The organism is Oceanobacillus sp. AG, assembly GCF_009746545.1.
In the GTDB taxonomy this organism is placed as follows: Bacteria; Bacillota; Bacilli; order Bacillales; family Amphibacillaceae; genus Oceanobacillus; species Oceanobacillus indicireducens.
Window position 1 is genome coordinate 1 of the sequence record NZ_WOWT01000005.1, and the last position, 57671, is coordinate 57671.

At 39.6% G+C, this 57671-nt stretch carries 63 protein-coding genes and 2 pseudogenes (1 of these 65 running past the window's edge); 29 read left to right on the forward strand and 36 right to left on the reverse strand.

Annotation, left to right across the window (positions count from 1 at the left end):
• Positions 1–85 precede the first annotated feature (85 nt).
• Positions 86–280, reverse strand: coding sequence for a hypothetical protein (locus GN217_RS03415; RefSeq protein WP_198042579.1), 195 nt, complete (start codon positions 278–280; stop codon positions 86–88).
• Between the two features lie 190 nt (positions 281–470).
• Here GN217_RS03415 and nagB point away from each other — a divergent pair, with 190 nt between their 5' ends.
• The 8 genes and pseudogenes from nagB to GN217_RS19525 all read left to right on the forward strand — a co-directional run bounded on the left by nagB (position 471) and on the right by GN217_RS19525 (position 10432).
• A complete protein-coding gene (nagB, locus tag GN217_RS03420) occupies positions 471–1205 on the forward strand; it encodes a glucosamine-6-phosphate deaminase (RefSeq protein WP_156855259.1) in 735 nt (244 codons plus the stop codon).
• Between the two features lie 220 nt (positions 1206–1425).
• A complete protein-coding gene (locus GN217_RS03425) occupies positions 1426–2871 on the forward strand; it encodes a PTS mannitol transporter subunit IIBC (RefSeq protein ID WP_156855260.1) in 1446 nt (481 codons plus the stop codon).
• A 16-nt stretch (positions 2872–2887) separates the two neighbouring features.
• Complete coding sequence (locus GN217_RS03430) at positions 2888–4942, forward strand: BglG family transcription antiterminator (RefSeq protein ID WP_156855261.1); 2055 nt, start codon at positions 2888–2890, stop codon at positions 4940–4942.
• Positions 4943–4991: 49 nt separating this feature from the next.
• Positions 4992–5429, forward strand: coding sequence for a PTS mannitol transporter subunit IIA (locus tag GN217_RS03435; RefSeq protein ID WP_156855262.1), 438 nt, complete (start codon positions 4992–4994; stop codon positions 5427–5429).
• Positions 5430–6581, forward strand: coding sequence for a mannitol-1-phosphate 5-dehydrogenase (locus GN217_RS03440; protein ID WP_156855263.1), 1152 nt, complete (start codon positions 5430–5432; stop codon positions 6579–6581). It begins immediately after the preceding gene.
• Between the two features lie 39 nt (positions 6582–6620).
• Entirely contained in the window at positions 6621–8342 is a 1722-nt protein-coding gene (ptsP, locus tag GN217_RS03445; RefSeq protein WP_156855264.1) for a phosphoenolpyruvate--protein phosphotransferase, read from the forward strand.
• Between the two features lie 469 nt (positions 8343–8811).
• Positions 8812–10098 carry a metal ABC transporter solute-binding protein, Zn/Mn family gene (locus GN217_RS03450; protein WP_156855265.1) on the forward strand — a complete coding sequence of 429 codons (1287 nt, stop codon included), beginning with the start codon at positions 8812–8814 and terminating at the stop codon, positions 10096–10098.
• A pseudogene (locus tag GN217_RS19525) lies at positions 10070–10432 on the forward strand (metal ABC transporter solute-binding protein, Zn/Mn family). The gene GN217_RS03450 and the pseudogene GN217_RS19525 overlap by 29 nt, the downstream one beginning before the upstream one ends.
• 55 nt (positions 10433–10487) lie before the next feature.
• Here GN217_RS19525 and GN217_RS03465 read toward each other — a convergent pair.
• A complete protein-coding gene (locus GN217_RS03465) occupies positions 10488–10850 on the reverse strand; it encodes a DUF2200 domain-containing protein (RefSeq protein ID WP_156855267.1) in 363 nt (120 codons plus the stop codon).
• A 188-nt stretch (positions 10851–11038) separates the two neighbouring features.
• Between GN217_RS03465 and GN217_RS03470 the strand changes: the two genes are divergently transcribed.
• On the forward strand, positions 11039–11551 hold the full coding sequence (locus tag GN217_RS03470) for a DUF3231 family protein (RefSeq protein WP_156855268.1): 513 nt from the start codon (positions 11039–11041) through the stop codon (positions 11549–11551).
• An 81-nt stretch (positions 11552–11632) separates the two neighbouring features.
• Here the strand turns inward: GN217_RS03470 and GN217_RS03475 are convergent, their stop codons facing one another.
• Together GN217_RS03475 and GN217_RS03480 are read right to left on the reverse strand one after the other, a co-directional pair.
• Positions 11633–13093, reverse strand: a complete 1461-nt coding sequence (locus GN217_RS03475) for a CoA-acylating methylmalonate-semialdehyde dehydrogenase (protein ID WP_156855269.1) — start codon at positions 13091–13093, stop codon at positions 11633–11635.
• A gap of 77 nt (positions 13094–13170) precedes the next feature.
• Positions 13171–14532: an aspartate aminotransferase family protein gene (locus tag GN217_RS03480; RefSeq protein WP_156855270.1), complete on the reverse strand. Its 1362-nt coding sequence runs from the start codon at positions 14530–14532 to the stop codon at positions 13171–13173.
• A gap of 219 nt (positions 14533–14751) precedes the next feature.
• Between GN217_RS03480 and GN217_RS03485 the strand changes: the two genes are divergently transcribed.
• The 3 genes from GN217_RS03485 to GN217_RS19370 all read left to right on the forward strand — a co-directional run bounded on the left by GN217_RS03485 (position 14752) and on the right by GN217_RS19370 (position 18236).
• On the forward strand, positions 14752–16380 hold the full coding sequence (locus GN217_RS03485) for a PucR family transcriptional regulator (protein ID WP_156855271.1): 1629 nt from the start codon (positions 14752–14754) through the stop codon (positions 16378–16380).
• A gap of 468 nt (positions 16381–16848) precedes the next feature.
• Entirely contained in the window at positions 16849–17649 is an 801-nt protein-coding gene (locus GN217_RS19165; RefSeq protein ID WP_156855272.1) for a sodium:solute symporter family transporter, read from the forward strand.
• Between the two features lie 59 nt (positions 17650–17708).
• The gene (locus GN217_RS19370; protein WP_370459715.1) at positions 17709–18236 is read left to right on the forward strand and encodes a sodium:solute symporter family transporter; all 528 of its coding nucleotides are present in this window, start codon (positions 17709–17711) and stop codon (positions 18234–18236) included.
• Between the two features lie 183 nt (positions 18237–18419).
• Here GN217_RS19370 and GN217_RS03500 read toward each other — a convergent pair whose 3' ends face one another.
• The 9 genes and pseudogenes from GN217_RS03500 to GN217_RS03540 all read right to left on the reverse strand — a co-directional run bounded on the left by GN217_RS03500 (position 18420) and on the right by GN217_RS03540 (position 26021).
• Entirely contained in the window at positions 18420–18917 is a 498-nt protein-coding gene (locus GN217_RS03500) for an SDR family NAD(P)-dependent oxidoreductase (RefSeq protein ID WP_156855273.1), read from the reverse strand.
• Between the two features lie 12 nt (positions 18918–18929).
• A pseudogene (locus GN217_RS19375) lies at positions 18930–19133 on the reverse strand (polysaccharide deacetylase family protein); the annotation flags it as partial.
• A gap of 189 nt (positions 19134–19322) precedes the next feature.
• Positions 19323–20273: an agmatinase gene (speB, locus tag GN217_RS03510; RefSeq protein WP_156855274.1), complete on the reverse strand. Its 951-nt coding sequence runs from the start codon at positions 20271–20273 to the stop codon at positions 19323–19325.
• Positions 20274–20747: 474 nt separating this feature from the next.
• Positions 20748–20957 carry an NAD-dependent epimerase/dehydratase family protein gene (locus GN217_RS03515; RefSeq protein WP_156855275.1) on the reverse strand — a complete coding sequence of 70 codons (210 nt, stop codon included), beginning with the start codon at positions 20955–20957 and terminating at the stop codon, positions 20748–20750.
• Between the two features lie 203 nt (positions 20958–21160).
• Complete coding sequence (gene rsmA / locus GN217_RS03520) at positions 21161–22078, reverse strand: 16S rRNA (adenine(1518)-N(6)/adenine(1519)-N(6))-dimethyltransferase RsmA (RefSeq protein WP_156855276.1); 918 nt, start codon at positions 22076–22078, stop codon at positions 21161–21163.
• A 1-nt stretch (position 22079) separates the two neighbouring features.
• Positions 22080–22637, reverse strand: a complete 558-nt coding sequence (gene rnmV, locus GN217_RS03525) for a ribonuclease M5 (protein WP_156855277.1) — start codon at positions 22635–22637, stop codon at positions 22080–22082.
• Positions 22638–22710: 73 nt separating this feature from the next.
• On the reverse strand, positions 22711–23925 hold the full coding sequence (locus GN217_RS03530; RefSeq protein WP_156855278.1) for a resuscitation-promoting factor: 1215 nt from the start codon (positions 23923–23925) through the stop codon (positions 22711–22713).
• Positions 23926–24392: 467 nt separating this feature from the next.
• Positions 24393–25157, reverse strand: a complete 765-nt coding sequence (locus GN217_RS03535; protein ID WP_156855279.1) for a TIGR01457 family HAD-type hydrolase — start codon at positions 25155–25157, stop codon at positions 24393–24395.
• A gap of 24 nt (positions 25158–25181) precedes the next feature.
• Positions 25182–26021, reverse strand: a complete 840-nt coding sequence (locus tag GN217_RS03540; RefSeq protein ID WP_156855280.1) for a YitT family protein — start codon at positions 26019–26021, stop codon at positions 25182–25184.
• 219 nt (positions 26022–26240) lie between these two features.
• Here GN217_RS03540 and GN217_RS03545 point away from each other — a divergent pair, with 219 nt between their 5' ends.
• A complete protein-coding gene (locus GN217_RS03545) occupies positions 26241–26891 on the forward strand; it encodes a LysR family transcriptional regulator substrate-binding protein (protein WP_156855281.1) in 651 nt (216 codons plus the stop codon).
• Positions 26892–27093: 202 nt separating this feature from the next.
• Here the strand turns inward: GN217_RS03545 and GN217_RS03550 are convergent, their stop codons facing one another.
• Both GN217_RS03550 and metG read right to left on the reverse strand, forming a co-directional pair.
• Entirely contained in the window at positions 27094–27867 is a 774-nt protein-coding gene (locus GN217_RS03550) for a TatD family hydrolase (protein ID WP_156855282.1), read from the reverse strand.
• Positions 27868–27936: 69 nt separating this feature from the next.
• Positions 27937–29940 (reverse strand): methionine--tRNA ligase, encoded by a 2004-nt coding sequence (metG, locus tag GN217_RS03555; RefSeq protein ID WP_156855283.1) that lies wholly within the window; start codon positions 29938–29940, stop codon positions 27937–27939.
• Positions 29941–30449: 509 nt separating this feature from the next.
• Between metG and GN217_RS03560 the strand changes: the two genes are divergently transcribed.
• Positions 30450–30728, forward strand: coding sequence for a transition state genes transcriptional regulator AbrB (locus GN217_RS03560; RefSeq protein ID WP_156855284.1), 279 nt, complete (start codon positions 30450–30452; stop codon positions 30726–30728).
• 93 nt (positions 30729–30821) lie between these two features.
• Here GN217_RS03560 and rsmI read toward each other — a convergent pair whose 3' ends face one another.
• The 14 genes from rsmI to GN217_RS03625 all read right to left on the reverse strand — a co-directional run bounded on the left by rsmI (position 30822) and on the right by GN217_RS03625 (position 40421).
• Positions 30822–31697: a 16S rRNA (cytidine(1402)-2'-O)-methyltransferase gene (rsmI, locus tag GN217_RS03565; protein ID WP_156855285.1), complete on the reverse strand. Its 876-nt coding sequence runs from the start codon at positions 31695–31697 to the stop codon at positions 30822–30824.
• Positions 31694–31966 (reverse strand): GIY-YIG nuclease family protein, encoded by a 273-nt coding sequence (locus GN217_RS03570; RefSeq protein WP_156855286.1) that lies wholly within the window; start codon positions 31964–31966, stop codon positions 31694–31696. Before GN217_RS03570 ends, rsmI begins: the two co-directional genes overlap by 4 nt.
• Complete coding sequence (locus GN217_RS03575) at positions 31959–32699, reverse strand: tRNA1(Val) (adenine(37)-N6)-methyltransferase (protein WP_156855287.1); 741 nt, start codon at positions 32697–32699, stop codon at positions 31959–31961. Before GN217_RS03575 ends, GN217_RS03570 begins: the two co-directional genes overlap by 8 nt.
• A gap of 125 nt (positions 32700–32824) precedes the next feature.
• A complete protein-coding gene (yabA, locus tag GN217_RS03580; RefSeq protein WP_156855288.1) occupies positions 32825–33181 on the reverse strand; it encodes a DNA replication initiation control protein YabA in 357 nt (118 codons plus the stop codon).
• Positions 33182–33198: 17 nt separating this feature from the next.
• Positions 33199–34023, reverse strand: a complete 825-nt coding sequence (locus GN217_RS03585; RefSeq protein WP_156855289.1) for a PSP1 domain-containing protein — start codon at positions 34021–34023, stop codon at positions 33199–33201.
• A 10-nt stretch (positions 34024–34033) separates the two neighbouring features.
• Positions 34034–35023, reverse strand: a complete 990-nt coding sequence (gene holB / locus GN217_RS03590; protein WP_156855290.1) for a DNA polymerase III subunit delta' — start codon at positions 35021–35023, stop codon at positions 34034–34036.
• Positions 35024–35208: 185 nt separating this feature from the next.
• The gene (locus GN217_RS03595) at positions 35209–35643 is read right to left on the reverse strand and encodes a YaaR family protein (RefSeq protein WP_156855291.1); all 435 of its coding nucleotides are present in this window, start codon (positions 35641–35643) and stop codon (positions 35209–35211) included.
• Positions 35644–35852: 209 nt separating this feature from the next.
• A complete protein-coding gene (locus GN217_RS03600; RefSeq protein WP_156855292.1) occupies positions 35853–36182 on the reverse strand; it encodes a cyclic-di-AMP receptor in 330 nt (109 codons plus the stop codon).
• Between the two features lie 17 nt (positions 36183–36199).
• On the reverse strand, positions 36200–36826 hold the full coding sequence (tmk, locus tag GN217_RS03605; RefSeq protein WP_156855293.1) for a dTMP kinase: 627 nt from the start codon (positions 36824–36826) through the stop codon (positions 36200–36202).
• 21 nt (positions 36827–36847) lie between these two features.
• On the reverse strand, positions 36848–38260 hold the full coding sequence (locus GN217_RS03610) for an aminotransferase class I/II-fold pyridoxal phosphate-dependent enzyme (protein ID WP_156855294.1): 1413 nt from the start codon (positions 38258–38260) through the stop codon (positions 36848–36850).
• 19 nt (positions 38261–38279) lie between these two features.
• Positions 38280–38615, reverse strand: coding sequence for a hypothetical protein (locus GN217_RS18665; RefSeq protein WP_198042581.1), 336 nt, complete (start codon positions 38613–38615; stop codon positions 38280–38282).
• A gap of 119 nt (positions 38616–38734) precedes the next feature.
• Positions 38735–39634 (reverse strand): TraB/GumN family protein, encoded by a 900-nt coding sequence (locus GN217_RS03615; protein WP_156855295.1) that lies wholly within the window; start codon positions 39632–39634, stop codon positions 38735–38737.
• A gap of 165 nt (positions 39635–39799) precedes the next feature.
• Positions 39800–39988, reverse strand: a complete 189-nt coding sequence (locus GN217_RS03620; protein WP_156855296.1) for a sigma factor G inhibitor Gin — start codon at positions 39986–39988, stop codon at positions 39800–39802.
• Between the two features lie 169 nt (positions 39989–40157).
• Positions 40158–40421, reverse strand: a complete 264-nt coding sequence (locus GN217_RS03625) for a pro-sigmaK processing inhibitor BofA family protein (RefSeq protein WP_156855297.1) — start codon at positions 40419–40421, stop codon at positions 40158–40160.
• Between the two features lie 176 nt (positions 40422–40597).
• Between GN217_RS03625 and GN217_RS03630 the strand changes: the two genes are divergently transcribed.
• A complete protein-coding gene (locus GN217_RS03630; RefSeq protein WP_198042582.1) occupies positions 40598–41152 on the forward strand; it encodes a DUF7010 family protein in 555 nt (184 codons plus the stop codon).
• 617 nt (positions 41153–41769) lie between these two features.
• On the opposite strand, the gene GN217_RS03635 is transcribed toward GN217_RS03630, so the two are convergent.
• Together GN217_RS03635 and GN217_RS03640 are read right to left on the reverse strand one after the other, a co-directional pair.
• A complete protein-coding gene (locus GN217_RS03635) occupies positions 41770–42213 on the reverse strand; it encodes a VOC family protein (RefSeq protein ID WP_156855298.1) in 444 nt (147 codons plus the stop codon).
• Between the two features lie 126 nt (positions 42214–42339).
• A complete protein-coding gene (locus GN217_RS03640) occupies positions 42340–43164 on the reverse strand; it encodes a DUF6597 domain-containing transcriptional factor (protein ID WP_156855356.1) in 825 nt (274 codons plus the stop codon).
• 485 nt (positions 43165–43649) lie between these two features.
• Here GN217_RS03640 and GN217_RS03645 point away from each other — a divergent pair, with 485 nt between their 5' ends.
• Positions 43650–44225: a Uma2 family endonuclease gene (locus GN217_RS03645; RefSeq protein ID WP_232334321.1), complete on the forward strand. Its 576-nt coding sequence runs from the start codon at positions 43650–43652 to the stop codon at positions 44223–44225.
• Between the two features lie 356 nt (positions 44226–44581).
• Here GN217_RS03645 and GN217_RS03650 read toward each other — a convergent pair whose 3' ends face one another.
• From GN217_RS03650 to dnaX, 4 genes are all read right to left on the reverse strand, one after another.
• Complete coding sequence (locus GN217_RS03650) at positions 44582–44806, reverse strand: YaaL family protein (protein WP_156855300.1); 225 nt, start codon at positions 44804–44806, stop codon at positions 44582–44584.
• 15 nt (positions 44807–44821) lie between these two features.
• A complete protein-coding gene (recR, locus tag GN217_RS03655; RefSeq protein WP_156855301.1) occupies positions 44822–45418 on the reverse strand; it encodes a recombination mediator RecR in 597 nt (198 codons plus the stop codon).
• Positions 45419–45598: 180 nt separating this feature from the next.
• Complete coding sequence (locus GN217_RS03660) at positions 45599–45913, reverse strand: YbaB/EbfC family nucleoid-associated protein (RefSeq protein WP_156855302.1); 315 nt, start codon at positions 45911–45913, stop codon at positions 45599–45601.
• A 47-nt stretch (positions 45914–45960) separates the two neighbouring features.
• On the reverse strand, positions 45961–47655 hold the full coding sequence (dnaX, locus tag GN217_RS03665) for a DNA polymerase III subunit gamma/tau (RefSeq protein WP_156855303.1): 1695 nt from the start codon (positions 47653–47655) through the stop codon (positions 45961–45963).
• A gap of 216 nt (positions 47656–47871) precedes the next feature.
• Here dnaX and GN217_RS03670 point away from each other — a divergent pair, with 216 nt between their 5' ends.
• The 13 genes from GN217_RS03670 to GN217_RS03725 all read left to right on the forward strand — a co-directional run bounded on the left by GN217_RS03670 (position 47872) and on the right by GN217_RS03725 (position 55854).
• A complete protein-coding gene (locus GN217_RS03670; protein ID WP_156855304.1) occupies positions 47872–48039 on the forward strand; it encodes a hypothetical protein in 168 nt (55 codons plus the stop codon).
• 198 nt (positions 48040–48237) lie between these two features.
• Positions 48238–48657 (forward strand): hypothetical protein, encoded by a 420-nt coding sequence (locus GN217_RS03675; RefSeq protein WP_156855305.1) that lies wholly within the window; start codon positions 48238–48240, stop codon positions 48655–48657.
• Positions 48658–48668: 11 nt separating this feature from the next.
• Positions 48669–48980 carry a GrpB family protein gene (locus GN217_RS03680; RefSeq protein ID WP_156855306.1) on the forward strand — a complete coding sequence of 104 codons (312 nt, stop codon included), beginning with the start codon at positions 48669–48671 and terminating at the stop codon, positions 48978–48980.
• Positions 48981–49118: 138 nt separating this feature from the next.
• The gene (locus GN217_RS03685) at positions 49119–50129 is read left to right on the forward strand and encodes an aminoglycoside phosphotransferase family protein (protein WP_156855307.1); all 1011 of its coding nucleotides are present in this window, start codon (positions 49119–49121) and stop codon (positions 50127–50129) included.
• A gap of 28 nt (positions 50130–50157) precedes the next feature.
• A complete protein-coding gene (locus GN217_RS03690; RefSeq protein ID WP_156855308.1) occupies positions 50158–50688 on the forward strand; it encodes a GNAT family N-acetyltransferase in 531 nt (176 codons plus the stop codon).
• 230 nt (positions 50689–50918) lie between these two features.
• Entirely contained in the window at positions 50919–51089 is a 171-nt protein-coding gene (locus GN217_RS18670) for a hypothetical protein (RefSeq protein WP_198042583.1), read from the forward strand.
• Between the two features lie 90 nt (positions 51090–51179).
• The gene (locus GN217_RS03695; RefSeq protein ID WP_156855309.1) at positions 51180–51425 is read left to right on the forward strand and encodes a hypothetical protein; all 246 of its coding nucleotides are present in this window, start codon (positions 51180–51182) and stop codon (positions 51423–51425) included.
• 461 nt (positions 51426–51886) lie between these two features.
• Positions 51887–52621 (forward strand): hypothetical protein, encoded by a 735-nt coding sequence (locus tag GN217_RS03700; RefSeq protein WP_156855310.1) that lies wholly within the window; start codon positions 51887–51889, stop codon positions 52619–52621.
• Positions 52621–53136, forward strand: a complete 516-nt coding sequence (paiA, locus tag GN217_RS03705) for a spermidine/spermine N(1)-acetyltransferase (protein ID WP_156855311.1) — start codon at positions 52621–52623, stop codon at positions 53134–53136. Before GN217_RS03700 ends, paiA begins: the two co-directional genes overlap by 1 nt.
• Before the next feature lie 49 nt (positions 53137–53185).
• Positions 53186–53590, forward strand: a complete 405-nt coding sequence (locus tag GN217_RS03710) for a DUF4181 domain-containing protein (protein WP_156855312.1) — start codon at positions 53186–53188, stop codon at positions 53588–53590.
• 151 nt (positions 53591–53741) lie between these two features.
• Entirely contained in the window at positions 53742–53954 is a 213-nt protein-coding gene (locus GN217_RS03715; RefSeq protein WP_156855313.1) for a helix-turn-helix transcriptional regulator, read from the forward strand.
• Positions 53951–54340: a hypothetical protein gene (locus tag GN217_RS03720; protein ID WP_156855314.1), complete on the forward strand. Its 390-nt coding sequence runs from the start codon at positions 53951–53953 to the stop codon at positions 54338–54340. Before GN217_RS03715 ends, GN217_RS03720 begins: the two co-directional genes overlap by 4 nt.
• A 134-nt stretch (positions 54341–54474) precedes the next feature.
• Positions 54475–55854, forward strand: coding sequence for a DHA2 family efflux MFS transporter permease subunit (locus GN217_RS03725; RefSeq protein WP_156855315.1), 1380 nt, complete (start codon positions 54475–54477; stop codon positions 55852–55854).
• 677 nt (positions 55855–56531) lie between these two features.
• On the opposite strand, the gene GN217_RS03730 is transcribed toward GN217_RS03725, so the two are convergent.
• Positions 56532–57671, reverse strand: partial view of a GNAT family N-acetyltransferase gene (locus tag GN217_RS03730; protein WP_156855316.1) — the 3' portion only. Its footprint extends 36 nt past the window's final position; 1140 of the gene's 1176 nt are visible here — the last part of the coding sequence; its start codon lies beyond the right edge, outside the window; the stop codon is at positions 56532–56534.

The following is a 57671-nucleotide window of genomic DNA, read 5'->3' on the forward strand; positions in this document are numbered from 1 at the left end:
ATAGTAGAGAAATAGCGTGCATATTCTTTTTCACATATGAAATAAAGTGAAAATAATAGCACATTACCCCAGATAAACAGCTGAATTAGTTTGAAATAGATGACCTGGAATAATGTGCTAGTTTACACCAATGTTCTACATTTTTAGCTTGGTATTCCTCATCATAAACACCTTGAACCGTTTGCCGCCAGCCAATGGAACAGATTCTACTTATCTCTTCCGTATGTTCTGGAGCTGCTTTAATAATTGAAATATTAATCGTTAACCCCTCCCGTATCATAATCTTACTAACTCATTTCTTTTATCATACATCAACTTCATTGTGAATATCTACACAAATTCCTGAAATTGACACACTTTATCAATTTCAAAAGTGTTAAACTTAATGTACCAATATGGTTGTTTCATGACCATATCAATCTTAACGTCATCTATCTAAGATGCGCGTTTCCTACAAGGAGAGTAAAAAGATGAAAATCATTCAAGTAAAAGATTATGATGCATTGAGCGAGAGGGCTTGTTCTTTCCTCGTTGAAAGAATCAATGAACTCGAAAATCCTGTATTAGGATTAGCTACCGGCTCGACTCCTGAAGGGCTTTACAAACAAATAATTAAGAAATATAACCAAGGCGAGGTTTCCTTTCAGGAGGTAAAGACATTTAACCTCGATGAATATGTCGGCATCGAAAAAACCGATCCAAACAGCTATTATTATTTTATGAAAGATAAATTATTCGATCATATTAATATCTCATTAGATAATGTCCGGATTCCCAATGGAGTTGCTCCAGATTTACAGCAAGAATGCGAAGAATATGAAGAAGCCATCCAGGCTGCAGGGGGAATTGATATTCAAGTACTAGGAATTGGTGCAAACGGCCATATCGGCTTCAATGAACCTGGTACACCATTTACTTGCAGAACCCAAGTTGCTAATTTGGAAACATCGACCATTGAGGCAAATTCACGCTTCTTTCACTCTATTGAAGAAGTGCCCACTCAGGCAATCTCCATGGGAATTGAAACGATCATGGAGAGTAAAGAAATACTTCTGCTTATTTCTGGTGAAAATAAAGCAGAGGCCTTGGCAACCTTACTCACTTGTGACGTAACAGAAGAAATCCCAGCGTCTGTCTTGAAAAAACATCCAAACGTAACGATTATTGCGGACGAAGCAGCTTATTCAGTGATGAATCAATTATAAGAAGGAGAATGAGCACCTTGGCTTAGTAAGCCATAGGTGCTTATTTTGTATTCTCAAGCTTATCTTATCACTCAAAATGGGCATAGTAACAACAGAGACAACCAATTCAAATGATGGCAACAAGTCCCTTGCCAAAGTTATGTTTAGATTCCATTGAGTAGTGCGAACAAATTACTTTAGAATAAAAGTATAAGATATTACTTTAAAGGGAGTGTGAAAAATGGCTGAACAGAAGGGCATTCGAGCAAAAGCGCAACAGTTCGGTAGTTATTTAAGCGGAATGATCATGCCGAACATCGGTGCATTTATTGCTTGGGGGATTATAACGGCTTTATTTATTGAAGATGGTTGGTTGCCAAATGCACAATTGGCAACAATGGTTGACCCGATGCTGCGCTACTTATTGCCATTATTGATAGGGTTTACAGGCGGTCGGATGGTCTATGACATACGTGGTGGAATTGTTGGTGCTACGGCTACGATGGGAGTTATCGTCGGAGCGGATATTCCAATGTTCCTCGGTGCTATGGTTATGGGACCACTTGCCGGCTATTTAATGAAGAAAATAGATGATCTCTTCCAGGCGAAGATTCGTCAAGGGTTTGAGATGCTTTACAATAACTTCTCTGCTGGTATTTTGGCAGCACTACTTGCGATTGTTGCTGTCTATGCAATTGGACCAGTAGTTGAAGGATTGAACACAATGCTTGCAGCAGGGGTCGGAGTGATTATTAATGCAGGGTTATTACCACTTGCCAACATCATTATTGAACCTGCGAAAATTTTATTCTTAAATAATGCAATTAACCACGGGATACTAAGTCCTATTGGTGCAGATCAAGCGAGTGAAGTTGGAAAATCAATTCTATTCTTACTGGAGGCAAACCCTGGTCCGGGTATCGGGATATTGCTCGCATTCATGATTTTTGGTAAAGGTGCTTCCAAGAGTTCTGCACCAGGAGCAGCAATCATTCAGTTCTTCGGTGGGATACATGAAATTTATTTCCCTTACGTATTGATGAAGCCTATTCTAATTCTTGCAGTAATCGCTGGTGGTGTGAGCGGTGTGTTCATGTTCCAGCTGTTTAGTGCAGGATTAGTTGCCCCTTCATCACCTGGTAGTATTTTCGCGGTCCTTGCGATGACGGCACAAGACAGTTATCTTGGTGTAATCTTAGGTGTTCTAGTGGCAGCTGCTGTTACCTTTGTTATTGCTGCTATCATTTTAAAATCAAGCAAGACAGAAACGGACAGCTTGGCAGAAGCTGCAGGTAAAATGGAAGAAATGAAAGGGAAGAAGAGCTCTGTTACAGGTGCTTTGAACCAAGATGAAGAAGAAAATGAAGACATTATAAAAACAGTCACCATCCAAAAGAAAAAACCAGAACAAATCGATAAAATTATTTTCGCCTGTGATGCTGGTATGGGCTCAAGCGCAATGGGTGCATCCCTTCTAAAAAATAAATTCAAGAAGGCAGATATCGATATTATCGTAACGAATAAAGCAATTAATGACATCCCGGATGATGCAGATATTGTCATCACCCATAAGGATTTGACGGATCGTGCGAAGAATAAGCTTCCAACGGCTGAACATATTTCCGTAGATAATTTCTTGAGCAGCCCGAAATATGACGAGCTGGTAGAGCGCCTGAAAAATAATTAATGGGGGAGAATTCGCCTTGAGTATTACAGCGCGGGAAAGAAAAATCATTCTTTTCTTACTCCAAAAACAAGTACAAGTGACAGTAGGAGATCTTGCTGAAGCCCTTGATGTTAGCCCGCGGACGATTCACCGGGATTTAAAAGGTGTTGAAAAAATCCTTTTAAACCACCGGATGGAGCTTGATAAAAAGGCTGGTGTCGGGCTTCAAATCGTTGGTGAACAAGCAGATAAACAATTATTAGAACGGCTGCTTACAAGTATTAGTCCGAATGACTATACTCAAGAAGAAAGACAAGCAATGATTCTATCCATGTTGCTTGAAGCGAATGAGCCAGTGAAATTATTCACTCTTGCTCACGAATTGGATGTAACCATTGCGACAATCAGTAACGACTTGGATCAATTGGAAGCGGAATTAGAGAACTTTCACTTAACACTTACCCGTCGCAGAGGATATGGCGTGCAAATCGAAGGAGATGAAGCGAATAAGCGGTCCGCAATTACGCATTTAATTGCCAAATATGTGGACCCTTTCTCCTTCATTTCCCTACTAAAGGAAAACATCCAAAACAAACAGACGCCAACCATTTCCAACCGCTTATTGGGACTCGTCGATCCAGATAAATTACGAGTGATTGAAAAAATCGTGGAACAAGCAAGTACAAAGCTCCCCTATGAATTAGCCGATAGTGCACGCGTCGGTTTAGTTGTTCACCTTGCACTCGCAATCGAACGACTGCAAAAAGGGGATACGATTCAATTTGACCAGGCATATTTCGAACAGTTACAGGGTACAAAAGAATACAAGATAGCGGAAAAAATCATCAGCGAATTGGAAACAAGCTTGGAGATCAGCATCCCCAACGATGAGATCGGTTATATTACCATGCATTTAATGGGAGCGAAACTTCGCTCAGACCAACATGTTTTATTAGAAGTAGAGAACACAGGATTTGCCTATCAGGTTAAGCAGTTAATTGCTTATGTAAGTAAACAGATTCATGTGGATATGATGGGAAACAACCAATTACTAAATGATTTAGTCACCCATTTGAAACCGGCCATTTACCGGATTAATAAGCGGATGAAGATTGTGAATCCAATGATCGAGCAGATTAAACATGACTACGATGATTTGTTTCATTTAATTGGAGAAGCGACGAGCGTCATTTTTCCAGATTTAGATTTCCCGGATGACGAAATTGGATTTATCGTTCTCCATTTTGCAGCTGCATTACTAAAAGGTGAAAGGCAAAAGGCCCTTGTTATTTGCTCCAGTGGGATTGGCACGGCGAAAATCTTAGCAACTCAATTAATGAAACAAGTGCCGGAAATTAAGCAAATAGAAAACAAATCGATGTTCGATGTAGACGAGGAAGACTTGGATCATTACGATTTAATCATTTCAACGCTCCCCTTAAAAGAGTTGGAGGAAACCGATTATATTCTCGTTTCTCCAATGTTAAATCAATCGGAAGTCCAGCAGATTAAAAAGGCAATTCGCCAGCAGAGACTCGTTGTAAATAATGAAAAGCAAAAAAGTAATCCGAATTCGGTTTTGCAGTTAGAGGCAATCAAGCTTTATACCGAAACAATTCTTGACCTGCTCCATTCCTTCTATGTCGATGAACGGAATCACTCAGAATCAACATTACGAGCGATTTGTATCGATCTGGAAAAGCGGAAAAGGATAAAGAATAGCGAAACGATTCTTACCAAACTAATGGAAAGGGAGCAAGTTGGCGGGCTCGGGATACCAGATACGAGCTTGGCACTTTTTCATACACGCTCTAGAGACGTGCCTTCCATCCATTTTTCAATTTATGTGTTAGAAAATCCGCGACTAATGAGGGGAATGGACGGAAAAGAGATGGAAGTGAAACATATCCTAGTCATGCTTGCCCCCAAAGATATTCAGCAAGAACGTTTAGAAACACTAAGTTATTTAAGCAGCTTGCTCATCCAGGAAGACGAAGCAGTTCGTTTATTTGAATCTGCTGATGAAACGGCAATTAAGTTCTATTTAGCCGAGCGTTTTCAAATGTTTTTAAAGGATAAAAGGTTACTATAGTTTTTACCGAGCTTTTTGAACAATCTCTATGTAAGGAGTGGTGTTTACCATGGCAAAAGAAGTATTAGCAAAAGAAAATATTAAGTTGAATGTTTCATTAAACAATCAGGAAGAAGCGATTCGCTACACAGGTCAAATTTTAGTAGATAACGGCTATGTCGAACCTTCCTATATTGATAAAATGTTTGAACGGGAAGAATTAACATCGACCTTTATGGGGAACTTCGTCGCTATTCCACATGGTACAGAAGATGCGAAGTCATTAGTGAAAGAATCGGGCTTATCTGTCGTTACCATCCCGGAAGGTGTAGAGTATGGAGATGGCAACACGGTGAAAATCTTAATCGGTATTGCTGGTAAAGGAGACGAGCACTTAGACATTCTCTCCAATATCGCAATCGTGCTTTCCGACGAAGACAATATCCAATCGATTCTTAACGCAGCGTCAGAAGAAGAAATCATTCGTATCTTTGATGAGGTGAACTAAATGGAAGCAGTACATTTTGGTGCAGGCAATATTGGACGTGGTTTTATTGGTTTATTACTCCATCAAGCGGGATATCATACAACATTTGTTGATGTGAATGAAGCAGTGATTAAAGAAATCAATGAGAAAAAACAATACACCGTCGTACTAGCAGCAGAGGAAAGCGAATCCTTAACCGTTAAAAATATTTCCGGAATTAACAGTATCCAAGACCCGGGTAAAGTCATCCAGGCGATTGTCCATGCGGATATGATTACAACTGCTGTCGGGCCAAATGTATTGCCGATCATTGCTGAGCTCATCGCTAAGGGTTTAAAAGAGCGAGCTAAAACAACTAATCAACCGCTGAATATTATCGCCTGTGAAAACATGGTCGGTGGCACTTCCTTTTTAAAGGAGAAAGTTTACGAACACCTGACACAAGAAGAAAAGACAACAATTGATAACTTGTTCGGCTTCCCAGATGCAGCGGTGGACCGAATTGTACCGAACCAGAAACATGACAATTTACTCCAAGTTTCTGTAGAACCTTACTATGAATGGGTTGTTGAAGAACCTGCAATCAAAGGTACCAAGCCAGATGTTAATGGGATCACTTTCGTGGATGATCTCACCCCTTATATCGAACGTAAGCTATTCACGGTAAATTCTGGTCACGCAGCCGTCGCTTATGTCGGTCATCAAATGGGATATCAAACCATTACAGAAGCAATTAATGACGAAAAGGTACAAGAAATCATTAAAGGCGCATTGCATGAGTCAGGCGAAGCATTAATTCGAACATACGACTTTAACCGGGAAGAACATCAAGCTTATACTGAAAAAATTATCGGCCGCTTTATGAATCCATATATTTCAGATGAAATCACAAGAGTAGCAAGAGGTCCAATCCGTAAGCTAGGCGCGAGAGAACGACTTATTCGCCCGGCATCCATGTATATGGACGTAACTGGGAAAGAACCAACCTATCTCGCAAAAACAATCGCAGCAGCTCTCAAATTTACCAATGAACAAGATAATGAAGCAGTAAAGTTACAAAAGATGATTGCAGATCAGGGTGTCCAAGAAGCACTAAAAGAAGTTTCCGGATTGGAAGCGGGACATCCCTTGCTTAAAGTTATTTTAAACGCGTATAATGAAAGAGGAGACTAAATATAAGAAATTACGATAATTTATTCAGGGGTTGGTAAAATGAACATACAATTAAATGGAATTGCAGCATCACCTGGTATAGCGATTGCTAAAGCATATCAACTCGTAACACCAGACTTATCCTTTGAAAAAGTAACGACCGAAAATACGGAAGAAGAGATTAGTCGACTAGAACAAGCATTGGAAATTTCGAGAACGGAACTTGAGAAAATCAAAGAGCATACGGAAAATAAGCTTGGCGAGGATCATGCTGCGATTTTCTCTGCTCATCTCTTAATTTTAAATGACCCGGAATTAATTAATCCGATGAAAGAAAAAATCGAAACGGATAAGGTTATTGCAGCAACTGCTGTTGAAGAAGTATCCACGATGTTCATCGATATGTTCGAAAACATGGACAATGAGTATATGCGAGAACGTGCCGCAGATATTAAGGATGTTACGAAACGGGTCATGGCACATATACTTGGTGTCACCTTCCCGAACCCTGCATTGATTGACGAAGAGGTCGTCATTATCGCAGAGGACTTAACACCGTCCGACACGGCGCAATTGAATCGCGAGTTTGTTCAAGGATTCGCAACAGACATAGGTGGCCGGACTTCCCATTCTGCCATTATGGCGAGATCACTCGAAATACCTGCCGTTGTCGGAACGAAAAATATCACCGAATCCGTTTCACAAAATGACCTCATCATTATTGATGGACTAGAAGGTAATGTCATCGTCCATCCAACCGATGAGGAACTGGCAACATATAGAGAAAAGCAAGAGGCTTACGCGAAACAACGAGAAGAGTGGGCTAAATTAAAAGACGAGCCTACGATTACAAAAGACGGCGTCCAAGTCGAGCTTGCAGCGAATATTGGTACTCCAGATGACGTAGCAGGTGCACTTCTTAACGGAGCAGAAGGTGTCGGCCTTTACCGGACTGAATTCCTATACATGGGTAAAAGTGAACTGCCATCTGAAGAGGAACAATTCGAAGCATATAAGTCCGTGCTTGAACAGATGGGTGACAAACCAGTTGTCGTCCGTACGCTAGATATCGGGGGCGATAAAGAGCTGGACTACATGGATCTGCCGAAAGAATTGAACCCATTCCTAGGCTTCCGTGCAATTCGTTTCTGCCTGGAAAATGAAAATGTTTTCCGCCCGCAGTTACGTGCCCTCCTGCGTGCAAGTGCCTTTGGGAACTTAAAAATCATGTTCCCGATGATTGCAACACTGGAAGAATTCCGTCGGGCAAAAGGAATCCTACTTGATGAGAAGGAAAAGTTAGCAGCTGAAGGCATTAAAGTTGCCGAGAATATCGAAGTCGGAATTATGGTCGAAATTCCATCTACGGCTGTAACTGCTGCACAATTTGCCAAAGAAGTCGACTTCTTCAGTATTGGAACAAATGACCTTATCCAATATACAATGGCTGCTGACCGGATGAACGAACAAGTTTCTTATCTCTATCAACCGTACCATCCGGCAATCTTGAACCTAGTCAATAATGTGATTGAAGCAGCTCACAAAGAAGGTAAATGGGCCGGCATGTGCGGTGAAATGGCTGGAGATCCGATTGCCGTTCCGATTCTGTTAGGACTTGGACTAGATGAATTCAGCATGAGTGCAACATCCATCCTCCCTGCCCGGACACAATTAAGCAAGCTCTCAAAAGAACAAATTGCTTCCCATAAGGAAGAATTGTTGGCGATGGGTACGACGGATGAAGTTGTTGAATTTATTAATCAACTCATCAATCAAGCTTAAAAAACACATGAAATAGGGGTACTGCATCTTCGGGTATAAAGTACCCTTTTTAAATACCATTGCCCATCTAAAATCATTTCCTCCGATTCCCCGTCCCAACTAATTGCTACCTTTATAACGCTATCCACTTGCCTTTCATTGAATGATATTCGTAGTGAATGTACCCTCTTCATTCAACGACGCATTGACTCTTGGTGTTGGTAACCCCTGTTCAATCACATAATTGATTTTTCCTTTTGGCTTTGGTTCTTCCCCAATTCTAAATATTTACACAACAATTTTATTTTTAAATCGTAACAATTCCTATTTAAAAATCGAAATCATTACGATATATTATAACTTATTAAATAAATGAAAGGAGAAGAATAGATAGCAATATCCTACCATTACAAGAGCATATACATAAAATTTTTTACACAAAGAATCGTAATGGTTTCGATTTAAAGTTTGTTAGAAGGAGGATTCAAATGTGAAAAGTATAAAAGCATGGACAATTATATTATTTATAGGCATTTTGTTGATTGGGTGCTCATCACCGGGTGATGAGGATCGTAACGCAGATGAATCGAATGAAAATATTACAGTCTACACAACGGTATATCCTTTGCAATACATTGTAGAAGAAATCGGTGGAGATACCGTTACTGCCCATTCGGTTTTCCCGCCTGGTGTTGATGGTCATATGTATGAACCGACATCAAAAGAAATGACTGATTTCGCCTCTAGTGATGCTTTTATTTACATTGGGGCGGGAATGGAAGGCTTTGCAGATAGTGTTTCCCTTGCGCTGGGATCAGAAGACGTAGCCTTGATTGAAATCGGGCAACATGAGGAGCTTTTCCAAAAAGGTACTCATGAAAGTTCGGAACATGAACAGGCCATCGAAATTCAAGGACTGTCTGTTCATTATCATACAGGTGACATGATTGAGTTAACTGCAAACTTGCACATTGATTCGGAACATGACCATTGGCATTGGTTTACCTTGGATCCAGATGAAGATGACTCGCAAGTGGTAGATGAATTACATAATAATATGTATGATGGAGAAGCTGTCATTTCTGGACAACAAATCAAGGTTGTTCTATATGATGACCACAAGGTTGTTGCAGAATCAGCTCCTGTAACAATTACGATTGATGAACATGATCATGAATACCATGAACAGGAAGAGCGTGGAAATGAGCATGAAGAGCATGCACATGAGGAGCATAGCCACGATCACCATCATGAACAGGAGGATAGCGAACACAACAAGCATCACGCTGAACACAATGATGGCGATGAATATTATGCAATTGACGTGGATGGGCTCGCTGCTCATTATCATACAGGAGATCAAATTACTTTAACCGCGTCCTATGAGGATGGAGCAGATATTGATCATTGGCATTGGTATACATTAGCTCCGGGTTCAGAAGAATGGGAAGTCGCCCGGGGACAGCATCATGACACGTATGAAGGAGAAGCAGATCTCTCTGGCTTGCAGATTAAAGCGGTACTATACGGTGATGACCATGAAGTGATTGCGGAGTCCGAATCAAAAACAATTATCATCGACGATCACACCGATCATGATCCACATATTTGGGTCGACCCACTTCGGATGATTGATCTTGCAGAAATCATAAAGGACGAACTTACTGCACTTAATCCCGATTCAGCAGACCTTTATCAAGATAACTGCTGTGTTAAAAGAAAATTTAACAGAATTAGATCAGCAGTTTGTGGAACTTTTAAGTCAGAAGGAAAATAAATCCATCATCGTTCCTCATTCTGCTTTTGGCTATTGGGAGGAACGTTATGGTGTGCAACAAATTACAATCAGCGGCCTGTCCTCCAGTGAAGAACCTTCCCAATAAGAGTTGGTAGCAGTAATGGAGGCAGCGGAAGAATTTGATTTGGAATATATCCTCTTCGAACAGAACAGTGAAAATCGGCTTTCCAGAGTTGTTCAAGATGAAATTGGTGCTGAAGCGCTAACGATTCATAATTTAGAAGTTAGAACAGAAGAAGACATTGAAGACGGAGAAGATTATATTTCTTTAATGGAATATAATTTGGAAATACTTGATCAGGTTACGAAATAATAAACCCATGCTCTCTCTTTTTTATAGAGGGAGCATGAGTTATATTTAAGATCAGTTAGAGCGGAGCCGGTGTCCGTAAAATCTTCTCCATCTTTTTCCCTTTCGCCAAATCATCAATCAGTTTATCCATATAGCGAATTTCCTGCATCAATGGTTCCTCAATTTCTTCCACTCGAACGCCACAAATGACACCTTTAATCAAAGAGCGCGCAGGATTCAACTTTGGGGCTTCCGCAAAGAATGTTTCAAAATCTGTCTGTTTTTCAAGCTGTGTCTCCAGTTCTTCCTGGCTATATCCTGTCAGCCAGCGAATGATATCATCGACTTCTTCCTTCGTACGTCCTTTCTTTTTCGCTTTTGTTATATAGTGGGGATAGACACTTGCAAAGCTCATTGTATATATACGGTGTTTAGTCATCTACATTCTCCTCTCATTTTTATTAACTTGCCCTTGTGTTTTCTCTTTTTACCATTTTAGCATCATTCAGCGCATACAAAAAGTCTATCCATGAAATAATACTTCTGTAATTCATGCATGAAATTATTCGACGTGTAGCAAGCTATCTATAAGTGCTTATTCACCCAAGTATACTTAGGAGGTTGACAATGGGAATTTTTAGCGGAAATCCAAAGGAACAACCAATGCATTATGGAGAAGTATTTGGAGTATGGTCTTATCTTCTTACAGCAAAGGGATCAGTTGCAGGCTTTCAGACTTTTTATAATCACGCAGGGGATGATGATCTTAGAAAGATGCTTGTCGAGGCTGTTCAGAGGGTTCAGGATGAAATCGTGCAGATTGAGGACTTATTAAAAGTAAATGGTGTAGGATTGCCACCTGCTCCACCGGAACGCCCACATGCACATACGGAAGATATCCCGGTGGGAGCAAGATTCGCCGATCAGGAAATCTCCGCTTCCCTTGCCGGTAAAATTTCAGCAGGCTTAGTTGCTTGCAGTACAATAATGGGACAGTCCGTCCGTGAAGATATTGCCATGATGTTCGGTCAGTTCCATATGCAGAAAGCAACTTTTGCAGGAAAATTATTACGGATGAATAAAGAAAAAGGATGGCTCGTACTCCCACCGCTTCATAATTATAAAGCTGAGGAGAAGTAGGAATCCTTTATAGTCAGATAAATCAAAAGAAACGCAGGATAAGTCCCATACTTCGGACGGATCCTGCGCTTCATTATTTTATTACACCCATCTCGTCGTCATAACCTTCTTACGCGTATAGAAGTTGAGTCCGTCTTTCCCGTTTGCATGCAAGTCACCGTAGAAGGAATCTTTCCAGCCAGAGAACGGGAAGAATGCCATTGGAGCTGGAACTCCGATGTTCACTCCCAGCATTCCTGCATCAATTGTTTCTCTAAACTGGCGTACGCTTCTACCATCTTTCGTGAAGATACATGCACCGTTTGCAAAGCGGGACTTGTTGGAAAGCTCTACTGCTTCGTCTAAATCTTTCACTCGAGAGATCGACAGGACCGGTGCAAAAATTTCATCTTGCCAGATTTTCATGTTCGGCGTGACATTGTCAAAAATCGTTGGGCCGACAAAGTAGCCTGCTTCTTTCACCGCTTCGTCTTTACGTCCATCACGGACAAGTTTTGCTCCTTCCTTCTCACCTTTTTCAATATAACTTAACGTACGCTCTTTATGCTGTTCACGGATAACCGGTCCGAGGAAAATTCCTTCGTCTAAACCGTTGCCGATTTGAACGTCATCTGCTTTTTGTTTTAATAAAGCAATAAACTCATCTGCCACTGATTCCTCTACCGCGACGACAGATGCTGCCATACAGCGCTCACCTGCTGAACCAAATGCTGCATTTAGAATTTGGGTCGCTGCGTTCTCCAAGTTCGCATCACCTAATACAATCGAGTGGTTTTTCGCACCAGCCAATGCTTGAACACGTTTCAGCTTATCCGTTCCCCGCTTATAAACATACTCTGCTACCGGCTGCGAACCGACAAACGAAATTGCTGCTACTTTTTCATGGTCAATTAAACCATTTACAACATCATGGGCACCATGAACAATATTGAATACCCCTGCCGGCAAACCTGCTTCTTCTAAAAGCTCCGCTAGACGGTTCGCAAGGAGTGGTGTCCGTTCAGACGGCTTCAATACGAATGTATTTCCAGTAGCGATTGCCATTGGGAACATCCAAGCAGGAACCATCATCGGGAAGTTGAACGGTGTGATTCCGCCGATTACGCCGATTGGATAACGATATACCCCTGATTCGAGTCCTGTTGCAATCGATGGAAGCGAATCACCCATCATGAGTGAAGGTGCACCTGCTGCAAACTCGACATTTTCAATGCCGCGTTGAACTTCACCTTGGGCTTCCTCAAAGTTTTTCCCGTTTTCAATTGTTATGAGACGAGCAAGCTCATCCCAATTATCTACTAGTAACTGCTGATATTTAAATAGAATCCGTGCACGGCGTGGTACTGCTAACTCCTTCCACTCCTGGAATGCTTCGTTTGCGGTTTCTACCGCATGTTCCACATCTTCTATGGATGAAATCGGCACATGTGCGATAACTTCTCCAGTTGCCGGGTTGTAAACCGGTTCCGACTTATCTGTATTAGCTTCCACCCATTTACCACCAATATAGTTTTTTAATACTTCTACTGCTGTTTGTGCCACGTAAAATTCCTCCTTGTGTTTACGATAATACTTTTTCAATTGCTTCCAATACTTCCCTTCTGAGACTCTCCCTTGCGTTATTTATTTTCGGCAAATACTTCATTCAGAACTTGCAGGCTGAAATCAATGTCTTCATCTGTTGAAGATAACGGCGGGCTAAGCGTTAAAATGTTGTTTTGCCCTGCAACCGTGTCTCCGTTCCGACCAATGATTAAGCCTTTCGCTTTACATGCTCCGATAAGCTTGGCAATCCGGTCATTGGAAGCAGGCTCCTTCGTTTCTTTATCTTCTACAATTTCAATTCCGGCAAGTAGGCCGAGTCCACGGACATTACCGACGTTAGGATGATTTTCCAGCTCCTCTAGTCCTTGCAATAGCTTCGCACCCAGTTGTTCAGAGCGTTCAAACAGACTCTCCCGTTCCATAATCTCAATATTTTTAAGAGCAACGGCACAAGCTGCTGGATTACCGCCGAACGTGTTCACGTGACGGAAATGATGATTATCTTCCGTTCCTTTAAATGCTTCGTAAATATCTTTACGAACAGCCGTAATCGATAACGGTAAATACGCACTCGTTAAACCTTTTGCCATTGTAATGATATCTGGCTTAATGTTGAACTGCTGGTGACCGAATGCTTTACCAGTTCGACCGAAACCACAAATGACCTCATCAATAATGAGCAGGACGCCGTGACGCTCACAAATACGCTCCACTTCCTGGGCATACACTTCATGAGGCATAATGACTCCGCCTCCAGTTATGAGCGGTTCCATAATTACTGCTGCGATGGATTCCTTTTGCTCATAATTGATCGTCTCTTCAATTTCTCTTGCCTTTTGTAAGTTGTATTCTTCTACCGTTACGTTATCCGGTTTACGGTAGTTATCCGGTGGAGAAACATGTAAGAAACCAGATGAAAGTGGCTCATATTTATATTTTCTTAACGCTTGCCCTGTTGCTGAAAGAGCCCCCATCGAACTGCCATGATATGCACGGTAACGGGAAATCACTTTGTAACGGTTCGGGTCTCCGTTTTGCTGGTGGTATTGGCGAGCGATTTTAAACGCAACCTCATTCGCGTCCGATCCACTGTTAGAATAGAACATCACATAGTCGTCATCCAGCATGCTATTGACCTTTGCTGCCAGTTCAATCGCTGGCTCGTGACTATTCGTCATAGGCGTATAAGCGATTTTCTTTATTTGTTCTGCAGCAGCCTCAGCTAATTCCTCCCGTCCGTAACCGACATTCACACACCATAGCCCAGACATACCGTCTAAATAACGATTGCCATTCTGATCGGTAATCCAGGAACCTTCGCCTTTCTCAACAATCATTGTTGCTCCTTCTTCCCGATAAGGAGAAATATGGTGCCAAACATACTGACGATCCTTTTCTTCCAGTGATAATTTTTCTGTTTGTTGCAGCGCTTTCATTTCAAATGTCTCCCTTCCATAATAAAAATATTTTTTGACGAAATGTACAGTCTGTTTTTCCTGTTGTATTCAAAATGTGATTGTAAATTTATTCAACTACTTGGGTTGACATACCTTGGGTCCCATTCCATAATTGAGTTTACACTGTTCCGAAAATAATATCATCTTACATAAAGTAAAATTATTAAGAAATTTATTTAACAATTTGGAGGGGAACTGATGGGGAATTTTAAGGTAACGGTAAGAGATATCTTAAAGCGAAAGTTATTTAAAGGAGCAACCTTAATTACTGGTGAAAAGGGAGTCGACCGGGAGATTAAATGGACACACATTCTGGAAATGGAAGCGTTTGATTCATTTATCAATGGCGGGGAACTTATTTTAACAACTGGCTCTAATATGCCACTTGACTCTAAAGATGGAATCTCTAAGTTAAAGAAATTGATTGAACTGGAAGTTGCGGGACTCTGTATGGAACTCGGGACACATGTTCAGGAAATTGAGCCTGCGATTATTGAATTTGCTAATCATCATGACTTTCCAATTATTATATTCCCAGATGTCGTGAAATTTGTAGATATTACCCAGGATTTACATACGATCATTATTAATAGTCACCATGAACAATTAAAGCATCTCCATGATCTTTCCAATGCGTTTAACGAATTGTCTTTAGAACCGAACGGGATTTTGAAAATACTAAAGAAATTATATGAATCTTTCCATTTGAATGTTTTACTTATTTCTGATGATAAACAGTTATTCTACTATCCACTTAAAAACAAAGACCAAGCAGAATCTATCCTTTCTCTAATTAACGAAAAAAGAGAAGTCGAACCCTATCATGAAGTCTTTCTCCATGGTGACTACTACACTGCTTTCCCAATTAAAGGGCTCGGCTCTTCATGGGGGGATCTTTATATTCAACAACGAAGCGGGGAATTGGATGAGTTCGCTTTCTCCATTGTTGACCGTGCCACTTTAGCCATTGCCCAGATTATGCTAAGGAATAAAACAATCGAGGAAAGAAAGCAGAATCAAGAAGAGAATCTGGTGCAACAGTTATTGCACGGAGAGGAATATGAATCGACTGCTGCATTAAAGTTTTTACCTGCTCCGGCTGAGAACCTTTATTACCGCTTAATCATGATTGAAAATAGCTCTTATCATAAGGAGATAAGAGATGAGGATTGGGAAGAGATAAAGCTCCAGCAATCGATTATTCTCCGCTCCATTTTTAAAAGATATAATTTCTTCCCTGCAATCTCCATTACGAAGAATAATATTGCTGTAATTGCTTCGTATTATAAGAGCAGTTATGCAACTAGCGACACTAACACGTTCACATTGATTACGGAAGCGATTAAAAACAGTCATAAAGATAATATTTTCCGAGGGAAAGACTGTTATATTGGCGTTAGCAGTCTGCAAAAGGATTATTCTAAATTAAGTAAGTGTTACGATGAAGCAAGTGCGGTACTAGCAATTCAAAAAATGGATATTCTAGATATCTTGTTCTTTGAGGATATTGGGATTTACCGGTTGCTGATCAACCTTCCTAAGCATGAATTGGAAGCATATGTCTCGGATTACTTAGGGCCGCTGCTAGATCATCAACAACAAACGAAGAATGATTTACTGCAGACACTTGCTGTGTACTTGGAAACGATGGGATCCAAAAAGGAAACATCGGAACGGCTATCCATCGTGAGGCAAACATTATACCATCGCTTGGAAAAGATTGAGGAACTGATGGGAGAAGATTTTATGAATCCGACGAATCGGCAGGCGATTGAGCTTGCAATTGGGGCTTATGCGTTTTTGAGTAATACAAATAAGATAAATTAAAGAAGAGGCATATTGGTGACCTCTTCTTTAATTTATACAATGACTTGTTAACCCGAGCAAAAAAATTAACAAAGTGTATACATGTTTCTTTATATCTTTTACAATTTGTCTGTAGATATTTGAAATAGTATATAGCAGAATGTTATTTAATCAATAATCCAAAGAGGGTGATTTATGGGAACATTCAATGTATAAAGTAACTCTAATACATTATTACATTGGTTCTAGTGTATTATGGCTTTTAAACATAACCTCAATAACTAATACTACAAGATAGATAATCACAATCATCTATCTTATTTATCTATACCGACAATAGATAGCGCTTACAAACCCGGATTTTAATTTAATGATTTTAAAACTGAGCCAGTCTCTTGCTTTTTTATCAAATGACCATCATCAATAAATTACATTTCAATACTTGGTGATATTTTCTTTTACTTAAAAAATAATTTGAGGTGAGTTAATTTGACGAGTTTCGATTTTTTCCTAATAATTATCTATTTTGCAGTCCTAATTACTATTGGTTTTCTTAGTATTAAAAAAATCAAAAGCCAGGCTGATTATGTTGTAGCAGGTAGGAGGCTTGGCTATGGTTCTTTTGTTCCTGCGATGGCTGCAGTAGTTCTAGGTGGAGCATCGACTTTTGGAGGCACAGCACTCGGATATCAATTCGGAATATCAGGCATGTGGATGGTTACTATGATAGGTCTTGGGATTATCGGGTTTGGTTTATTTTTTACTAACAAATTAGGTAATTTAAATATATTTAGTGTTAGTGAATTACTAGCAAATAGATTCGGGTTTAGTAGCCGACTGTACAGCGCTATTATTATAATTGTATATAATATTATGGTTATGGTGACCTCCACCATTGCTGTAGGTGTATTATTTTCGACCCTCTTCGAATGGTCTCTCTTCTTTGCTATTTTCATTGGAGGTGCAGTTGTTGTAATTTATACTTTATTAGGAGGCATGTGGGCTGTAACAATGACTGATGTCATGCAATTTTGGGTTATGACTATCGGATTGATTTTGATTTTACTTCCATTTAGTTTTTTTCAACTGGGTGGTATTGAAGGATTAACAACGAAAATAAGCAGTGACCATCTAAATTTATCCAATATGGGTTGGGACAGAGTTTTTTCTTACGCCTTGCTATACTTTTTCGGGATGATGATAGGACAAGATGTTTGGCAAAGAGCGTTTACAGGTAAGAGTAAAGTTGTCGTTAAGAATGGTACAATAATAGCTGAATTTATTGTGTAATATATGGAATATCCGGAGCACTCATTGGTACTTTTGCTAGTGTTCTAATTCCTAATCTTATTGATCCACAACAAGCTTTACCAACTCTTATTGTTACTATACTTCCAACTGGGCTTATAGGGATAACACTTGCAGCGGCAATTTCCGCAGCTATGTCTACAGCATCAGGTACATTGATGGCTGCTTCAACAGTTTTTATAAATGATATTATATCGCCTTTGAAAAAGATAAAAACAGAAAAGAACAAAATACGTTTTACTCGATTGGCCGTATTAGGAATGGGTGTAGTAGGAATATTTATTGCTTCCGAACTACAAAACATTGTATTAGCACTTGATTTAGCATACGCACTGCTTTCCGGTACTTTGTTCATTCCTATTGTTATTGCTTTATTCTTCAAGTCAGTATCTAAAAAGGTTGCATTGTCTGTAATGATAGTTAGCTCACTTGTTGTAATAACTACTCTTATTATTGAAGGCATTACTTCTTTAAATGCCATTATTTATGGCTTAATTGCGGGATTAATCACCGTCTTCTTAGGAAACCTACTATTAAAAGAAGAAAAAAAATCTAAAAAAGCTGCCTAATTTAAAGTTATATATTAATAGGAGGCTTTTGTAATTATACTACTTAAAATTCACAAAAATAAAAGACAATTTAATAAGCTCTCGTATAAAATCAATGAAATGCATCAAATTTTATACGAGAGCTTTTACTAGGTGTTCTACAGGATCATTATAAAAGATGATATTGCTTCTCTAAAATTATACTTATAAAAATACGGCACCTCCATTCGGGCTTAATATCTGACCACAGAAAAAGTTCCCTTCATCAGAAGCTAGTAATAAAGCCGCTGCTGAAATCTCTTCTATTTTTCCTAGTCGCTTTAATGGTATATCTTTTTCTTTTTCAATCCACTCTTCATTCATATCACTTAAAATCATATCTGTTTCTACTGGACCAGGCGCTAATGTATTTACTAAAATATCTGGAGCCAGTTCTAGGGCTAAACTTTTCGTAAAGCTATTTACTCCTCCTTTTGCTGCTGTGTAGTGCGTAAAGTTCTCTCTACCTTTTAAGGAAAGTTCCGATGAAATATTTATTATCTTTCCAACTGAATCTTTATCCATCAGTGGGATTAGATACTTGGAAGTTAAAAATACACCCCTTAAATCAACATTGATTAGTCTATCCCAATCTTCTACTGCCATATCAACGATAGGAGATTCATTTCCAATAGTTCCTGCATTGTTTATCAGGATATGGATATTCTGGAATTATTATTTCTTAATTATCTCTTTTCCTTTGTACAAGATCTCTTCCTCTTGTTCAAATGATAGTGTATCGAGCCTTTCATGATAATATCCATGGTGTCCAATCGGATGATTATCTTCGGTGATTCTTTCAATTACAGTTGGATCTAATTCTGCTACTGCCCCTGGAACAAAGAAATTTGCTTTAAGATCATTATTTTTGAGAGTTCTTAATACTCGGTTTAAACCAACTGTTCTCCCTTATGTTCCAATAGATAAGAGTGACATTCTTGACTTGTTTTTTTCATCAAATAAAAAAGGTGTTTCCGCATCTATATCAAAAGATAGAACAACTGCCATCTTCTTTTGATTTGGTCACTCCATTTTGCGTTCTCCTTTCCGAGTATTTATTTCATATAGTTACTTATCAGTATGCAAAGCTAAAATTGAAATAAATTCATATACAATAGCTGCACCTAATTGTGCTGTTATTTCGGAACTATCTAGTGCCGGTAATACCTCAACTACATCAAAACCAACATAATTTAAATTAGGTAAGTTACGCACATAGTTAAGCCCTTCATAACTAGTAGCACCGCCAGGTTCAGGAGTCCCTGTACCTGGAGCATATGCTGGATCAAAGAAATCAATATCAAAAGTTAAGAACACTGGATTGTCGCCTACTCTTTTTGCAATACGACCTTTTAATTGTTCTGCTGAAATTTGGCGGAGTTCATCCATTGTTATAACTTCAAATCCCATATTTTTTGCTTCATCAACATCACCCGGATCATAGACGGTTCCCCTTAAACCAATCTGAATAGAACTATTAGGATCAATTACATTTTCTTCTAAAGCCCGCTTAAATGGTGTTCCATGTGTATATTTTTTCCCCCAATAGTTATCCCATGTATCACCATGCGCATCAAAATGAACTAAACTTATTGGTCCATAATGGTCTGCTAACCCCCTCAACTCTCCCAAAGTAAGTGAATGATCCCCTCCTAAGCCAATTGGAATAACATTATTCTTTGCAAGAAATGAATAATTCTCCTTAATGATTTGATAAGTATCATGAATATGACCTGGGATTAGTGGTAAATCTCCATAATCTATAACTGAACAATGATCAAACGGATTAATTTTGTGATATGCATTTGAAGGTCTCAGTAACATTGAAATCTCTCGTATACCTGAAGGTCCAAAGCGTGCCCCGGAACGATAACTTGCTGCTGTATCAAATGGTAATCCAACAATAGCAATATCAACATCTTCAGTTTTTTGTAAATGTTGTAGCTTCATAAAAGTACGTACTCCTGTATATCTAGGTGCATGACTGTGGTTCATAGGTCCATATTTAGGTGTTTTCATTACATATCCTCCTCAAGTAATTTAATTTTTTGTTTGATTAGAATAAATGAAATTTTCTATATTATACCTACTACTGTAAGTATTTTCATTTAGCGAAACGTAAAACATACTTCTTATTATTTTAACTTTTTGTCCAGAATAAAACAAAAACGTAGGCTGCCCTCTAAAGGCTCTCCCTACGCTTGGTTTAACAAATATAGTCAAGCTTGTAAAAGCAAAGAAGAAAATAGCAACTGCTACAAATAGTGCTCCAAGTCAGTCACAAATGCACTAACCCTTGTTTTACAGGGGGAAACTTCAGCAGCCCCCGTTTCAAACGTCTCACTACCAAAAAACAGCAGCATTAGAGAAAGCTCCCCCTGAACTCCCCCAAGCAATAGCCGATCGATTGAATACCTCCTGGTTGCACCGAAATACTTTCTCCGTTAATACACGTTGTAGCTCTGACCTGTCTGCGCCCCGTATACACTCTTCTTAAATGCTAAAGCAACCTGTCGTGGATATAAAGGCATCCACCGGACCAACTTGTTCAAACATCGCTTTAATACTTTCTTGTGACGTAATATCAACCGTTACATCCGAGTTATTACGACTTGCTTTTATAATTTCTATCCAGTCGCCTTCCAACTCCTTTACGACTGCTTGCCCAATCGTTCCACTTGCTCCTACTACTAAAACTTTCATTCTTTAACACTATCTTTCTATTTATAGTGCAGACAGCTGATTGATTAGCTGTCCGTTTTCATTGTTGCTTCAGTGCATCCTGCCGTCTTTTCTCTTATTCATTTATTTCTTTGCAAAGTGAAATCTTATTCCGCGGGGGTTTCTTCACTCCCACGGAATGTTAGTTAAACCAATCGGGCTGTTACAGGCTGTTAATCTCCCACTTAGAATTTTTGGTTTTTCTCAATACTTGAGGGAGTTTTACAGCTAGTTACACTTCGATAAAACACATTAGCAAGCTGTGCAAATTCCTCCATGCTCAAGGATTCGCCCCGTCTGCCGCCATCAATCCCAGCCCGGTCCATTACTTTCTGTATCTCCGTCTTATTCATATCCGTAAATAGGTTTGCTAAATTATTTCGTAACGTCTTCCTTCGCTGGGCAAAGCTTGCCTTAACGATTCGGAAAAAGAAATCCTCATCCTCTACATGGACTGGTGGCTCTTTACGTAACTCCAGCTTTAGAATGCCGGAATCAACATTCGGCTGCGGATTAAATACGGTCTTCGGCACATTCATGACCACTTCCGCATTCGTATAATACTGAATAGCAATCGTTAAGGAGCCGTAACTTTTACTATTTGGTTCAGCTGCCATCCGCTCTGCCACTTCTTTTTGAATCATGACCGTAATACTTTCAACCGGCAACTGGTCATGGAGCAGTTTCAAAAGAATCGGTGTTGTAATATAATATGGCAGATTAGCGACGATGCGGATCGGCTGATTTTCTTTGAATTGTTCCTTGATTACTTCAGTGACATCCGCTTCTAATATGTCCTGATGGATGATTTCAATATTAGAATAGGCCTCTAAAGTGTCATCTAAAATCGGTAACAGGCGCTGGTCGATTTCAAAAGCGACAACTTTGTCCGCATGGATTGCAAGTTGCTCAGTCAAAGCACCGATTCCCGGACCGATTTCAATGACACCTGAATCTTTATCCACACCTGCATGCTTTAAAATATTTTGTAAGATGTTTACATCAATAATAAAATTCTGTCCTAAACTCTTTTTGAAAGCGAAGGCATATTTTTTCAGAATTTCTTTTGTCTTCGATGGGGTTGCAATATATTTGGTTGACATGTCAATCCTCCTGCTGGATGGCTTCTACTGCCGCTTCAAACTCTTCTTTGGAAATCTGGAACTGATTTAATCGTTTCAACAATTGTTTCCCGTTCGTATGGCCAATTTTCAAATGTTCTCCTAGCTGTTTTCTACGTTCACTTGCTTCTCTTACACCGATGAGGCGATTGATGAGAAGATCTTCTTTTGTGATTTCTCCTCGTGTTTCTTCGGTGAGTTCATATACTTTACGGAGTGCTTCTCTTATTGTTTCCGGGCTAGCGTGTTCAATGCCCAAACTCCTGTTATGCGCATTTTTCGCCCGTGCTTCGTCCTGGGTAAGAAATGCATGCTTACAACCGGGAACGGCCTGGTCTATGATGTGACGAATACGCTGGCCGGGATAGTCGGGATCGGTAAAAATAATGACGCCCCGCTTTTCTTGCGCGTGGCGAATCCGGCTAATGATTTCTTTATTAACCGCAGAACCGTTCGTCTCAATCGTATCTGCCTGGATTGCCTGATTAATTTTAGCTGTGTCGTCTCTTCCTTCCACGACGATGATTTCTTTTATCTTCAAAACTTGCCCTCCACGTAAATAAAGCTCTTCCCATGATTTTACCATGAGAAGAGCATAATTCCTAAAATAAGTATTAGTCTATGATTTTCACTTGTACCGTACGTACTCCCCAATCATATGCTGCACCCTGATTCGGGACATGCACATCAATACGGTTTCCACGGATCGCACCGCCAGTGTCTCCAGCTACAGCTTCCCCATAGCCTTCCACCCATACTTTTGTGCCAAGCGGAATGACATTCGGGTCCACTGCGATTACTTTTTGATCTGGGTTGGCTTTTAAATTGATTCCAGTAGTCGTAACACCCGAGCAACCACCACAGGAAGCAGTGAATGCACTTGCAGTAACTGTTAGCGTTTTCCCGCTACTCTGTGACTCCTCCGATTTGTTAGCAAGTGTAACAAGCCCTGGATCCGCTTCTTGGACAGGCTCTTTCGTACCGATTGCTACTACACGGTTCTTGCTCTCTTTCGTAACTTCTTCTTCAATTATTTCCCGGGAAACTTCTTCCCCATTTTCTTTTGTAATCTTATACTTCTTTACAACTTGGCCATCTTCTCCTTGGGTAATAACCTTTTCTTCCCCTTTTTGCAGTGTGCTATCTTCTTGTTTCTCCGTTTCAAAAGCAACTGCCTCTTCTTTTTCCACCGTCTCTGTTGTCACACGAACAATATCAACGGTCGTATCCTTCTTTACCTTTTTGTCTAAAGCCGGCTTGATCTTATCAGCATCATTCAGCTCGATGTCATTCTCCTCTAGCAATTCTTCTACCGTGCCACCAGTGGTAGGAATGGTTAGCTCCTTACCGCCATCAACGACTGCAACATCAAATGCCTGCCTCACATCGATTTCCATACCATCCTCAATGAACGCACCATCTTCATGGGAAACCTCGTCATGCTGGGAGAAGGTTAGATCTTGCTGTTTTAAAAATGCTAATACGGTATCTTCTGTTGTATAGAAACTCTCAGGCTTCCCGTCAATTGAAACGGTTACCTGCTTTGCTGTCTTATAATCGATTGTCATTCCGTTTTCAATTGGTGCTTCTTCCTCATGTGATAGTTCATCATGGGCACCAACTGCAATTCCCACTTCTGAAAATAGTTCTGCCACTGTGTTTTTGTGGGTGTTCACAACTTGTTCTTCTCCATTGTCTACGATGATTACTTCTTTTTTTGTTGCTTCAACTACTAGTAAGCTCGTAAATAAAACAAGTGCTAAGACACCAATACTCGAAAGAACCATTTTCGCTTTTGATGCTAGCATAAGCTTATGAAAAATTTTCATGCTCCTGCCTCCTTGTACGAAACCGATTATATTAATACGTATATGTAAAGTCAAAGCTATTCCGTTTACAATCAAATTACAATTCAATTACAGTTCGATTGTGGATATATTTCATAGCCTCTAATCGGTTGGGAGACAAGGGTTACAAAATTATCTCTTTATTCAGATTAATAGTGTTTAGCATGTAAATTCTAGCTTATTAGGGGATGGATGTTTCTGGAAATAAGACATTGTTTACATTTATATAACAGAAATGAAGGAGTTCCGACATAGTTTTACAAAGTTTTTTCTTAGTAGAGGAAATATAGGAGAACTAAAGGAAAAAGACTGAGATATAACGAATCCCAGCCTTTTTATTTAGATGACAGAATATCCACCGTCGATAAAGAGGTGGGTACCTGTTATAAAAGTCATTATGGGAGCCATCCCTTTATATCGATGAGTTATTTTTAGAATATACAGCACATCTAAATTTCAAACTCTGATAAATCCTTTAATACATGAGTTGGCTGTACGTCATAAGTCAAAATATCTTCTCGTTTTGAAAAGCCACCCTCAATGTAAATGGTTGGAATTCCTGCGTGTATTCCTGCTAAAATATCCGTAAAATAATTATCACCAATCATTGCCACATCTTTTCTTGAAAGACCTATTAAATCTAAAGCCTTTTCCATAATGGTACTATTTGGTTTTCCAATAAAAATAGGTTCCATACCTGTAGAAGCACTAATAACAGATGCCAGTGCACCATTTCCTGGCATTAACCCTCGTTCTGTCGGAAGCGCCAAGTCCCCATTCGTTACAATAAAAGTTGCTCCATTATAGATTGCTAAACAGGCTTGAAAGTATTTTTCATAATTTATTTCACGGTCCAGTCCAAATACAACATAATCGGCTTCTTCTCCTTGTTCAACAAGAGTCAGCCCTTTCTCCTTCAGAGCTGATTGAAGACCCATTTCACCAATCATATAAATTCTTGCATTTGGGTTCTGGTCATAAACATACTGAGCAGTCGCCAATGAAGATGTATAAATTTGTTTTTCTGTAACCGGGTAGCCAAATGACTTCAATGCTTCTACAACCATTCGTGGTGTCTTTGTTGAATTATTAGTTAAAAACAAATAAGGTATTTCTCTGTCGTGTAGTTTTTTTACAAACTCTAATGTTTCCAGAATAACTTCTTTTCCACGATAAGCAGTGCCATCTAAATCAATGAAATATCCTCTATACATCCTAATCCTTCTTTCCAACTTTTATTATGTCTTTGAAATATCCATAAACCCTTCTCCAAACACGTCCCGCACATCATGGATTGCAACGAAAGCATCTTTATCCGTTGCCTTTACAATTTTCTTTAATTTAATCACTTCTTGTTTGCTAATAATGATATATAGAATTTCTTTTGTGTCTTTCGTATAATATCCATGTCCAGAAAAGACGGTAACACCCCTACCAATTAATAGATTTACCTGTTCGGCAATTTCATCCGGATTTTTGGTTATAATTGTAGCAGCTTTTTTCGGATTTAAACCCTCAATAATAAATTCCATTACTTTTGTTCCAATGTATAGCATAAGAACGGTCAACATCACTTTTTCTACCCCGATGATAAAGTAAGACCCCATGACAACAATTAAATCAAAGAATAACAGGCCATAACTGATACTCCATCCCAAATATTTATTCGTGATACTAGCAAGAATTGCCGTTCCCGCAGTCGTACCCCCGACTCTAATAATTAAACCAATCCCGACACCTGCAAAGACCCCGCCAAATATCGCATTAATAATAATCTCATTTGAATCAACATTCCAGCTCTCTGTTAGATGCAAAAATAGCGAAAAGAATAATATCGTAATAATCGTATAAACGGTTGTTGTTTTTCCTAAAAACCGATAACCTACGACGAGTAGAAATGAGTTTAATATGAGGTTAACAAGTCCGGGTGACCATTCGAACATATAGTAAAATATAATCGTTAACCCCGTTACTCCCCCTTCACCGAGCTCATTTGGTATAACAAAAAGATTAATCGATAGGGCGAATATCAAGGAACCTATTATAAGAAAAATAATATCTATTATTCTTTTCTTCATAACAATCTCACATCCTTTACTTGACTTAATTTTAATTTAAACAGAGAATGATTAACAAAACAAATTTATATTAACTAGACCATTAATTACTTTCATAATGGTGGGCTTACTGTTACGATCCAGCGGTATGAAATTCATGCGATTAAAAGCCTGAAGATGAATTAGGATTCCGCCTGTTAATCCGTAATCGTTCTGAGATTAGTTTAACAAGACATCAATATGAATAATATCCTGTTCGAGGAAGCGGCCGCATTAGTCGGAATGGAAACAGGTTGTATTAAGATCGGAACTTTTTCAAGTGTTACGACAAACTGGATGCCGACGATTTTTAAAGTATTTAAGCAGAGTTATCCGGGGATTTCAATTGAATTTGTTGAAGATGATTTTGACGGACTCGAAGATAGAGTAATCGCTGGAGAACTGGACTGCTGTTTTACAACAAAACCGGCTGGTAAAAATATTGAATTTATCCCTTTAAAAAGAGACCCACTATATTGTATCGTATCGGAAGCAAGCCCCTTACACAAACAGAAAAAGAGGAAAATGAGTCAACTGGAGGAATATCCGTTGATTCAGCCGGAAGTAGGCTGGGACAATGAAATCTATGAATTATTTCACCGACATCACATTGAGCCAAATGTAAAATATAAAATTTCGGACGATCATTCGATTTTTTCCCTAGTTGAAGCGAATATCGGGATCAGTATCCGGCCAGGACTCGTATTAAAACATTATTGGCATCATATTATCCCACTTGAATTTGAAAAGGAGGCATATCGGGTGATCGGAATTGCACATACTGACCAAGCATCACCTGCGACGAAAAGTTTCATTTCTAAAGTGATAGAGTTGTATCAAGATGACGAGTAAATAAGTTGGGACAAATAAAGTGAAACTTCATTCAGTGGGGGTTTCCTTTCCTCCCCACTGAATGTTAGTTGAACAGAATCAGGTATTTACGGACTGTATATCCCACACCCTCATATGTTGGGCTTCCCTCCTGTTTAGAAGTGGGGGTATTACAGACCGTTAATGCATGATAAAGACTTGATCTCCAGCCGTCCCATCTTTTTTAGTTTGATTCTATATTATAAAGATGAATTGCATTTTTCGTTGTCGCTTCAGCAACTTCTTCAAGCGTTATCCCCCGCAGCTCAGCAATTTTCTCAGCAACAAGCTTAACATAAGCTGGTTCATTACGCTTCCCACGGTTCGGATGTGGTGCGAGATAAGGTGCATCGGTTTCAATTAATAAGCGGTCCAGTGGCACTTCCTTCGCTACTTCTTTCGGTAGCGGGGCATTTTTAAATGTGACCGGACCACCTAACGAAATATAAAAATTCATATCTAAACAGCGTTCGACATATTGGACGGAATCATTGTAACAGTGCATAATGCCACCAACCGTATGGGCTTTTTCTTCTTCGAGAATTTGAATAATATCTTCCGTAGCTTCCCGATTATGGATAATAATCGGCATGTCTAATTTTTTCGCCAGTCGTATCTGTTTCCGAAACACTTCAGCTTGAACGTCTTTCGGGGATTTATCCCAGTGATAATCGAGCCCCATTTCACCGATAGCAACAACCTTTGGATGCTCCGATAACTCTTCAATCCAAGTTAATTCTTTATCTGTCATATCAATCGCATCGACTGGATGCCACCCAATAGCTGCATAAATCGTCTCATACTGTTCCGCTATTTCAATGGCAAGGGGAATCGTTTCATGGTCAAAGCCAACAACGGTCATATGCGTAACCCCTGCATCAAAGGTACGCTGAATCGTTTCTTCGCGGTCTTCTTTAAATTGCCAAGCATTTAGGTGGACATGTGTATCAAATAACATTCTTTCAGCTCCTTTATATAAAGAAAAGAAACCCTGCTCCATGTGGCAGGGTAATTCTTTTTTATAGGTTTACGATATTAATGAACCATTCGGTACGTCTTGAGGTGCTTCAATAACGGTAAGTTTCCCGTCAGCTTCTGCAGAAAGAATCATACCTTGACTCACTTCTCCACGCATTTTACGTGGTTTCAGATTCGCGACAATTACTACCTTTTTACCTATTAATTCTTCCGGATTCGGATAGTGCTCGGCAATCCCGGATAAAATCTGACGATGTGCTTTATCGCCCGCATCAAGGCGGAATTTCAGCAACTTGTCCGCGCCTTCCACTTTAGCGCATTCGATCACTTCCGCAACCTTCAGTTCTACGCGGTCAAATTGATCAATTTTAATCTGTTTCTCTTTGCTTGAGACAAGCTCCGTTTCTTCTGGGTCCCATGCTTCTTCAGCAGTATCACCAGTCATTTGAGAACGGATATACTCCGCTTCTTCTTCTACATCAAGACGAGGGAATATTGGTGTCCCTTTTTTAATAACTGTAACATTTTCAGGGAAGTTCCCAAATTGAATGTCTTTCCAATCACCTGCTGTATCAACATTCAACCCGAGCTGTTCGAAAATCTTTTTCGGTGCGTGAGTGAGGAACGGTTGTAGCAAGGATGCAGCGATTCGCAAGCTTTCCGCCAAATGAATCATAACGCTTGCCAGTTCCGCCTGTTTGTCTTCCTCTTTTGCAATCTTCCACGGCTCGGTTTCATCAATATATTTATTCGCACGGGAAATCAGACGCCATACAGAGGCGAGCGCACTACTGAACTGCATTTTCTCCATCTCTGTCTGATAATCCGCAATTGCTTCTGCCGCTGTCCGTTGCAAGTCTTCATCAAATGCAGTAACGTTCCCTTTGTAGCTTGGAACTTGTCCGTCCAGATATTTATTGATCATTGCGACCGTACGATTAAGTAGGTTCCCTAGGTCATTCGCAAGGTCGAAGTTGACACGGGAAACGAAATCTTCTGGAGTAAAGACCCCATCACTTCCAAAAGCAACCTCACGCATCAAGTAATAGCGCAGCGCATCTAATCCGTAGCGTTCAACAAGCATTTCTGGATAGACGACGTTCCCTTTTGATTTCGACATTTTCCCGTCTTTCATTAATAGCCACCCATGGGCAAAGACTTGTTTCGGTAACGGTAAATCAAGGGCCATCAACATAATTGGCCAGTAAATCGTATGGAAACGGACAATTTCTTTACCAACCATATGAACATCTGCCGGCCAGTATTTATTAAATAGCTCATCATTTTCCGTACCATATCCAAGTGCGGTAATATAGTTCGTTAAAGCATCAATCCATACGTACACGACATGTTTTGGATTGCTTGGAACAGGGATACCCCAAGAAAAGACGGTACGCGATACTGCCAAGTCTTCCAGTCCCGGCTTAATAAAATTATTGATCATTTCATTTTTACGGGATTCCGGTTGAATGAATTCAGGTTGTGTTTCGTAATATTCAAGTAAGCGGTCTGCATACTTACTCATTTTAAAGAAATACGATTCCTCTTTGATCAGTTCAACTGGATGTCCACTGTCCGGGGATTTCCCAGCAACGATATTTCCGTTCTCATCGTATTCCACATCGACTAATTGTGTTTCTGTATAGAACGTTTCATCTGGAATAGAATACCAGCCTTCATACTCATCAAGATAAATATCACCTTGTTCAAGGAAACGTTCAAATATATCCTGTACAACTTTTTTATGGGTTGGCTCGGTTGTACGGATGAATTTATCGTTGCTAATTTCAAGCAACTTCCAAAGTTTCTTCATTCCTTCTGCCATTTCGTCCACGTAGGCTTGCGGTGAAACATTCAACTCTTCTGCTTTTTGTTCAATTTTTTGTCCGTGTTCATCACTTCCTGTAAGATAGAACACATCATATCCGGTCATTCGTTTATACCGCGCCATGACGTCACAGGCGATTGTGGTATACGCATTACCAATATGTAGCTTTCCACTTGGATAATAAATGGGTGTTGTTATATAAAAGGTGTTTTTCGAATTACCCATGGTGAACCTCCTCATTAGTATCTTTCTACCTAAAATCTATTGTAACGATTATATAAGAATTTGCCAAATACCGCAAAAGCGATAAGCCTCATGTCTTAGCCAATCGGCAAGTCTTCTTTATCCCGTCATGAGGTAAAGGAAGTCTTGCTAGTAGCTGGGTGCTGGATCTGGGCGTGGTAGTTAGGCTATTACAAAAAGCTAAAATTGTAATTGGTTATAATTGGCTAAACCGCGAATATAAGATTGTTTTCGACAAATGGATTCATCAATTTTCTAACTAATGAATATTTTGAGAAATAAAATTGACATTATTTAGTGATGTTGTTATTCTATTGCTAAGTAAAGATGTTGCTATTTGTATTCTTTTAGTTTAACTAGAGTTATCAGTAATTGCAGAATATAGAGATAAATATAAAGTATCTGCGATTATTTAGATAAAGAAAACAAGGAAATTGGCAGCGTACATATAAATAGCGCCATTTCCAACATTATCTGGGGAGGATAAAAATATGAAATCTACTGGAATTGTTCGCAAAGTCGATGAGCTTGGGAGAGTCGTAATCCCAATCGAGTTAAGACGTACACTGGATATCCACGAAAAAGATCCGATTGAAATTTATGTGGATGATGACAAAATTATTTTACGGAAATATGAATCTCGGATGGAGTGTCAGATTACTGGTGAAGTATCCGATGATAACTTGCTTCTCGCGGGTGGCAAACTCATCCTAAGTAAAAATGGAGCCGCTGCGCTAATTAAGGAAATTGAATCCCGCTTAGTTAACTGATTATTACTACCCTATAGGGGTAAGTTCCTTCATAAGCTTTAAAAATAAATGAACTGGGTTGAATCTGCACCCAGTTTTATTTTTGTGTAACTCCTAGTTCTGAATATGATAGTTTTGGTAGACTTCCCGCTTCGGAATTCCTCGGTCTACTGCTGTTTGCTTAATTGCCTCCTTACTCGATAATCCTTCCTTATCCATATAGTGTTCGACATGCTCTTTCATATCGAGCCCTGCCCACCAGTCTCCTTCAGTATCTGTCTCATCCTCACTTGCTCCTTCTACGACGATGACGAACTCACCCTTCAATTCATTTGTTTCCGTCCAAGTGAGCACTTCTTCCATTGTTCCACGAATATATTCTTCAAAACGTTTCGTAAGTTCCCGGGCTAATGCAATTTCTCTATTTCCTAATGTTTCATGTAGAACATTCAGTGTTTGTTTTACCCGGAATGGGGATTCATAGAATAGGAGCGTTGCTGGGATTGATCTTAACCGTTCAAGTACTTCCACCATTTCTTTTTTCTTCCGTGGCAAAAATCCATAAAAATAAAATTCTTCAGTAGAAAGTCCTGAACCGACAAGGGCACTAAGGGCAGCGTTTGCGCCTGGTAAAACAATGACTTTAATATTACGCTCCAATGCGGCTTCAACAATATCTGTACCCGGATCAGAAATGGCAGGCATTCCCGCATCACTTACAACAGCGATTTTGGCTCCTCTTTCCGCTTCATTGATCAGCTTTTCTACTTTTTCTTTCTTCGTATATTCATGATAACTCGTAAGCGGGGTAGTAATTTCAAAATAATTGAGGAGTTTCCTCGTATTGCGCGTATCCTCTGCTGCAATAACAGTCGCCGTCTTTAACGTATTCAACGCTCGGTACGTAATATCCTCTAAATTCCCAATCGGTGTGGGAACAAGGATAATGGCACCTTCTATTTCATTTGCAAAGCTTTTTTGAATCATCATTTCCGCACACACTTCTTTCTATTAGCCCCGATTAACACTTCCTTCTGAGGACGTGGGAGTTGCTTGATTTGATATTCCCGTTGTAATGCTTCTTCCTTTGTCGGAAATTCCTCTATATGTACCACTTCAAAGGGGCCTCGGCCTCGGGTATATTTTGCCCCTTTCCCTGATTCATGCATCATGAGCCGGTGGGCAAGATCGTTTGTATAGCCTGTATATAACGTATTATCCTTACATTTCAACATGTAAACGAGATGTGCTTTAGCCATAGATAATGCTCCTTGCTTCCTCCGTATAGCTTCCATCGTCATTATAAATATATAATGGAGGAAGAAGTTTGATATCCGGTTTCCCGTCTCGAATCCCTTCGACTAGTAGCATGTTCGCTTCTTTTCCATGCTTTGGATAAACAAACTGGATCCGTTTGGGTTCTATTCTTTCCTGCCGGAAGCGTGCAATAATATCAACGAGTCTTCCCGGCCGGTGAACCATTGCAACTTTTCCGCCTGGACGGACGTGTAATTTACATGCTTTAACAACATCCTCTAACGTACAATAGACCTCGTGCCTTGCAATCGTGAGGTATTCATTTTCGTTATGCTCCGTTGCTTTTGGCGAACGGAAATAAGGTGGGTTACACGTTACTACATCAAAACTGCTATGACCAAGCACTGGCAGCATTTCCTTTAAATCGCCGTGGATGACAGAAAGCTGATCATTAAGGTTATTTAACGTGATATTTCGCTCTGCCATTTGATAAATCCGTTCTTGGATTTCCACACCTGTAATCTTCGCATTGCTCCTTTTCGACAATAGTAAAGGGATGACGGCATTTCCCGTACATAAATCGAGGATTGTCCCACGTTTGATTGGAATACTTGCAAAATGGGCAAGCAATACTGCATCAAGTGAAAAGGCAAATGCTGTTGGGCTCTGGATAATTTTCATCGACTCATCGGCCAATAAGTAATCGAGTCGTTCGTCACCATATAGTTTTACCATATTTGAATCCTTTCTATGCTAACACCTTAATAAAGTGAAAACTTCATTCAGTGGGGATATTACAGACCGTTAATTCGTGAGAAAACTGCCCTATTTTTTATAATAGGACAGTTTTAGCTAGTTCGTTATTTTCTCTTTGCAAAGAAATCCAGACAAAAAATACAATCTTCATTTTGTCGTGGACTTCCAAATTCTAAATTACAAATATGAAAACCTTCATCGTAAAGCCTTGCAAGGTTGTCACGGCCTTCACCTGGTAAGTATTCTTTCGTATCTTCATCTTTATTGTTTTGCTTCTGTTTTTCTTTTTCCTGATTCGTTTGCTCTAAATGATTGCGCAAATTGTGATTCTCTACTTGCAGGCGATGATTTTCTTCAAGCACGCTACTCAGTTGCCCTTTCAATTCGCCAAGTCGTTCATATAGTTCACCAATTTGCTTTTCCATATCGGCAACCTGGTCAAATATTTCCCTATTATTCACGCCCACTCACCTCTTCACTACTTTGTGGCCTGCGCTAACATTCCTTCTTCGATCATTTCATCCAATGTATATTCAATCGTACGTTCTTGTTCTTTTAATTCTATGTGTACGAGTTTTTCCAGGATATTTAAACCAACAACCTTGCCCTTACCGTGTGGCGTTTTAATCGCTTCGCCAAAGTCTGGAAGTTCTCTTTTAGCTTCTTCATAATGATCATTTTCATACTTCAGGCAACACATCAAGCGGCCGCATAATCCGGAAATCTTCGCTGGATTAAGGGACAAGTTTTGATCTTTTGCCATTTTAATCGATACCGGCTCAAAGTCACCTAAAAAGGTCGAACAACAAAGCATACGTCCACATGGTCCAATACCACCAAGCATTTTCGCTTCGTCACGGACACCAATTTGCCTTAATTCGATTCTTGTCTTGAACATCGCTGCGAGGTCTTTCACAAGATTACGGAAATCGATCCGGCCGTCTGCCGTGAAATAGAAGATGATTTTATTCCGGTCAAATGTATATTCCACATCAACCATATTCATCTCCAGTTCATGTTCTATGACCTTTACAGAACAGGCTTCCATTGCTTTCTGGGCTTGTTTCTGATTCTCGACAACGGTGCGTTTATCTTCATCGGTCGCTACTCGAATCACTTTCTTGAGCGGGAGGACAACATCTTCCTCGTCCACCAGCTTACTCGCAATAACAACTTTCCCAAACTCGATCCCGCGAATTGTTTCCACAATTACATAACTATCCGGTGTAATCTGTTCTTCCCCTGGATCAAAATAATATATTTTACCCGCCTTTTTAAAGCGGACACCAATTACTTCTATCATTCTATTTTTTTCACCTCTTCATTTTCAGTACGAGCTGCTCCATTACTAATGTAGGCTGGACATTTTGTGAGAGTTTCCGTTTTGCCTGGATGACGTAATCAAGCAGTTTCGATAAATGATGTTGTGAAAATTTCATCGAGCTCTTCTCGAGTAATGCATCCGCCGGTTTGAAAACGGTCATCGCATCCTCATTCCCAATATGGTAATAGAGGACGTCACGCAGGGCAAGGAGTAATATATCAAGCCCTCGGTCGTGATCATCTCTCTCTTTAAAATGTGCGAGCCATTTACTGTGGAGATAGAGATAAACATTCTCATGATTCGTGGTGAGCATTTCAATTAATTGTAACACTAGCTTTCTTGCTTCCACAAACCATTCGTCTTGGACAACCTGGAACGCATCATCCAAATTATTCGTCAGAGCACTCATCAAGGTAGCATCCTGCTCCCGCATCCCTTCTGTAACCAACTGTTTCCGGAATTGGATAGGATTGAGGGGTTTTAAATCAATGACCTGACAACGAGAACGAATCGTTGCTAGAATCGCTCCACTGTTCTCCGTAAGCATCATTGCTGTCGTCTGTTTACTCGGTTCTTCTAAAAACTTCAGGAGACTGTTCGCTGCATTTACCGTCATCCGGTCCGCATGTTTAACAACATACACCTTCTGATTGGATTCCATCCCTGAGTAGGAGAATTCCTTTTGCAAATGCTGCACCTGCTCCTTCGATATGGATAAACCTTCTGGCTCGATCCAATGAACGTCCGGATGGTTGCCAGAAGTGATTCGTTTACAATTAGTACAGGTGTTACAAGGCTCAGCCCCTTGTCTATTTTCACAGAATAGACTCTTTGCCATGACAAGGGCGATCTGTTCTTTTCCAGTTCCTCGTTCACCTTGTAAAAGATACGCATGAGAAATTCGGCCTTTTTCTATACTGTTTGTGAGAATCTGAGTTGCCATTGGCTGTATTTCTGTTAATTCAGACCAAGTATTCATGGGTATCCTTCCTTATCATCTAGCGCTTTCGCTTTTGTTACGTCTAGCTCTAGCGCCCAGCGACTAGCAGATTTCCTGCTCCTCCGTCGATAAGTCAACATCAGCTTCCTTTGGTCGCTGTGTTTCCTTTATCTCCTGCGGACCAGTCCAATCTGTACGTCGCTGAACGGGCGCTTTCGCTTTTGTTACGTATATATGTTAATCAGCAAACCCTTGATTTCGCCTATAAGGTCAAGGATATCTACCGTCTTCTTTTCCTGATTCATCACTTCTTCTGTGAGTTCCAATAGCTTGTCATCAAGCTCTTTAATAATCGTCAGTTTACGGCTGCTGCCATCGAAACTGAACGAATGTCCGTGTTGTAATTTATAACCGGTCGAGACTGTTTCTTGTAAAAATCCTTTGATCATTCGTTTAAATTTAACAAGCTCCCGCATCGTGCGGTAGTGTGCTAATTTTTCCCCTTGCTTTGAAATGTTTTGTATTAATTGCTGCAGTTCTTGCTGTTTCAAATTCTGAGATTCAGATTGTACTAATTTTTGGAAGGACTGGGTCTCCGCATGAATTGGCCTAGGGATCTTTACTTCTGTCTGCGATTTTATTTCCTGGCTGATTTTCATTCCTTCTCCACTCCTTCCATTTTTGTGCTTTTCTAAGGAAAAATAAAATAAAATCCTCTGTATTACAAAATTGCGAGCAATGGCCACGTCCAGCACCAGTGCCCAGCAAAGTCCAAATGAATTACTTCTTGAGTAAGCCTCGATGAGGAATCTTCTTAAGGCTTTGTAAAACGACTTATCCTGTAAAGGCGCTTGCGCCTTTGTTCGCTTTAGAATTGAATAAATGATTCAATCGGTACGACAAAGACGGTTGCGCCACCAACTTCGACTTTAACTGGCTTCGGTATATACGAATCAGCGCTTCCTCCCATTGGTGAAATTGGAGCAACCATTTGTTCACGCTGGGAGCAATTTTCTTTAATAATATCTAGAGCTGCATCAACTTCATCGTCATTACAACCAATCATTAAAGTCGTATTACCTTCTTTTAAAAATCCTCCTGTTGAAGCAAGTTTCGTCGTTTTGAAATCTTCTTCCGCCAGCGCATTAACGAGACGAGTGGAATCCTTATCTTGAAGCACAGCAAAAATTAATTTCATTGGTTTAGTCTCCCTTCTTATTTTAAATAAGCTAAAATACAATCCAATGCACTTCTCTCAACATCTTGGAAGGCCTGGTTGGCATTGATTTTTTGAATGCGGTTTGGATACTGCTCATGAAGCAATTGATAACCTTCATACACTTTTTCATGGAAAGCAATTTCCTCTAGATCTAAACGGTTCTTCTCTCTATTCTTATTCGCCGCAATCCGCTCTAATCCCTTTTTTGGAGCGATATCAAATAATAATGTTAAGTTCGGCATCACATCCTGGATGGCAAATTGATTAATCTGGAACACTTCCTCCATTCCAAGGCCCCGGGCATACCCTTGGTAGGCGAGGCTTGAGTCGATAAAACGATCACAGAGCACAATTTTTCCTTCGTCGAGTGCAGGAAGGACTTTCTCTACCAGATGCTGTCTGCGGGCTGCGGCATAGAGTAGTGCTTCTGTGCGTTCCTCCATCTTCGTGTTCGCACGGTCATGGAGGATCGTGCGGATTTGTTCCGCAATGTCAATTCCACCCGGCTCTCTTGTTGCTACAACTTCATAGCCCAGGTCTGTTAATTTATCAGTTAATGCGTGGAGAACGGACGTCTTTCCCGCTCCTTCCACACCTTCAAACGTTATGAATTTTCCCTTCACTGCTTTTTCTCCTTCAGGTTATTACTTAAAAATACGGATACCTTCATTCCGCTGTTGAATTCGTACACCACGGGCAGTAAGCTGTTTAATTGCTTGGATATGCTCGCGGGTCACCACTTCTCCTTTTAATATAAAAGGAATTCCCGGCGGGTAAGGAATAACTGGCTCAGCGGCAACTTCCCCGATACTTGCTTCTAAGGGGATAAGTTTAGTTTCCAATCCTTCCATCTCTCTATAGGACAAAGCTAATTCTTGCCATTTGCTAGCAAAAAAGTTTACTACCTCTATTGTAGCATGATTTCGCTCGTTTTTTAATTTTTCATTGACAGAATGGATGACTTTTTTCAAGCGATTCCATTCAGTAAATGGTGCGAGCCCGAAAATAAAAAGAATTTGCCGCTCCGTCACGAGCTCCGGGTATATTCCTTGCGCTTCAAAGAGCATGGCAGCCTCTTTTGCAGTATACCCATCTTTCAGTTGAATTGTTAATTTTAATGGATCGTTGGATGGGATAAGTTCCCATTTGTCGAATGTTTCGGCTGCGAATAGTGCTCTGATTTCTTCCGCGTCAGTAAGTGCTTTCTGAATCGTTTCTTCCGTCTGATTGGCAAGAAAATAGCGCGCGATATCTAAAGAAGCCATGAGCGGATAAGATGGGCTGCTTGATTGAAGCATTTGTAATCTGTAAGCTAGGCTTTCTTTCGTGACACGTGTTGAATTTATATGTAAATAGGAAGCCATTGTCATTGCTGGAGCCATTTTATGAGCGGAGTGTACAACAACGTCTGCACCAAGTTTTAAGGCGGTAGACGGAAACGGATTTCCTAGACTAAAATGGACTCCATGTGCTTCATCAACAAGAACAAGGGTGTTGTTTTTATGAGCGAGTTCAATCATTGCTTTTATATCATACGTCCGTCCAAAGTAGTCTGGGTACGTCAGAATAACAGCTTTTGCATCTGGATGTTCAGCAAGTGTGTCCGCGAGTGTTTCGTATGCTGGACTTGTGAACCTATGAACTTCTGAGTCGTATTCCGGTGCGATAAAAATTGGCTGCGCACCAGCGAGTTCGAGGCCATTCATGATAGATTTGTGACAGTTGCGCTGGACAATGACCTTCTCTCCTTGCTTACAGGTTGCGAGAATCATGGCAAGATTGCCTACCGTACTCCCATTGATCAAGAAGAAGGTATGATCAGTTTGGAAAAACTCAGTTGCGAGCTCTTCTGCTTCAGCAATTGCTTCTTGGGGAGCGTGCAAGTCATCGAGGCCTGGAAGCTCAGTCACATCAAGCTTCAAAATGTGCCCATAATATGTCTGTGCTTGTTCCGGAAATACTGCACCATTTTTATGGCCAGGCACATGGAAGGAAAGTGGGTTGGTTTCGGTGAATTCTTCCAGCATATGTAGAATTGGAATGTTTTTTTGCTTCATTGGTGGGCACCTCCTCCTGTTAGGTATAGTTTAACATAGAGCTTGGCTGGGCGGGAGGGTGCTCAGTGGTCCCAGGAACCCTCCCATTTGTGAACCTCAGCATTTGAGTTGTTAACTTCGGCATTTGCAAATTTACAGTACATTTATTCAAACGGAGCTGTTGGAAAATGAGATATTGTTCATAGGGGAGAAAGCCCAAATTATATTGCAGAGCGTGCTCTCCATGATAGCCTGCACGGAGATTCTTCGCTTGTTGCTCCACGTTCCCTTTTTCCTTATGGTGAGAAGGAAGTCTTTCATTCAAGGCTTCAATTTGAAGAAGTTCAAGTGGGGGTGTGAGAGGTTTAATAATCAACGGAACCCTACCTTTCTTTATTTAATTGTCACAGCATCCTTATATTCGTGATAGTGGAAGAAAATCCTGCATAACAACGAAAAAGCCCCTTTTAGAAAAATGTCTAAAAGGGGTTTCGCTTAATAAATATGTTCAACCTTATAACCATCATCTTCAATCAATGAAACAATGCTTGGTTCTTCCACCATATGCATCGCACCGACAAAGACAAAATACGTTTCACCGCTATCTTCTTCAAGCAGTTCAAGAATCGTGTCTGCCATGCCGATATTACGATTCTTATTCATTTCCTCCATGTATTCTTCATAGCCATCAAAACTTTCCTCAACATCTGTTGTTCCACTCAATTCTTCCGTTGCACCACTCAACCAGTGTGCGGTGATTTCATCTAATCCTTCCGCCATATCATCATAATTTAAAATAGCATTTTCCAGCATTTCGAGTTGTAATTCATCGGAGAATCCTGATAGCATCATGAGCTGTTCTTCAAATGATTCCAGTTCTCGGATTTCTTTTCCATCCTCGGCCGCTCGGTCTAAGAAATATTGGTCCACCGCATATTCTGGACTATATTCCGTCTCCTCCAGCGCAAATTCCATCAGCAGCATTTCCATGAACCACGGCTTGAATTGCTGAACCATTTCGATGCTCATGCCATTCTCTTGAAGGATTTCCTCTAAAGCTGCATATGTATCCCCGGTTAAATCATCAGCTATCGTCTGGCCGTCTTCGTACATGGCAAGCTCCATCATCAACGTTTGAGAAATGCTGGGATCGACCTCATTCAAATCAATTTCAGGCAGAACAACATCAGATTCTTCATAAGCATCCTCAATTTTTTTATTTAATGGATAGAAATCTTCATTGCCTACATGAATCGTCCCTTGCAGATAAACAGTCGTGTCCTCATTTTCTACTTTCCAGAGAAAACCGCCATCGTTCCGCTCCTCGGCCGTATCACTTTGACAACCGAAAAGCACGGTAACCATGACAATCATCGTAAGTACAATTTTCTTCAACTAATCACCTCTTTTTCATATGGACAAATCAATTATAACTATTCAGAAAGTTAAAAAGAAAACTCTCATCCAGAATACCATGCTGGTAACTGACTTTGCAAAAGTTTTCTGTCTTTGTCTTTAGATATAAATGCAAAATAAAAAGCCTTTGCGAAAACAAAGACTCTAGGAAAATAACTGTTGCTGGTTTACATTTTTTAGTTTTTTCACATAGTAACGGTACTTCTCTTCGCGTGGTTCTGTGTGGATTATATTATATTCGCACTCCTTGCAGATAAACATCGTGTATAAATGAATCCCATGCTCCTTATCTTCCTCACAGATTCCGCAGTGTTTCAGCGCTTTAGCTTCCATCTCCCCACCTCCATGAGCATAGTATCTCCTAATCTGTTGTATCTTATTCACAAAATGTGAAAAATGCTATTTTCATAATAAAAATGGGCGTATGGAGGCAAGAAGGTAAATAGAATGTGCACACGATTGGGCGGAATCGGGACAAATGCACTGACCCCATGTCCCAGTTTTACAGAATGAAGACATGGAGGGCTACGAGGGACCCGACACCGAATAGTCCAAGTAGGCCGGAGACGAGGGCGGTGAATAGGTTAATTGGGACGTGGATGCCGAAGTTTGCCCCGAATACGTTGACGAAGAATAATAATAAAACGCCAATTACTAGTTTCACAGACCCTTGTCCAATTATTTTCATTGGCTTGACAGGTGCTCCAATGGTGAGGAGCAAGACAATAACGGAAATCATAATGATAATGATTAAAGTTGAACTCATTTCTTACACTCCTTCGACATTAAAATTAGTGCTCCCAATGGGACAGTTGCTCTGACCCCGTGTCCCGGTCATCTTATATATATGCGTTGGAAATAATTATAGAAGTGAAAGGTATAGAGCATATTCCAATAACTCTTTTATGGTGGTATTCTTAGAATGTCAGATAATGGAGGGAGGTGGAAATTCTGAATTTCGCTGAGATAAGAAATGAGCTATCCATTAGGGGGAAAAGTGGAATTGGCTTTCTAGCAGCCGGGTTAGTTGTTTGGATGATCATCACAGTCATCTTTTTAACAAATCTCGATATTTATTATAAAACAATTGGTATGTTATTTGCGACGGGAGTTATGTTCCCGCTTTCAATTGCTTTTAATCACCTTCTGAAAGCAGATTGGAAATTAGATGGGAATCCTTTAAGTACCCTCGGTTTGATTTTAAATGTCGCCCAATTTGTCTATTTTCCCATCCTTTTTTGGGCGATTGGCACAAATACGGAAATTGCTGTTATTATTTTTGCGATTATTACAGGGGCGCACTTCTTTCCATATGGTTGGTTTTATCAGTCAAAAGCCTATTACGTCATGTCGCCAGTCATCTCCATTGCGATTATGCTGATCGGCTGGAATCTAGCGGTAGAAAGATTGTGGATTGTGCCACTCACGACGGTAATTCTACTTTCTATCTTAGTTATTTGGCTGTATCAAGAATATCGTGGTAAAACAAACGAATAGTCCTGCCAATGGTGGGACTTTTCCAGATCAAAGGCGCAAGCGCCCTTACAAGCTAAGTACGCGATTCGTTTCGCAACGCTTGGAACTGCTATTACTCGTCCCACCGAAGAGCATTTGTACTAGCACTTCCAGTAGTCGCAGCAACGTACAAACTGTGCCTCCCAGGATGGGAGGTAGTTCGATGTTACCCCATACGTGAGTGAACTTAATCGAACTTCCTCTTTACCGGAATGAGATACTTATTATGAACAAAAATGGCTCCCTGATCGTAATTTCGTAGGTTGATTTTGGCATACTGAATAGCAAGTAAAACAAATCAGAGCTACATTACGAAAGGAGCCATTACAATGAAGAATACCACAACATGCGTTGGTTTAGACGTCTCGAAGGAAGAAATCGCTGTCGCAATCACTAAGAAAAGCCTAGATACTACGGTATAATTCCTAACACACCAGAGGCCTTAAGAAAATTAGGAAATAAACTAGGAAATATTGAGTATCTAAAAGTATGTTATGAAGCAGGACCAACTTTGACCATTTTCTACTGTTGATCCTAAACAATCGCGCCCCTTTGTGGAAGATGTAAAACTATAACAGAGATCACGCAACGACATAGTGCTAATCGATTTCCTCAAGCGGTATATCCTTTATATGTGTTGCGATCCACCAAATGTGCCCAAATGGATCCGTTACACCCCCACGTCGATCACCTTCCGGATGATCTTCTACAGGCATCAGTTCCTTTGCACCTGCATCAATAGCTTGTGCAAAAAGAGCATCTACGTTCTCGACATAAAGAAAAAGATGTATTGTAGTTCCTCCAAGAGACTCAGGGCTCTTCATAATTGAGTGTCTCGGAAACTCGTCCACAATCATAATTCGTGAATCTCCAATCTTAATCTCCGCATGCCGAACCTTTCCACTCTTGTCTGTTACACGCATCAATTCAGTTGCTCCAAACGCCTTTTTGTAAAACATTATGGCATCGATTGCATCCTTAATAATTATGTACGGTGTCACAGCGTGATGTCCCTCCGGTATGGCTTTTGTTTTAGGTGTCATAAAACATTCCTCCCATTGATTAAAATGTGAATGCATTTATCCCCAAATTAGGTCAACTACAGGGAACAATCGCATCAAATTTATTCTAAATCACATTGGAACGAGTTGTATTGTAAAAAAATGACCCTACCTGCCAAGCGAAACATGATTTTTATGTTTACCTTGATGCAAGTGATAGGTTGTTGGGCTAAAGCCAGAAAAAGACCGAAAGTCGTGGATGAAATGTGCTTGGTCATAATAGCCACAGGTTAAAGCAATATCTGTCCAATCGACTGGTTCCCCACCTTCGATAAGACGGAGTACATTCTGGAAGCGTTGAACACGACAAAATTGTTTGGGTGTCAATCCGACTTCTTCCTTGAATACCTGAATAAATCGCCGTGAACTCAAACCGATTTGTTCAGTCACATCAGCAATTTTCCATTGATGGGGGAAACCCTGAAATTTCTTTAGTGCGAAGACAACAGCTGGATGGTTTAGGGAAGCTTGAGTCAGCACCCCCATTAAGTATTGCTCGAGAATTTGGAATTTAGCAAGCGGCATTTCGGTATTAAGGAGCTGTTCACGCATTTCAGTAGCTTTTGTTCCCCAAAGCTCCTCAAACGACACATGCTCATTACGCAATTCATCAGCCGGTAGGTTAAGAAATGGGAAAGCACCACCGGGCTTAAAATGAACCCCTATGGTTGACGCTTGACATGCTGTGTCGATAACAGCAAAATTTGAATGCGGACCAGAGATCAAGCTTCCACGTAAACTTTTGAACTGTTCATGATTCTTTTGATCGTATACATTAATCAAGTCTTCTTTAAGATTGATAATCAATTCCATAGAGCCGTCCGGAAGTACTCGCTCCATTTTGTGAGGTGGGTGATAGCCTTTATATAGCCAAAAAATATTTATATAAGCCGACAAGGGGGAATCTGGACGGTATGTACGAAAAAGAGTCATAACAATCACTACCTTCAATTGTTTCTAAATAACATATACCATATTTTCAGTTTACGTCAAAGCTAAACTCTTCTCAGCAAAGATACCTTTTGAATCACCGGTGAAAAATATTAAAGAAAAATCATGTGCAAATACATTAACCAGAGTGATAAATATTACTATTACCATCCAAGGCGAAGGGAGCAATGGAATCGAAGAGACATTGATACTATCACATCAATGTCGTTGGAATCTTTTTGCTCCTTGTGGCTGTAGGAACCGAAACAAACCAATTCGCTTAACATCATATTTTTCTTTCCATGTATTTAAGTTTTTTAACAATTCATCAAAGGTTTCTTGTTGAGATAACTTAACATCCCCAATCACCTGTAGCTTTGAAATAAAGTTTGATTAAAAACACATTGTAAATTCCTGTTTTGGATGGCAAAGTTAATAGGTGTATATAATTTATTTATAATAAGAATTCGGCTATAATTTAAATAAGGATGGTGATTGATTTGAGTTTAACAGACAAAAATTTCAACACCTATGAAGAATTCGAAGAGAAACAACAACAAACGGATAAAATATTGGAATATATTGATGGAATTATTTACATGTCCCCATCTCTAAGTATAAAACATCAAAGGATATCGTCTTTTCTTCACGGAGAACTGCATAATTCATTAAAAAATAGCGGTTGTGAAGTGTTTTCTGCACCAACGGATGTAATGTTTGAACAAAACGAGAATAATAAAAATAAAAGAGTTGTTCCTGACTTATTTGTGACATGTAATCCGGAAAACTTCACTGAAAATGAATATGTAGGAGCACCAGAATTTATCATTGAAATATTAAGTCCATCAAATAAATCTCACGACTTAGTAAGAAAGCTAAATCTTTATATGGAACATGGAGTTAAGGAATATTGGATTGTTGATCCAATGGAAAACCGCATAATGATTTATACACTTGATGAAAATGCAGAGGTGCAATTTGATTTAGTCAACGAAAACGAGATAGCGACTTCTAGACTATTTGAAAACTTTAAAATCGAAACTAAAAATTTGTTTTTTGATTAAATACAAAAGTTAACAAACAACAGCAAATATCTCGCTGTTGTTTGTTTTAATGTTAGTCCACGGAACATCTGTAAAAAACTCGCGTTCGATTAACTTTAGTATGAAAACCCACGGATATTAGGATGCTCACCGTCGTAGAGTATTTTTGCCTTCGTGGCGTGTGCTTAACGATTAAAGTACCTACACATACCCTCGGTATAAGTTCCGAAAAACTTGACATGGGGCCACTGCGGTGTATGCTTCTGCAGCCAAGACGCCAAATGAAAAGATATCTGGCTGCACCTGTGAGGTTATCACAGCATCTTTATTTTATAGTTTCTTATCTTTGAACAAAAAACAGACGTCCAGGCGTCTGTTCATTTCTTATCTTGTACATATAATGCATTTACATTGCGGCGTCTTGCTTCGCGGAGCAAGTATAAGTATTTTGCCTGTGCGACTTGTTCTGCGGCTATACTTTCCAAGGTCCGATCGATGCTTCTCATCCCCAGCTCGCGAATTTGCTTCCATTCCCTTTCTAAAGCAAAAATACTATCAAGTAACTCCGTATCTATATGTTTCTTTTTCAGCTTTCTTGCCATGTTCTTCACCCAATCTTATAAATCTCTTCTTCCTTCTAATGCCCTTGATAGTGTCACTTCATCCGCATATTCCAAGTCTCCGCCTACTGGAAGTCCGTGGGCGATTCTTGTCGTACGAATGCCAGATGGCTTCACTAATCGGGAAATATACATTGCAGTTGCTTCCCCTTCTATATTGGCATTGGTCGCCAGAATCAGCTCTTCAACCTCTTCATCTTTCAAGCGATTTATTAGATCAGGGACATTGATATCTTCTGGTCCAATTCCGTCCATCGGCGAAATTGCACCGTGAAGAACATGATATTTACCATTGTATTCCTTCATCTTCTCCATTGCGATGACGTCTTTCGGATCTTCCACCACACAAATAATCGACCCATCCCGACTTGAATCCGAGCAGACTGCACAGATTTCCTTATCTGTAATATGACCACAAATCGAGCAGTGGGTCAGTTCGCGCTTCGCATTCACTAATGCATTCGCGAAGTCCAAGACATCATCGTCCTTCATATTCAAAACATAAAAAGCCAGACGAACAGCAGTTTTCGGGCCAATTCCTGGCAATTTCATAAAGCTATCCATCAGCTTTGATATCGGTTCTGGGTAATACATTCATTATGCCTCCTAAACGATAAGGGCAAAAAGCACCTGCTTAATACAAAGACGCAAGCACCCGTTTAGCAACGAGTTTGAAGTTTACTAGCTGCTGGGTGCTTTGCCGGACGTGTAAAAACAGGTACTTCAAGCCGAAAGCGATTCATACGAGTGAGGTTACCCGTCGAAACGCGTTTATTAAAACATTCCAGGCATATTTAAGCCTTTTGTAAACTGTCCCATCGTTGCTTCTGTTTTATCATCGATTTGCTTCAACACATCATTCGTTGCGGCGATGATTAAATCTTGCAGCATTTCAACATCATCTGGATCGACTACTTCTTCTTTAATTTCTACATCTGTGACTTCTTTTTTGCCATTCGCCGTTACAGTTACCATACCACCGCCGGCAGAAGCCTCAAACGTCATTTCATGTAGTTCTTCTTGCGCCTTCATCATTTTCTTTTGCATTTTCTGCATTTGTTTCATCATATTATTCATATTTCCTCTCATGGAAATACCTCCTCATTATCATTTCTTATATTTTTTAAAAAAGAGTCTTACTCTTCTATTTCTAATAAATCATCACCGACAAGTTTCCTTGCTTCTTCAACGAGCGGGTCACTTTGTTCCGCTTCATTTTCCTCAGGCTTATCCTTTTCATGAGAATCGAGGAATGCTTGCCTGACCTCCAGCCAATTTGCCTCAGGGATTGGAATAATTTGCAGCTGTTTTCCTACGACACTTGCGAGAACAGATTCAACCAATTCCCGATTATCGAGGAAAAGATTACAGTGAATCTCATATTTAAATGCAACAACGAGCGCGTCCGGTGAAGCTGCAACCGGTTTACTGTCCTGAATCGTTGCATGGGCCGGGGCATTCGTGCCTTTAAGCCTTTCTAAAAAGTTCGCCCAGTTTCCTTGTACTTGGCGTAACTCCTGCTTCTCCGCTTCCCTTAAAACAGCATAGATCTGTTCAGTTGGAACTTTAAAGCTGCTCTTTGATCCACGGGACGGAGCACGTCTTTGCTCGCGCTGTGGTACCGGCTCACTTGCAGCGGCCGGCGGCTGTTCCTTCATGCGGGCAAGTTGCTTCTCAACCTGTGCAAGCTTCTCGGTTAAACGAAGTACCTCATCACTTGCCACTCCAGCTTGATTCCCTGCAGCATCAGACCCATTCGTAATCGTTAAAATCGCTATTTCAATATATACTTTCGGACTGTTGCTCCACTTGATTTCCTGCTGGCATGTGTTCAGACGGGTGATCGCCTCTTGAATCCAGTCAACCGGTGTTAGCTCTGCCAATTCACGGAAAGCTTCATCGACCCGGGCGCGCTCAAGCATTCCTTCCAAGTCCGGATTACTCTTATAGAGCAGCAGATCACGCATGAAGTAGATGAGATCGTACACGAAACGTCCAGGGTCTTTCCCTTCCTGGATGATCGTATCGAGCAGCTTGATTGCATGCTGTACATCCTTTTCTACCATTGCTTTTGTAATTTCCGTTAAAATTCCTTGAGAAACCCCGCCTGTTACAGCGAGCACATCCTCTAACGTAACCTCTTCACTACTATAGGAAATCGCCTGGTCTAGAATACTTAGCGCATCACGCATCCCACCTTCTGCCGTCCGGGCAATCGCATCCAGTGCTTCGTCAGTCACGTTCTGTTCATCTGTTTGAACGATTGTTTTCATCCGGCCGACAATTGCTTCATTGGATATTGGTTTAAAATCAAAACGTTGACAGCGGGAAATGATTGTCAGTGGAATTTTATGTGGTTCGGTCGTCGCCAAAATAAACACGACATGCTGTGGTGGCTCCTCCAAAGTTTTTAAGAGCGCATTAAATGCGTTCACAGAGATCATATGAACCTCATCAATAATATAAACCTTATAGGAAACGGCACTCGGTGCATATTTTACTTTATCACGGATTTCTCGAATATCATCGACACTCGTGTTCGACGCAGCGTCAATCTCAATAATATCGGAAATTGACCCATCCTGAATCCCGCGACATGCATTACATTCATTGCACGGCTCTCCATCTGGATTTTGTTCACAGTTAATCGTTTTCGCAAAAATCTTCGCTGCACTCGTTTTTCCTGTTCCACGAGGTCCGGTGAATAAATAAGCATGCGAAAACTTCTGCTCACGGATAGCATTCTTCAGGGTACGTGTAATATGTGTTTGTCCAACAACGTCCTCGAAGACTTGAGGCCGCCAAACGCGATATAAAGCTTGATAGCTCATGATACAGACTCTCCTCTACATTCTACTTCTAATTATACCCGATTTAGGGGGTGATTGTGAACTGATGAAGGGTAACATCCTGAAAAACTTAGAGGAGGGGTTTCATTTTCTATTTTCTTTTCATTTAGAAACTATTTCTTTAAACTATCATTTCATGTAGACTGAAATTACCGAATACATGAAATGATTATGTTCAACCAGAAAGGAGTTAATAAAATGGAGATCATCCTCATGTTTGTAATAGGGTTAATCATCGTGATTATAGCTGTACTTGGCATAATTGGAGGATTGACTCAACGAATGAAAAAACCGACGGATGAATTAAGGGAAAAGATAATGGAATTGGAAAATAGGGTGCAAGATTTAGAGAAAAAGCAAAAATGATTTCCGGGGGAGCCTTGATGCCAGGATAAGGAAACAAGTAATACAGTTATTCTCATTATGCCGAGAAGATCAATTACAATACTAACCAATATCCCGCTGTCATATATGATGCCTATGAATATAATCATCTGTTTGAGGGCATGAACAGATACGCTTAAATCAGCAAAGATTTTTTGACCGGAAAAGAAAGGGGAAGAAATGGTAAAAAGCAGATTCAATTTAATACTGTTTATCACTATAATGTTGCTCACTGGTTGTTCTGGACAACAAATTACAAAGGCTGAAGGAAGTAGTAATACATGGGAATCTACAATAAATTATGAACTAGGTGAACATGAAAAGATTGGAAATGGGACGTTGGAATATCTAGGCAGCGATCAACTACGGAACTTTTCATATGAAATAAATTATCCTAAATCATTTCGTATTGGAGCATCCGGTGAACACAGGGATTTAGATGAGTCCTTCACTTCTTTTCCATTAATTATCGATCTGCCTGATTTTGATGTTGACAAATTGCGTGATGAGATTAGCAATATAACAATTACAGTAGCATGGGAAACAGTGACTGGTGAGTTATTTGAAGAAGAAATAGAGTATACAGTCGAATCCAAGTAAGGAGGGAGCCTATGCTCGGACTACCAAAAGGAGCAGTCTATTTAATTCCGTGGTCGGAAAAGTGGGAGCGAGAATTTGAATTGGAAAAAGAAAGAATAGAAACTCAAATTGGTAAGTATATTGTTGGCATTCACCATATCGGGAGTACAGCAGTAAAGCATTTATCTGCCAAACCGATTATAGATATTGGTATCGAACTTAGAAGCTTTTCGGATGGAGAGTTGTGTGTTTCACCATTAAAAGAATTAGGTTATTCCTATAAGGGAACGAATATTTTACTGGAGCGACACTATTTTAATAAAGGCGAGCCGAGAACACACTAAATTCATATGTACCAACAGGGAAGCCAATTTTTACAAGAACAATGGAATCATCCGCAAGCAGACTTTATTATCGATGATTTGCGGGAAATACCCTCTATTCTAGGGAATTTAAACAAAATAAATAATAGGTGAATTAACATGACGTCTAAAATAATTTTTGCATCAAAAAAGCTCGGTACCATACATCATAACCAGCTTCAAGCAATGCTTGATCGATTTAATCTAGGCACTCTCTTTTCATCCAGAAAAACAGAGCTAGGTGCAATGGGGCAAACGATGTTCGTTTCCTCTACAAAAGGGGATTTTATTTTAAAAGGAAATCCGCTTTATCACGGACAATTGGAAGAGGAAAATTTTTTTATTGAAAATATCGAGAAAAGAACAGATACGCCGGTTCCAATTCCTTATCTCATTGATAAGTCTTCTGATATTTTCGGTTGGAGTTACGCCCTTATGCCACACTTACCGGGGGAGCATATCGATTCTGCACAGTTGAAAAATACACTCACGAAAGAAAACAAATTACAAATAGCTGAATCAATCGCTAGCACATTAACTATCTTCCATAAATGGAAAGTAGCTGACTTTGGTGAGCTTCATATAGAAACAATGAAGATTACTCCTCTTAAGCCTACCTATACCGACTGGATTTTCCAGCGGATAATGTTCTGGCTGGAAGACGCGAAAAAATATTCAACAATCACCGATGAAGATATAGAGTGGTCTCGGTCACTACTAGCAGAGGCTAAGGAAGCCTTTCATAGCCTGGACTCACCAACCTTTATAATGGGAGATTTCAAGCCTGGTAACTTCCTTGTAAATTCAGGGGAAAGCGGATGGCGCATTAGTGGTGTATTTGATTTTACAAATTCTTATTTTGGAGATCCGGTTTCAGATTTAATTAAAATGGTGACCTATTACCTCAATCATAATGAAACAGGGATTGCAAAGCATATGCTAAATAAATATTTTGAAGGATGGAGTGGTAGGAATTTCATAAAGAGTCGCTTAAAGGTACATATGCTACACCAGAGAGTTTTGGATTGGGGTAATGGAAAGGCAACGAAAACAGCTACTTGGGATGATTCTTTATCCTTTTCCGAATGGGCATCACCTTATACGGAATTAATAGCTAGTCTTGTAGATTAAGATGACATGGATAAAAGGGGAATAGTCTATGGCTGTAACGGGAGACAATATTAAGGCCTGGGTCAGAACAGGAAAATTAGAAGATGCACAAGCTTTATTAAATATCCAAAAAGAAGTGGTTGCAGAAAATGAATATTTGATCACGGTATCGAAGGAATTCGGAAATACTTTAAAAGATCAAATACAGTGGATGAAGAGAATTTTAGAAAATGAGAGGGAAACAATTTTAGTTGCTGAAATAGAAGGGAAAATTATTGGCTGGTTAGTCATTCAATCACCAAAACGGAAACGATTGCTTCATACCGGATCATTCGGAATGATGATCCAGAAAGATTACCGGGGACTGGGCATTGGTAAGGCGCTCATTAACGAGCTATTGCGGTGGGCGGAAAGGAATCCCTTGATTGAAAAGGTAAGTCTTGGGGTATTTTCAACAAACATACGGGCGATTTCTTTATATAAAAGTATGGGATTTGTCGAAGAGGGGAGGAAAATTAAGGAGATTAAATTAAATGAAACGGAATATGTAGATGATATTCTTATGTATAAATTAGTTTAAGACTTTTTTTATAGCAGGAAACTATAAAATAAAAATGCTATGGAACTTAGGTACGAGGGCGAAAGAAGCTGTGGAAAGCCTTATATTTAGCGATACGACCACTAGTAGCTAATATTCCGATACTGAGTAAACACTGTGTTCATCTAATCATTCAAAATAGGATGTTTGAGTAATTCTAATAAAACAAGAGCATTTTGTAGATAATTAAAGTATTAGGGAGGTGATTACACATGAATAACTGGTTTTACGTTATATATGCTGTGCTATTAGCGGGACTATCGATAGTTACGGGAGAAATCGTCACATTTGTTATGCTCGGGTTTATTTTATTAACCTTGCAAAATATCCATTCGACTTTAAAGAAGATACTGCATGCTAATTCAAAAGAATTCAAAAGTTAAAATATATTATTTGATAAACTATTAATTCATCTTAAATTTTTTTCTATTACATATTATGATTAGGGATTAATTGTTTAAGGAGGTTAAAGCATGCTATGGGAAGAGGTTCGGTTAACTTATCCAAATAAATGGGTTGTTTTTGAAGCGATTAAGGCTCATTCAGACAATAACTACCGGAAGATTGATGATATAGCTGTAATTGACTACTTTGACAATTCGATGGAAGCTCTCCAGAGGCATGCAAAACTACAAAAAGAAAAACCGAGACACGAATTATATTTTTTTCATACCTCCAGAAAAAAGCTTCATATTCAGCACCTCTTATTGCATGAATGAAATCTTAATTTTGCTCATTCGGAGGATTAGAGCAGCTCTTATTGCACGAATAAATTCTAATCTTGCTCATTCGGGGGATTAGAGCAGCTCTTATTACACGAATAAATTCTAATCTTGCTCATTCGGGGGATTAGAGCAGCTCTTATTACACGAATAAATTCTAATCTTGCTCATTCGGGGGATTAGAGCAGCTCTTATTACACGAATAAATTCTAATCTTGCTCATTCGGGGGATTAGAGCAGCTCTTATTGCACGAATGAATTCAGAACTTGTTCAAATGGGCAATTAAAAGTTAAAACGTTTCTACTCCCTTGAGTAAGGTCTTGGAATCGTGACCAAAGCTACAATGAATTACTGGTTGTACTAATTATACCAGGGATAGCTTACTGTTTTAGACTGCGAAAGTTGAGTATTCAATAAATATAACTCGTGATAGACAAGCGACATAGGGGGAGGAATCTTGAAGGCAATTGGTTGGGCTGGTTTCATACACGTTTCCATTCTAATAATTTGGATGGTCATTTATCTTATATTTAATCAGTTAAATCCTGTGGCCATCACTGATAAAGCCACAATGGCACAGACAGGCATCACATATTACAGTCGTTTTCCAGGTCTTTTAGGTTTTGACCACGGAAGTAAAGCCTTAGTCATGTTGCTATCCGTCCTTTTACCGATTGGTCTGTACGTCCATTTTAAAGAATTGAGAGAGTTTCGATTAAAAAATACTATCGCATTAGTTGCGGGCTGTTCCGGATTTATTTTGTATGGAGTATCCCTGATGCTCCAAGCAGTGACCGTCGAATATGCGTTTAACTTGTACCGCACAGCGGAAGATGCGGTGACCCATTCTTTTGCTGTTCTGTTATATGAGTGGGCTATGCTAGAAGGCGGACTTTCGGTCAGTATGTATATTCTAGCCAACCTTTGTTTAAGCTGCTGGGTTATGATTCATTCGATCGGCTTCTATACATTCGATTCCTTGAAAAAGATTGGTATATTTGGATGTATCGTTGGAGCTACCCAGTTATTCGGTTATCTCGTCGCTTGGTTCTTCCTAATGCAAGCAAAACAAAATATGCACAATTTTAATGAAGCGATCGGGTTGTTATTTACAATCTGGATTGCGATCATTAGTTTTCAAATGGTTCGAGGAAGAATCACGATAAAAGAAGATAGGAGTAGTATTTTATAATGACAATACACTTACAACCATGCAGTATAGAGAATCTGCAGAAGCTTCAAGAAATTAGTTATGAAACTTTCAATGAAACATTTAAAGAGTACAATACGTCAGAAAATATGAAAGCTTATATGGATAAAGCTTATCACCCAGCACAATTGAAAAAGGAATTATCGAATCCATCTTCCCAATTCTTTTTCCTTTACTTTCATGGGGAGCTTGCCGGATATTTAAAGGTGAATGTCGGTGATGCCCAGACAGAGGAAATGGGTGAAGATTCTCTTGAAATTGAGCGGATTTATATACAAAAGGCTTTCCACAAAAATGGCCTAGGAAAATACTTATTCAATAAAGCTTTAGCAATTGCAGAATCCCTCCATAAAAAGAAAATCTGGTTGGGGGTATGGGAAAAGAATGAAAACGCGATTGCTTTTTATAAACGCTTAGGCTTCATTAAAACCGGTGCTCATTCCTTTTATATGGGAGATGATGAGCAAGTAGATTATATTATGACGAAAATACTTTAATATTTCGATGCAATGAACACAGATAATAGGTATTTTATGATATTGTAGGATGAATAGAGAGGAAGTGACCATCATTTTCATACTTTTTTATCATGCTCTACTCGTCCTCATCATCCTTTTTCTTGTCATCTTCCTAGTTGAAAAAGGACTAAACAAATTATTAGGGGTAAAGAAGCAGAAAATTTCTCGAACACCTGGTAAAAACGTCGATCGATGGGGAAAAACAATTATTGTTATTCCTTTCCTCGTTGCGATTCCATTTGTTGTTTTATCAGAAAGTTCGGCGGCGATGAAAGGATTTTGGATTCTGTATATGATTATACTTATCGGTTTTCAAGCCTTTTTGGAGTGGAAGTATTTGAAGAACTCCAAGCAGTATATCACAACGCTCGTCATTCTCGTTTTCGCCGTAGTTTTTATTTATAATTTAGAGAAATTCTTCTGGTTTTTATAAAGATGAATCTATCCTATAATATATTTCAACATCTGTTTCCACGTGGGGAAACAGATGTTTTTTAATGACAAAATGTAAAGTTCTATTTACATTTTTCATAACCTATGTTATAAAATAAGTAAAGACCTCTTTACATTTAGGCGGTGAAAAAATGCCTGTGAGAAACAATATACGAAAAATAAGGCGAGAGAGGGGGATTAAACAATTAAAGATGGCCGAGGATTTACAAGTAACACGGCAAACAATGACAGCAATTGAAAACAATAAGTATAATCCCAGCCTGGAACTCGCTTTGAAAATAGTAAAGTACTTTGAACTCCCGATCGAAGAAATATTTATATTAGAAGAGGAGGAGAAATTATGAAAAAGAAAAAGCTTCATAAGTGGGTATTTACGTTAGCGGGTATTGGTGGTTTGATCGGTATGACGTTTGGGCAGTTCATTTTTGGCAAGCTAGACTTTTCAGGAATTTTAGGTTCTCTATCAGCTGTTATTCTATTTTTTATCATTGATTTAGTGAAAAATAGAATGAAAAAAGATGACACGCCTGATTTTGATGAGCGGACAACTCATAATGTGGTAAAGTATTATGCCTATTTTTCCACTGGCTTTATTGCTGTAGCTTTTCTTTTGTTAGCTGTTGTCACTGCAAGTGGGCTAGAAAACGTGAACATCTCCTATTTATGGATTTTAATCTTTATTTATATGCTATCGAGCGGAATTGGGGCATTCATTGTCAGCAAAAAGTGAATTGAAATATTTGAATTCGCCCTTCGCAATCAGAAAGCTTATACTTCATCTACAAAGCTTTTTCAAAATTGAAAGTACATGCTTCTATATCGGTGATTTGGGAGCTTGAATATACTAATAGAGGAGGATGTCTTTTGAGCAATAAAGAAAGAATCGAATCAAAGGGTGTTGTTGTTGTCATTATAACAGCAGCCTTTTTATTTACATTCAGTCAATTCTTGCTGATTACCGCTTATCCGACCATCATGCGGGAATTCGATTTGAATGCAACCCAAGTCCAATTGCTGACGACGGCATTTTTGCTTACGACTATTATTTTTATTCCGATGACAGGGTACTTATCCAATCGATTTACGTCAAAGTCGCTTGTTGTCTTTTCTCTTTCCTGTCTCCTCATTGGAACAATCATTGGTGGATTCGCTCCAGACTTTTATACATTAACATTTGCCCGGGTTGTCCAAGCAATTGGAGCAGGAATTATTCTGCCGCTCATCCAAACAATTTTACTAACCGTATTTCCCTATGAGAGAAGGGGATTCGCCATGGGTCTCCTCGGTGCAGTCGTTAACGTCGCCCCCGCAAGTGCACCATCCATTTCAGGAATTATTATTGATTTCTTTAGCTGGCGTTCGTTGCACTGGATGCTGCTTCCGATTGTACTTGTCACGTTAATCCTAGCGATATTTCTAATGGAGGACGTACTCGAAAAACAACAATCAAAGCTGGACTTTCCGTCCATCATTCTATCCGCTATCGGGTTTTCCTTTTTCATTTATGGTTTAAGTAATATTAGTGTACTCGGATTTTGGGATGTGTTAGTGCTTGTACCGCTAGGAATTGGATTAGTTTCGCTTATTTTCTTTGTCGCACGGCAATATCGATTACCTTTACCGATACTTGACTTGAGATTGTTCAATCATTCCACATTCCGCTTCATTATGATTCTTGTCTTCATCAACCTGATGTTATTATTATCTGCAGAGACAATCCTGCCGATGTTTGCGCAGGATGTGCTCGAGACAAATGCATTTTTATCCGGCTTTATCCTTGTGCCGGGAACCATTTTATTATCAATTATTAACATCGTTTCAGGGAATCTATTTGATCGGTACGGCACAAAACGTATTGCAGTCATTGGCTTTGCTTTCATTTCTGTATCGCTTTTATTACTGAGTACGGTAACAATGGAAAGCTCGCCCTATTGGATTATGCTGTACTTCTGTTTATTCATGGCTGGTTTCGGTTTAAACCTTATGCCACTCGTAACATTGAGCATGAACGTGCTTGATAATCAAGATATGGCTCACGGCTCTGCCATCGTGAACACAGTACGGCAATTCGGCATGGTGTTTGGGATTATCTCACTTTCTACCATCATCAGTATCACGACCTCTGTGATGGACGCACCATTCAAAGTCGGAACATACTGGGGAACGACATTTGCGCTTCTTGTGATGGCTGGGATTGCTATCCTTGGTACGGTGCTTTCTGTATTTATTCGCGAAGAAAGTTAAAGGAACGAAAAAGAATGTTTCTATTAAAGGAGAAATATCCCTTTGTTGAATATACATAGTGGAGTAGACAGTACAGACAAAATTGGCCCATGTGGAACAATTGAAGGAATTCATGAAAAAAGTTTACTGGTATATCTATTTTTTGTTTCATTAAATGGGATTTTTTTACTCTCATGACTTCTGTGGCTTCAAGCAGTTCTGTTCAGAAGTGGAATAAAAACAGTGTGGTGCGAGCATAAATGTTAAAATGATTAACTAATAGTAAAGTTTTACGTAATTGTGATTTTTTTAATGAAGATGACGAACACGAATTGATTAAAGAAAAGGACGTACATTACTTTATCGGGATCTCAAAAGAGGATACAAAGCTCTTGATTCAGGAACATCCTGACATCCCACACGTTCTTATAAAGAATGAGGTTTACTATCCTAAAGCAAAACTAAGAAAATAGTTAAAGAATTTAGGAGAGTAATTAAGCCTTCAATTAGCAGGTACAAATGTAGTGGCATATTGAATGGCTCACTAGATGATAAACACCGTAGAGGATATAGCATCCCTCTACGGTGTTTATCATCTACCAGTATGTGATTTCCCTTGCTACTAAACTTATGGACTCGGTTTTCTACAACCTAACTACTTATTCTATTGTTCGTAAAATAGCCCACCAATCATTCAGTTAGAAAAAGTCTGGAAAATACGTCTGTTTTCTTGGAATAAGATGTTCTAATATTTCAATTGCTTGGGCATTTCCACTAATGAGCCCCAAATTGTATAGATCTTCCGGTCGTTGGTAACCTAAGAGCATTGTTGTAAGTTGTTGTACCGAACAGCTTACTACCGGATCTTTTATATTATTCATGATTGGCTCGTAGACGATATCAATCTCTCCATCCACCTCATGAAGAATATATATTCCTGTATTCTCTTTTATAAAAGAATCTTCAAGTTTAATAGATAAAGTACCAAATTGTGCCTGAATACTACGCATGTATTGTTTTAAAAAAGCTTCCACATCAACAATTCTTGCCATGAAGTACGGTATAATGTTTTGCTGGAAGCGCGGATCATTCACGAGTAATGGCAATAAATCATTTTCTGGAACAACCATTTCTACCTTTTCAGCCATAGAGTCATGATTTGTGATGAATTGCAATAAAACCTTAAGTGCATTCGTTGTACAGTAGACAACCTCATCGACCTTGAACACCCGATCTTTTAGCTGATAAATAATATATCCTTCTGCTTGATTCTCTTCATTATAGGAGACTGCAATCATACGCTGATCTTTTAGTACTCGTTGTTTCCACCATTTTTCATCTCGCAGGATGGCGCCATTATAATTCTTTATATACTTGCGGTAAATGGAGTCCAGTAAAGGTATGTTGCTATTCGTTCTTCTGACATAGCCTTTCCCATCCCAATTCTGTTTTAAATTTTTCATTGGTATTTCGTAATGCTTTTCTGCAAAAGCCATCTCCCAGCCATATTGACGGTAGAATGGAGCAGAGAAAGGATGGAGGAAAGAAATGGTCTGTCCTTGTGCTTTCATTGTCTGCAATGCATGAAGCAGAAGTTCCTTTACCATTCCCTTCCTGCGATATTCCGGCCATGTTGCGACTGAAGCTATCCCTCCCATCTGAAAGGGACTGTTATTAATAGATACAGATAATGGAATCAAATGCAGCTTAGCAGCGAGCTTTTCCTCATCCATCATTCCCCATATAGTATATCCTTCCGCTTCTTCCTTTTTTCGATGTAATTCCTCTTCTGTTAATTCATATTGGAATGCAAATTGGGATAATGAAAATACCTCGTC

Coding starts and splice junctions, on each gene's coding strand:
- GN217_RS03415 (WP_198042579.1), bottom strand. CDS start 280: ATGATACGGGAGGGGTTAACGATTAATATTTCAATTATTAAAGCAGCT.
- nagB (WP_156855259.1), top strand. CDS start 471: ATGAAAATCATTCAAGTAAAAGATTATGATGCATTGAGCGAGAGGGCT.
- GN217_RS03425 (WP_156855260.1), top strand. CDS start 1,426: ATGGCTGAACAGAAGGGCATTCGAGCAAAAGCGCAACAGTTCGGTAGT.
- GN217_RS03435 (WP_156855262.1), top strand. CDS start 4,992: ATGGCAAAAGAAGTATTAGCAAAAGAAAATATTAAGTTGAATGTTTCA.
- GN217_RS03440 (WP_156855263.1), top strand. CDS start 5,430: ATGGAAGCAGTACATTTTGGTGCAGGCAATATTGGACGTGGTTTTATT.
- ptsP (WP_156855264.1), top strand. CDS start 6,621: ATGAACATACAATTAAATGGAATTGCAGCATCACCTGGTATAGCGATT.
- GN217_RS03465 (WP_156855267.1), bottom strand. CDS start 10,850: ATGACTAAACACCGTATATATACAATGAGCTTTGCAAGTGTCTATCCC.
- GN217_RS03470 (WP_156855268.1), top strand. CDS start 11,039: ATGGGAATTTTTAGCGGAAATCCAAAGGAACAACCAATGCATTATGGA.
- GN217_RS03480 (WP_156855270.1), bottom strand. CDS start 14,532: ATGAAAGCGCTGCAACAAACAGAAAAATTATCACTGGAAGAAAAGGAT.
- GN217_RS03485 (WP_156855271.1), top strand. CDS start 14,752: ATGGGGAATTTTAAGGTAACGGTAAGAGATATCTTAAAGCGAAAGTTA.
- speB (WP_156855274.1), bottom strand. CDS start 20,273: ATGAAAACACCTAAATATGGACCTATGAACCACAGTCATGCACCTAGA.
- GN217_RS03515 (WP_156855275.1), bottom strand. CDS start 20,957: ATGAAAGTTTTAGTAGTAGGAGCAAGTGGAACGATTGGGCAAGCAGTC.
- rsmA (WP_156855276.1), bottom strand. CDS start 22,078: ATGTCAACCAAATATATTGCAACCCCATCGAAGACAAAAGAAATTCTG.
- GN217_RS03530 (WP_156855278.1), bottom strand. CDS start 23,925: ATGAAAATTTTTCATAAGCTTATGCTAGCATCAAAAGCGAAAATGGTT.
- GN217_RS03535 (WP_156855279.1), bottom strand. CDS start 25,157: ATGTATAGAGGATATTTCATTGATTTAGATGGCACTGCTTATCGTGGA.
- GN217_RS03540 (WP_156855280.1), bottom strand. CDS start 26,021: ATGAAGAAAAGAATAATAGATATTATTTTTCTTATAATAGGTTCCTTG.
- GN217_RS03545 (WP_156855281.1), top strand. CDS start 26,241: ATGAATAATATCCTGTTCGAGGAAGCGGCCGCATTAGTCGGAATGGAA.
- GN217_RS03550 (WP_156855282.1), bottom strand. CDS start 27,867: ATGTTATTTGATACACATGTCCACCTAAATGCTTGGCAATTTAAAGAA.
- metG (WP_156855283.1), bottom strand. CDS start 29,940: ATGGGTAATTCGAAAAACACCTTTTATATAACAACACCCATTTATTAT.
- GN217_RS03560 (WP_156855284.1), top strand. CDS start 30,450: ATGAAATCTACTGGAATTGTTCGCAAAGTCGATGAGCTTGGGAGAGTC.
- rsmI (WP_156855285.1), bottom strand. CDS start 31,697: ATGATGATTCAAAAAAGCTTTGCAAATGAAATAGAAGGTGCCATTATC.
- GN217_RS03570 (WP_156855286.1), bottom strand. CDS start 31,966: ATGGCTAAAGCACATCTCGTTTACATGTTGAAATGTAAGGATAATACG.
- GN217_RS03575 (WP_156855287.1), bottom strand. CDS start 32,699: ATGGTAAAACTATATGGTGACGAACGACTCGATTACTTATTGGCCGAT.
- GN217_RS03585 (WP_156855289.1), bottom strand. CDS start 34,023: ATGATAGAAGTAATTGGTGTCCGCTTTAAAAAGGCGGGTAAAATATAT.
- holB (WP_156855290.1), bottom strand. CDS start 35,023: ATGAATACTTGGTCTGAATTAACAGAAATACAGCCAATGGCAACTCAG.
- GN217_RS03595 (WP_156855291.1), bottom strand. CDS start 35,643: ATGAAAATCAGCCAGGAAATAAAATCGCAGACAGAAGTAAAGATCCCT.
- GN217_RS03600 (WP_156855292.1), bottom strand. CDS start 36,182: ATGAAATTAATTTTTGCTGTGCTTCAAGATAAGGATTCCACTCGTCTC.
- GN217_RS03610 (WP_156855294.1), bottom strand. CDS start 38,260: ATGAAGCAAAAAAACATTCCAATTCTACATATGCTGGAAGAATTCACC.
- GN217_RS03620 (WP_156855296.1), bottom strand. CDS start 39,988: ATGGAAGCTAAAGCGCTGAAACACTGCGGAATCTGTGAGGAAGATAAG.
- GN217_RS03625 (WP_156855297.1), bottom strand. CDS start 40,421: ATGAGTTCAACTTTAATCATTATCATTATGATTTCCGTTATTGTCTTG.
- GN217_RS03635 (WP_156855298.1), bottom strand. CDS start 42,213: ATGACACCTAAAACAAAAGCCATACCGGAGGGACATCACGCTGTGACA.
- GN217_RS03640 (WP_156855356.1), bottom strand. CDS start 43,164: ATGACTCTTTTTCGTACATACCGTCCAGATTCCCCCTTGTCGGCTTAT.
- GN217_RS03645 (WP_232334321.1), top strand. CDS start 43,650: ATGGTGATTGATTTGAGTTTAACAGACAAAAATTTCAACACCTATGAA.
- GN217_RS03650 (WP_156855300.1), bottom strand. CDS start 44,806: ATGGCAAGAAAGCTGAAAAAGAAACATATAGATACGGAGTTACTTGAT.
- recR (WP_156855301.1), bottom strand. CDS start 45,418: ATGTATTACCCAGAACCGATATCAAAGCTGATGGATAGCTTTATGAAA.
- GN217_RS03660 (WP_156855302.1), bottom strand. CDS start 45,913: ATGAGAGGAAATATGAATAATATGATGAAACAAATGCAGAAAATGCAA.
- dnaX (WP_156855303.1), bottom strand. CDS start 47,655: ATGAGCTATCAAGCTTTATATCGCGTTTGGCGGCCTCAAGTCTTCGAG.
- GN217_RS03670 (WP_156855304.1), top strand. CDS start 47,872: ATGGAGATCATCCTCATGTTTGTAATAGGGTTAATCATCGTGATTATA.
- GN217_RS03675 (WP_156855305.1), top strand. CDS start 48,238: ATGGTAAAAAGCAGATTCAATTTAATACTGTTTATCACTATAATGTTG.
- GN217_RS03680 (WP_156855306.1), top strand. CDS start 48,669: ATGCTCGGACTACCAAAAGGAGCAGTCTATTTAATTCCGTGGTCGGAA.
- GN217_RS03685 (WP_156855307.1), top strand. CDS start 49,119: ATGACGTCTAAAATAATTTTTGCATCAAAAAAGCTCGGTACCATACAT.
- GN217_RS03690 (WP_156855308.1), top strand. CDS start 50,158: ATGGCTGTAACGGGAGACAATATTAAGGCCTGGGTCAGAACAGGAAAA.
- GN217_RS18670 (WP_198042583.1), top strand. CDS start 50,919: ATGAATAACTGGTTTTACGTTATATATGCTGTGCTATTAGCGGGACTA.
- GN217_RS03695 (WP_156855309.1), top strand. CDS start 51,180: ATGCTATGGGAAGAGGTTCGGTTAACTTATCCAAATAAATGGGTTGTT.
- paiA (WP_156855311.1), top strand. CDS start 52,621: ATGACAATACACTTACAACCATGCAGTATAGAGAATCTGCAGAAGCTT.
- GN217_RS03710 (WP_156855312.1), top strand. CDS start 53,186: ATGAATAGAGAGGAAGTGACCATCATTTTCATACTTTTTTATCATGCT.
- GN217_RS03715 (WP_156855313.1), top strand. CDS start 53,742: ATGCCTGTGAGAAACAATATACGAAAAATAAGGCGAGAGAGGGGGATT.
- GN217_RS03720 (WP_156855314.1), top strand. CDS start 53,951: ATGAAAAAGAAAAAGCTTCATAAGTGGGTATTTACGTTAGCGGGTATT.